A 44,396-nucleotide genomic window follows, 5' to 3' on the forward strand; every position below is an offset into this window, starting at 1 on the left:
AGATAATGAACGACATCGCATAGGCAATGACTAGACTAGAAACGACTGAGTAAACTGCCCACTTGGTTGAACCTGTTTCTGACTTAATTGTACCGATGGTAGCGAAGCAGGGAACATATAGAAGTACGAATACGAGCATTGAGTATGCCGCAACCGGTGTGAACATTTGACCAAATGCTGCAATCAAAGCTGTCTGACTTGATGTGTGGAAGAGTACCATCATACTTGAACTGATAACTTCCTTAGCCATAATACCTGTGAAGAGAGCACTGATAGCCTCCCAAGAAGTAATACCGATCGGAGCAAATACTGGTAACAAGACTTTGCCCAATAAAGCTGAAAAACTGTTGTCGATGTCAGTTACGAAACCAGCTGGTCCGAAGTTAGACATGAGCCAGATCAAGACTGTTCCGGCGAAGATGATTGTTCCAGCTTTTTTGACAAACCCTTTGCTCTTGTCCCAAGTTCCACGCCAGATGATATCTAGGCGAGGGATGTGATATTTTGGTAATTCAACGATGAAGACGGTGCTGTCCTTGACCTTGAAAATAACTTGGTAGAATTTGGCCATCAGTAATGCAATAGCGATACCTAAGAAATAGATCGATAGTACGATCAGCGCCTGATTCTTAGGGAAGAATGCGGCTACGAACAAACTATAAATCGGCAATCTGGCAGAACAACTCATGAATGGCGAAATCAATGTTGTGATCAAACGTTCCTTAGGTTGCTCAATCGTTCTAGCAGCCATGATTCCAGTGACGTTACAACCGAATCCAATGATCAGTGGGATGAAGGCTTTACCATTCAAACCGATCGTCTGCATGATCCGGTCAGTCACAAGTGCGGCCCTTGCCATGTAGCCAGAATCTTCAAGGATCGAGATACAGGCGAAGAGGGTGAAGATTTGTGGAATAAAAGTTAAGACACCCCCGACACCGGCGATTACACCATCTACGATCAACGAACGTAAGAATGGCATTGCACCGACACTGATCAAGAATTTGTCAGCGTATGTCGAAATCGGTCCGGAAAGTAGAGCATCGAGTTGATCTGAGATGGGTGTACCGATCCAATCGAATGATAGCTTGAACATAAACAAAAAGATTAGAATAAAAATCGGTAATCCTAGTAGTGGATGTGTGATGATCTTGTCGATCTTTGAAGTCATCTCAACATTTTTGGTTGATTTTAAGTTTTTGGTAGCAGCGGTTAAGGTCGTATCGATGAAGCTTAAGCGAGTATTGAATATTTTGTTTTCAAAGTTTTGTGCGTCGTAATAACCTTGTTGTTCTAACAGAGGTTTTAAATCATTTTTGACAGCATATTTACGAATGATTTTATTTTTGTTGATATATTGAATCGCTATCCATCGAGCAAAAGCTGGCTTCATATCATAATCAGAAACTAGTTTTTCACTTGCCTGGCGAATGGCTTGTTTAACCATGAAGGGATAATCTAATTCTAGAGCTGATCCATCCGGCAGTTCATCGGCGGGCATGTTGAGCAATTCATCGCGTAATTCCTTGACTCCGTCTTTGTTACGAGCATTAGTTGTCTCAATGTGACAACCTAAACGCTCAGACAAAGTATTGATATCATAATAAATACCAGAGCGCTTCAGGTCGTCGATCATGTTCAAGGCAATGACAGTTGGACGACCAAACTCGAGTAATTCGATCGACAACAATAAGTTTCGCTTGAGTTGACCGGCGTTAGTGACATTCAGAATAATATCAGCGTCATCAGTTAGTAGGTAATTGATAGCGACGGATTCATCTTTGGTTATCGGATTCAGTGAATAGATTCCCGGTAAGTCGGTAACGACTATTTCGGAATGCTTGATGTTACCCATCTTTTTTTCGACAGTAACACCAGTCCAGTTACCAACATAGGCGTACGTATCAGTGATTTGGTTGAAGATGGTGGTCTTCCCAGTGTTGGGATTACCCATCAAGGCGACTGTTGTCATTGTAATTGACCTCCACAGAGGAGTTTGAATACCTTGTAGCGGATGCCGATTTGTTGCTGTTCGATTTCAACGATCACTGGTCCGTGCATCGGAAAGAATCTCACGACTGACATTTGGCTGCCATCATGGATTCCCAATGAGTGGAGGCGTTGTGCAGTTTGACTATCTAGTTGCTCAATATTACATAAATCAAAACTCTTATTCATTACGTTGTCAGATATCAGTTGCATAAAATCGTCCTCCACAATATTCCAAAAGTAAATATTTTTTAATTTGTTAGATAGTGAAATAATGAACTATCATTTAGTTTCTATTATGCCACGATTTGAGTGGAATGTGTATGAGCAATTTACCTAATTTTATTTTGGAATATTTATGAGAGAATAATAGGTATAAACGAATAAATTACCGTATTTAGGTATTTTTTTGTGAAATCATAGATTTTTTTATATACAAAAGGAATATTAAAAAGGATAGTTTAAAAAATGGAAATTAATAATGAATTTTTAGAAGATTTTGAATTAGATGCAAATGATCATGGTGAACCACATTGGTTCATTGATCGACGAATTGCGGCTTTGAAACAATTAAGTGAACTGGACTTACCGGTGAGTCAGAATTTTACAAATGAAGATGAATTGATCAAATTGACTTCACCACGAAGGATTCGGTCCAAAAAAGATCTGCTGGATACATCATTGATTGCCAGAAGTACGATCAGTCAATTCGGACAAACGGTTATTAAGAATGATTTACCGGAAGAATTGGAATCACAGGGTGTAGTTTTGACGGACATATTAACAGCTCTGAGAGTTCATCCTCGTTTGATTCAAAAAAGTTTAATGGATAAAGTGATCTCTCCAGATGAGGATAAAATGACTGCCTTTCATCTGGCATGTCTGAACTCTGGTGTTTTTTTGTACATTCCTAAGGAGGTTAAACTGACAGAACCAATAAGAATTGATCTGATTCAAGACGATACTAAGAAGGGGAATTTGAATACACATGTACTAGTCGTCGCTGAAAATGACGCAGAAGTCACGATTGAACAGACCCTATCAAGTTTTGGAAATAATCATAATAATACTAATTTCTTTGTGGAAGTGCTATCTCGTTCTAATGCCAAGGTGAACTATTCTCTCAAGACTGAATCACATTCTGAGTTTGTTTATTTAAAAACAAGGGCATATTTGAGCCGTAATGCACAGGTTGATTGGAATATGGATTTGAACAATCATGGAAATACCTGGGCTGATTTCAGTAATAATCTATTCGGTGCCGATGCAAATGTGAATATGAATTGGAATACCGATAAGCCGGTCGATAAGATTACAGAGATCACGACTTCATTCAACAAGCATGGTAATAATTCATCCATTACTATGAACGGACAAAAATACTAGTATAATTATCCTTGTATTCAAATCTGATTTTTAAGAGGAGAAAAAATGATACTAGAACGTCAGAATATGCTCAATATCAACCAAATCGAGAGGGAATTAAGCCGTTATTCAGATGACGACGAGATTCACGATATTAGTAAGTTAGTAAGTTATTATCAACTTTGTCATTCAGCTGTGAGCGAGTTCGGGACTAAGTTGGAGAATCTGGATGCTGATTACCAAGTTCGCCATAATCACAATCCCATCCATCATATTGAAATACGAATGAAAGATGTCAGTAGTTTGATAGAAAAAATTGAACGTAAAAATTTGCCAGTTAAATTTGAGAGTATCAAAGATAGAATCTTTGATGTCGGTGGAATTCGTGTGATCACTAACTATATTGATGATATTTATACAGTTGAAGAGAATTTATTGGCACAGGATGATGTCGTGTTGTTAAAACGAAAAGATTATATTAAGAATCCTAAGGATAGTGGATACCGAAGTCTACACTTGGTAGCTTCAGTACCGGTTTTTCAATCTGATGGAGTCCAAGTTACACCGGTAGAGATTCAAATTCGCACTATCGGCATGGATATGTGGGCTAGTTTAGAGCACAAATTACGTTATAAGACTGAAGAGCCAGATGAGAAGGTTGCTCAGTATTCAGAGTCATTACAGGATTATGCTGATGAGATCAACAAGATCGAGAATAATATGCAAGAGATTTTTCACAATCTTTGAACTAAAAACTTGCGTTCAGTTCCCAACAGTCGGTATAGTTGATAAGTTGTAATTTATTATTTGATTGGAGATGAGATTGTGACCCAGTCACCTTACTGGAATCGCATCGCAGAAAAGGCTAAGAAGGAAGGCCGTCCTTTTTTCAGCTTGGCACCAATGGAAGCTGTCACAGGATCGGTTTTTCGTCGTGTAGTCATGAAAGCTGCCGCACCAGATGTTTTTTATACAGAATTTACTAATGCGTTAAGCATTACACATCCAAAAGCAAAAGAGGCCACAAAGGGCCGACTATATATTGACCCAGAAGAAGATCCGAAACCTATTGTTCAATTGTGGGGTAATAACGGTGATGACTTTGCGCGTGCCGCCAAAGAAGTTGAGAAGCAAGGGTACGAAGCAATTGATATCAATACGGGATGTCCAGATATTGCCGTGATCAAGAATCATAGTGGGAGTGATCTGATTCGCCACTTTGATCGCACAGAAGAAGTGATCGAAGGTGCCCGTCAATCGAACTTACCTGTAACAGTGAAGACGAGAATTGGTTACAGTGAAGTTGACGAGTACAAGACTTGGATTCCATTTTTGCTTGAGCAACAGGTGCCGGTCTTAACAGTTCATGTTCGTACCAAAGAAGAGATGAGCAATGTGCCAGCACATTATGAATTGATCGATGACATTGTTAAGATGCGTGATGAGATTGCTCCTGATACATTGTTGCAGATAAATGGTGACATTATGGATTATCAAGCAGGGATACAACTTTATCATGAACATCCAGGAATTGACGGTATCATGATCGGACGTGGAATATTTACCAATCCTTATGCCTTCGAACCAATTCCAAAAGAACATTCAACACATGAGTTACTTAACTTGCTCCGTTATCAGTTGGATCTGTATGATGAGTTTGTTGCCAAGGGAATTCCTGGCCACTTTGCTCCATTGCAGAGATTCTTCAAGATTTATGTGCGTGGGATGAAGGGCGCTTCTGCTGCCAGAAATGATTTGATGCAGACGAAGACGACCGATGATGCACGTGCTGTAATTGATCGAATTGATGTTAATAAATAAAAATATGGACAAAAACCGATTTTGGCTTTTGTCCATATTTTATTTTTTGTTTTAACAATATAAAAATCTATCAATCCAAAGATAACAGTGGTCAGTGTAGCGATTCCTACGCAATTTGTTATTCGATTATTAATAGAATCCATTTTAAAACTGTACCAAATAAAGGAACTTAAAAGTGTAATAAAAAATACTATTAAATAAATAGTTATTTTTTTCATACCACTAATATTCAGCTTCAGAAGTTTCAAAACTAGGGTCGGCGAATTGCTTATAAAAATCATAATCCTTTTTGATTAACATAATACGACGTTCTAACTCTTCAATTGCTTGATCTTGTTCTAGTGTTCTCATGTCGTCTCTTTGAGTTTGTTCTTCGTTCTCTAAAAGTGTTCTTTGAATGCTCAAGTCATTCAAGCAAATTTTAATCATTTTTTGAAAGTCTCCACGACTCATTTCGGTTTGTGCTTTCATTCTAAGTCCTCCGGATAGTTGATATTTTTTAAGTTTCCATCATAATCTTGCGCAACACAGTCAGCATCTGACAATAGCTACGCCAGCGATAATTATGACTCTTCATATGTTGCTTTAATAATTCCATATTAATCGTTAAGTGACAACAAGTGTAGTAGGGAAGACTCTTAATTTTGATATATCCGAGATTTTGACTCAAGAACTCAATTGCCCTTTGATCAATAATGTAATCTGTCGCTACGACGATCAAGTCAGCTTGCTTGGTTTGCACTGTATCAAAATATGACCATAGAGCCGACAATGGACCGCAGTCGATCATCGGTTTGACGTCCTGAATAACTTGAACTTTGGAATCGTTAAACAAATTGTCAATATTCGAATAATTGTTTTGGTTAGTTGAGACGTAACAATGGTCAACAAATGGCAAAGTTAAGTCAGCGGTGTATTTGACGTTAGGAATAAAAATATCATTGAAGTGGGCTAGGGCCTTGTCACTTTTAAAACGGGTTGATTTGCCACCGGCAAGAATTAAGCTGTCAGTCATTTTTAATATCTCTCAAAAAATTATTTATGAATGTCTTACGAGTATCTAAATTTTCAATATCAATGACATTGTCAGAACGGTTTCCCTGGATCGTTACAAAGTACTTAATATTAGTTACATCTGAGAAGGTTTTAGGCGACTCATCTGTTTTGAGTAATGCTATTTTAGGAAAGTCCAATTCCTTGATTCCTTCAATGATAATAAAATCAAATGAGCCAGTTTGTAGTTTTTGAATTTTGTCCAATTCAGTTGATGGTAAGTTACGTTGATAGTGAATTGTTTGTTCATCATTCAATAACAACACATCGTCAGAATATTGAAAAAATTTGCCAGTGTCATTAGTCGCAGGAATGTCGATCGGCAGGTGAGTATGTTTAACAACACTGATCTTATACTGAGAGCCTTCTCTCAAAAACTCTTGCAGCAAGGTCGTCTTGCCGCTTTTTTTGTGTCCGATTATTTGAAAGGTAATAGCCATGTGCGTAGTCTGCTGTCTTTTGAAGTGATCGACTTGCCACGAGGTATTTCGAACATGCAGGTTGCACGTTGCAAGTTGTTCAAGTTACCAGATGCGTCACCGCCAACACGTCCGATTTCGATATGATCACCAACAAATTTATATTGTCCACGTAAAATACGGTCGTACATATTAGTCTTGGTATATTCAGCGTTAAGAGTGCCGGTACATTCAATACAACGACTTGCTTGATGTTGCATCAGTCTCAAGGCATATTCGACATAGAGGTAGAATCCAGTGAAGCAGGCACCAGGATTACCTGATAGTCCGAAGAAGAGAGTTCCGTTATAGATGAAGGCAGTTGTAACACTACCGGGGCGCATTTCAAGCTTATTGAATAGTAGCTTTTCGGATGATTTGGCCAAGTCGGCAATGATATCGAAGTCTCCAACGGAAACACCACCGTCAGTGATGATAACGTCACACTTACCTAGGAGGTCATTTACAGCTGACTTCAAGGCAGCAGGGTCGTCTTTGATTTGCGTGTAGCTGATAACATCAGCACCATTTTCTTTACATAGATCACGTATCATTGGTCCGTTACTATTAAATATTTTGCCATTAACGATTTTTTCACCAGGATTCAAGAGTTCTGATCCAGTGGTGATAATTCCAATCGTTGGCTTCTTATAGACAGAGATTTCTTGAACATCGAAGGCACTCAGTAGACTGATACCACCGGGATTGATCTCAGTATCTTTGGCAAGTAACGTATCACCCTTTTTGAAGTAATCACCGATTTGAGTGATGTTATCCTTTTTCTGGATTTCAGTTATTTGAACGGTGTCCTTGTCGATCATACGAGTTGTTTCAAGCATGACCACGATGTCAGCTCCGTCAGGAACGTAGCCGCCAGTCATGATTCTGACTGCTTCACCGGATACAAGCGGACGGTCGAAGTCAGCACCGGCAGGAATGTCACCGACAACTTTTAGATCAGCTGGCAAGTTGGTCAAGTCAGATTGTAGCATCGCGAAGCCGTCATAGCCGGAACGTCTGAAGGTTGGGAAGTCATGTGGTGCAGTGACATCCTCCGCAATGATGCGATGGTTGGCAGCAGTTGCCGCAATTTTTTCAGTAGTAAGTTTGACACTGTCAATATTATCGACGATTATTTTGCGAGCTTCGTCAATACTAATGGCATTTCTATTATCAACTGGTTTATACATTATTTGGTTATCTCCTTAATTAAATGTTCTAGGTCGGGCAAGATGATTTGTTCCAAGGCAGTCTTGCAGGCATTAGTTGATCCAGGCAGTAAATAACAAATTTGGTCGCTGTCTGTTATGCCGGCTGCAGCTCCTGAAACGAGTGCCTTCAATCCAATATCATCGACGCTGATACGTCTGAAGTATTCTCCGAATCCTGGAATAACTTTGATAAATTTTGGTTCAAGAGTGTCGATCGTAACATCGCGTCGAGCAATGCCGGTACCGCCATTTACCAAAATCAATTTGCAGGAAGTAGTGAGTAGTTGGTTGTAGGCGTCTGTTATTTGTTGTGCATCGTCTTTGACGATGTATTTTTTGACAAAATTATTGCCAGCCTCTGTCATGGCTGTTTGGATGTATTGACCAGATTTGTCAGTTACTTCAGTTCTGGTATCGCTGACGGTAATAATTCCAAAATCAATCATTAATATCTCCTCCTCAACGTGCTGATTATTTAATCAGGCAGTTGTTCTTCTTATTAACTTTAATTTTTCTAAAATCAAATGTCCAATTGTCGATGACTAATAATTGTCCGGCAGTGTACTTATTGCTAGTTAAAAACTTCATAGCGAGGGATGCTTGTAAGCTACCTGTTAGTGCCACGATCATCGGGTTAGTACCGATATTAGCGCTCAACCCTAATTGGGCAACTTTGTCCTTAGGATACAGACATTCGAGGCAAGCTGATTCAGAATCAATGAACATGACCTGACCTTGATTAGCTGCACAAGTTCCAAAAATATGCTTGATGCCACGTTCTTGACAGTCCTGATTGATCTGATATTTAACGGGGAAGTTGTCAGTGCAGTCGATCACCAAATCATATTTGGTATCCAACAATTCAGCTGAATATTTCTGGCTAATAGTATTGATAACAACATTTTTGTTGGCAGCCTGCAAGTGATTCTTCATTGCGGTTAATTTTTCAACTCCAACATCAGCTTCAGTATAGAGATTTTGTCGATGCAGGTTGGTAAGTTCCACAACATCATAATCGACTAGAGTTATTTCACCAATTCCAGCTTTGACCAGTTCAGAGGAAACGAAGCTCCCAAGACCTCCGACACCGATCACCAAAACCTTTGATTGTTCAAGGTTATTTTGTCCGTCAATTCCGATTTGTTTGATTTTTAATTGTCTGTCATATCTGTTTGTCATTTTCTTCACCTCACATGCAAAAGGTTAGGGAAAATCCTAATCGAAGTCAATTAGGATAAGTGCTAGATTTGTTATAAGGAATATTAAAGTGAACTAGGTGGGAGTTGCATATGCTAAAATCTAGATTTTTTAAAAAAGTTGATAAGTTTAACGGTAATTTCACCCAACTAGAAGAACATTCTCGTCGTTGGGAGAAATTATATAAGGAACGTTGGGCACACGACAAGGTCGTTCGTACGACTCATGGTGTTAACTGTACGGGATCTTGTAGTTGGAACGTCTACGTTAAGCAAGGAGTAGTTACTTGGGAGCACCAGTCAACTGACTATCCTTCTTGCGGACCCAATATGCCTGAATATGAACCTCGTGGCTGTCCTCGTGGTGCCAGTTTCAGTTGGTACGAATACAGTCCGCTTCGTATTAAGTATCCATACATTCGTGAACGTCTCTGGAAGTTCTGGGAAGATGCTCGTAACAACTTCGATAATCCAATCGATGCTTGGGAGAGTATCGTTACTGATCCTGAGAAGACGAAGTCATACAAGTCAGTCCGTGGACATGGTGGTTTGATTCGTGTTAAGTGGGGCGATGCTACCGAGATGATCGCCGCAATGTTGATTTACACGATCAAAAAATACGGTCCCGATCGGATTGCTGGATTCTCTCCAATTCCAGCTATGTCAATGTTGAGTTACTCATCAGGTGCGAGATTTATTTCATTACTTGGTGGAGAAATGTTGAGCTTCTATGATTGGTACGCCGATCTACCACCAGCATCTCCACAAGTATGGGGTGAACAGACTGATGTGCCTGAATCAGCTGACTGGTACAACAGTCAATACTTGATCATGTGGGGTTCAAATGTTCCATTAACTAGAACACCAGATGCTCACTTCATGGTTGAAGCACGTTATAAAGGAACAAAAGTCGTTTCTGTCAGTCCAGATTATGCTGAAAATGTTAAGTTTGCTGATAACTGGTTAGCTCCACATCCAGGTTCAGATGCAGCTTTGGCACAAGGTATGACACACGTTATCTTGAATGAATTCTACAATAATAAACAAGTTCCTTACTTTACTGATTATGTTAAGAGATTCACTGATCTTCCATTCGTTATCATGCTTGATCAAAGTGAAACGAACAAGGAACACGTTGTCTCAGGTCGTTTCTTGAGAATCTCAGATATTAAAGATACCGACACACCAAACTCAGAATGGAAGCCAGTTCTTGTTGATGAACCAACTGACAACTTAGTTGTTCCAAATGGAACGATCGGTCAAAGATGGGAAAAGGGCAAGAAGTGGAATCTTGACCTCGATGGCATCAGCCTAAACTCTCATTCTTGGGTGAGGATGAACGTGTCGTTGATATGCCTAGCTTTGATGCACAAGGCAATGGTATTTTCCAACGGACACTTCCATGTCGTGAGATTACCCTAAAGGATGGCAGTAAGAAATTAATTACAACTGTCTTCGATCTCTTAATGGCACAATATGGTATCCGTCGTAAGAAGATGGATGAATTAGCTGCCAAAGGTTATGACGATGCTGATAGTTTATTCACACCAGCTTGGCAAGAAAAAGTTACTGGTGTTAAGCCAGAATTAGTCGTTCAAATCGCACAAGAATTCGCACAGAATGCGGCGGAAACACATGGTAAGTCAATGGTGATCATTGGTGCCGGTGTTAACCACTGGTTCAACTCAGATATGACCTATCGTGCTGTTATCAATATGTTGATGCTCACAGGTTGTATCGGTGTTCAAGGTGGTGGCTGGGCTCACTATGTTGGACAAGAAAAACTTCGTCCGGCAGAAGGTTGGGCTAACATTTCATTCGCTAATGACTGGCAACCAGGTGGTGCTCGTCAGCAACAAGGTACATCATTCTTCTACTTTGCTAGTGATCAATGGAAGTACGATGAGATCGATAATGAAGGTATGAAGTCACCAATTAAGACGATCAAGGATACATTCAAGCATCCTGCTGATTACCAACAAATGGCGATCAGATTAGGCTGGATGCCTTCGTATCCACAATTTGACCGTAGTAGTTTGGACTTCACCAAACAGTACGGAACAACTGATATCAAGGAAGTTTCAAAGAAAGTCGTTCAAGAGTTAAAAGACGGATCACTCCATTTTGCCGCTGAAGCTCCTGACAAAGAAATCAATGAACCAAAGGCCATGTTCATCTGGCGTTCAAACTTGTTTGCATCATCAGGTAAAGGTCAAGAATATTTCATGAAACACATTCTTGGAGCTGAGAATGGTTTGCTTGCTAAACAAAGTGAGAACTTCAAACCAAAGGATATGGAATGGGATGAAGAAAGTGTTACTGGTAAGTTGGATCTTGCCGTTGACTTCGACTTCAGAATGGTAACTACACCATTGTATTCAGATATTGTTCTTCCAGCCGCAACATGGTATGAGAAGGAAGACTTATCAAGTACTGATATGCATCCATTTATTCACCCATTCAATAAGGCCGTTGATCCACTTTGGGAATCACAAAGTGACTGGCAAGCCTTCAAGCATATCGCTAAAGAATTCCAAGGTATGGCTAAGAAGTACTTAGCTGAACCTCAATATGACTTGAAGACTCAACCACTTGGTCACGATTCAATGGGTGAGATCTCTCAACCATTAGGTAAGATCAAAGACTGGAAACGTGGCGAGATCGAACCGATCCCTGGTAAGACAATGCCAAGTCTTTCACTTGTCAAACGTGATTACACTACTATTTATGACAAGTATGTTGCTTTAGGACCAAACACTAGAAGCGGCAAAGTCGGTGCTAATGGTTATAGCTACAGTGTCGCTGATCAATATGACGAACTAAAAGATATTATTGGAACATATGACGATGGCCCTGATGAAGGATTACCTAAGTTGGATGAAGATAGAAATGTCGCTGAAGCAATCTTGCATCTATCAAGTGCTTCAAATGGTCATGTTGCCAAGAAGGCTTGGGAGAGTGCTGAAGAGATAACTGGTAAGAGTTTGGCAGATATCTCTGCTGGACAAACAGAGAAGGTCATGACCTTTGCCAAGATCACTGCTCAACCGAGTGAGTCGATTCCAACACCGATATTCTCAAGTGCTAAGCACAATGGTGACAGATATTCACCATTCTCAGTCAATATCGAACGTAATGTTCCATTCAGAACTTTGACTGGTAGACAACAATTCTACCTCGATCATGAGATTTTCCAAGAATACGGTGAAGAGTTAGCAACTTACAAGCCAACACTTCCACCACACGTCTTAGGACCTGCAGATACGAAAGTTGAACCAGCTGACAAAGAAGTAACACTTCGTTACTTGACACCGCATGGTAAGTGGAACATTCACACAACTTACCAAGATAACTTGTATATGCTGACATTATTCAGAGGTGGTCCAACTGTTTGGTTAAGCTTGGATGACGCCAAGAAGATCGATGTTAAGGATAATGATTGGGTCGAATTGTACAACAAGAATGGTGTTGTTACAGCCAGAGCTGTTGTCAGTCAACGTATGCCTGATGGAACGATGTACATGTATCATGCACAAGATATGGAAATTGAAGAGCCATTGTCAACGATCACCGGTAACCGTGGTGGTAGTCACAATGCTCCAACACAGATTCATGTCAAACCAACCCAAATGGTCGGAGGCTATGCTCAATTGAGTTATGGCTTCAACTATTACGGACCAATTGGTAACCAAAGAGACTTATACGTAAATGTTAGAAAACTAAAGGAGGTCAAGTGGAATGAAAGTTAAAGCACAAATTTCCATGGTACTGAACCTAGACAAATGTATTGGTTGTCATACTTGTTCAGTAACGTGTAAACAGACATGGACGAACCGCCCAGGTGCAGAGTATATGTGGTTTAACAACGTAGAAACTAGACCTGGTGTCGGATATCCTAAGAAGTGGGAAGATGAAAGTCACTATAAAGGTGGCTGGAAGTTGAACCGCAAGGGTAAATTGGAATTACGTGCCGGTAATAAGTTGAACAAAGTTGCGCTTGCTAAGATTTTTTACAATCCTGATATGCCTAACTTGGACGACTATTACGAACCATGGACGTATGATTACCAAACACTATTTGGTAAGGAAAGAAAGCATCAACCAGTTGCACGTGCTAAGTCACAGATCACTGGTGAATATATGAAGCTGAACAATGGTCCTAATTGGGATGATGATTTGGCAGGATCTGACCGAAGTTTTGGCGAAGATCCTAATATGCAAAGTATTGAATCAGATATCAAAGGTAACTTCGAGAAGACCTTTATGATGTACCTTCCTAGATTATGCGAACACTGTCTAAATGCTGCCTGTGTTGCATCATGTCCTAGTGGTGCGATGTACAAGCGTGATGAAGATGGTATCGTCTTGGTCGATCAAGAACGTTGTCGTGGTTGGAGATTCTGTATGACAGGATGTCCTTATAAGAAGGTCTACTTCAACTGGAAGACTAACAAAGCTGAAAAATGTACCTTCTGTTATCCAAGAATTGAAGAAGGACTACCAACTGTTTGTTCTGAAACATGTGTTGGCCGTATTCGTTACATCGGTGTTATCTTGTATGACGCTGATAGAGTTGCTGCTGCTTGTGAAGAACCAGATGACACTAAGCTATACGAGAGACAATTAGACTTGTTCCTAGATCCTAATGATCCAGAAGTAATTGCCCAAGCTCAAGCTGACGGCGTTGATATGGAAACAATCAGATGTGCCCAAAAGTCACCTATTTATAAGATGGCCGTTGAACAAAAGATTGCCTTCCCATTGCACCCAGAATATCGCACAATGCCAATGGTTTGGTACGTTCCTCCATTGTCACCAATTATGAATTATTTCGAAGGTAAGAACTCGATCAAATACCCAGAAATGATTTTCCCAGCAATCAACGAAATGCGTATCCCAGTTGAATATTTAGCAAATCTTCTAACAGGTGGTAACACTGAAGTTATCAAGAATGCTCTCTACAAACTTGCTATGATGAGATTGTACATGCGTGCTAGAACAAGTGGTAAGGACTTCGATCCTGAAAAACTTGATCGTGTCGGTTTGACTGAAAAATCCGCAACTTCACTATATCGTCTCTTAGCTATTGCTAAATACGATGATAGATTCGTTATTCCAAAGGCAAAGAAAGAAAAAGTTGAACATGTTGAAGACGAACAAGGTGGATTAGGTTACGAAGCATGTAACGGCTGTTCACTAGCTCCAGTTCATGGAAGTGTCTTGCGTAAGGCAAAGGCCGGCGAGTCTGGTAAAGATGCATACGCTGAAAGTTTCTATGGAGGAATTTGGCGTGATTAATATTGAGAAGCTGAATACTCTAAAACAAGGTTTTACTTTTCTTTCACGTTTGTTGGATTATCCAGAACAAGATGTTTTGGACGATGAGTTTTATGAGGATTTTAAGAAGAATTATAGTGAGACGCCTTCCAAGTCGGATATTGAAGATGTGATCAATGAGATGCATTCTTATTCATTGGAAGAATTAAGAACTCATTATGTTTCACTATTTGAGTTAAATAATCGTTATACTTTGTATATGACGTATTACAAGATGACTGATTCCCGTGAGCGGGGTCAGTTGTTGGCAAAATTAAAAATGTTGTATGAGATGTTTGGCGTACGTATCGATGGTTCAGAATTGTCAGATTACTTACCGTTGATGCTTGAATTCCTTGCTTACAGTGATTGGAAGGATGATAAGCGTCAACAGGATCTGCAGTTGATGTTCTCAGTTGTTGAAGATGGAACATATAGTTTACTGAAGAATGCCGAAGTTCAAGAAGATGATATGTATTTCAAACTTATCAGAATTGTTCGAGCTGAGTTTAAATCTTGCCTTGAACAAACTGAAAAAGAGGGGGAGATGCAGTAATGAAAGACGCACTGGATATATTCTTATGGGTTATTTTTCCTTACCTTGCTCTCGGTTCGTTCATTTTTGGAACAATCGGCAGATTCGCTATTTTTCACGCAGGAGTAACTGCGGAATCTAGTGAACTATTGGAAAAGAAACAACTGATGATTGGAAGTATCCTCTTCCACATTGGTATTATCATGGTTTTTGCGGGACATGTTGTCGGTATTCTGATTCCGAAGTCATTCACTGATTGGCTCGGTATCCCCAACGAGATGTACCACATTGGTGCTTTGGTAATGGGTGGTATTGCTGGATTCATGCATTAGCCGGAATGATGATTCTTTCTTATCGTCGTTTTACTAATAAGCGTGTCTTCAAAACAAGTTCTTTCAGTGACTTGATGGTCAATGTTTCATTCTTGATCATTATTGTCTTGGGATTGAGTGCTTCATTTATTGATGGAGCAATTCTCCATCCTGAATTCAACTATCGTTTGAACTTGTCAATTTGGGCCAGACAGATTTTTGTCTTCCATCCTGATTATCATTTGATGTTACAAGTACCAATTCTCTTTAAGATCCACGTTATCTGTGGATTCTTGATCTTTGCTTTCTTCCCATACACAAGATTAGTTCATGCCCTTACGTTACCTTGGCAATACATCTTTAGACGTCCCATCGTCTATCGTAAGAGACCAAGAGTATAGCAACATAGTAGGTGGTAATTATTATCAAGAAGCGACAAAACAAACTTGTGATGAGTATAGCTTTATTGACACTATTGGCTTTGATTATCGTGTCGATGATGATGGGACGGTATGACTTGTCACTTTCAGAAGTCTCAAAATATTTCATCGGACAAGCCAACAGTTCATCTAAATTGATTTTAGAACTTCGATTCATTCGAATTATAGCGGTTGTATTAGTTGGCGCAGGTCTATCAATGGCCGGCGCCACTTTTCAATCTGTCTTCAGTAATGGCTTGGCGTCACCAAACTTATTAGGTGTTTCCACCGGTTCAAGTGTTGGTGCTGCTATCGCCATCTTGAACGGTAAGTCGATTTATTGGATCGAAATAAGTGCTTTTATTACAGGTATACTGACAGTATTCTTGACCCTTTTGATCAACAAAATACTGCGCAGTAATTCAAATATAACGTTGATCTTATCCGGAATCATTATGTCAGGATTGATGCAGTCAGTACTGGGTTCAGTTAAGTATATTGCGGATCCAGAGAACCAATTGCAAAGTATCGTCTACTGGGAGCTAGGTAGCTTCATGAAAGTGGACTCGCAAGCTTTGATCTCAGTAGGTCCAATCTTAATTGTTGGAATAATTTTCTTATTGTTGACACGATGGCGTTTGAATACGTTATCATTAGATACGTATACAATAAAAACAATTGGAATTAATCCGACGTTAAATAGAAATTTAATGATTTTATTTGCCACATTATTGACAGCGGCTTCAGTTTGTCTGTGTGGTGTAGTCGGATGGATTGGGTTAGTTGTTCCGCACGTGAGCCGTTCGTTAGTTGGTGAAGACAATCGTTATGCCTTACCAATGACGGCTATCACGGGAGCAATCTTATTATTGATTGCGGACACATTAGCACGAAGTATTTCTGTGAATGATATTCCTTTGAGTATCATCACAGGCTTCATCGGCGTTCCAATTTTTATTGTGATTCTTATAAGGAGAAGAAATGTTGGAATCTAGAATTACGACTCAAAACTTGTCATTTGCATATAAAACTAAACAAATTATCAATAATGTTGATCTGAATGTTGCGGCTGGACAAGTCTTAGTGATTCTTGGTCCGAACGGTATCGGTAAGAGTACCTTGCTGAATTGCTTGAGCGGTGTCTTGAATAAGTATCAAGGTGATATTTTGGTTAACGATCAGTCGTTGAGACAGTTAACGATCAAGGACTTATCGCATCAAGTAGCTCTGGTCAGCCAAGGAGTTAATATCAAGTCGAGTCTGACGTTATTTGATTATTTACTCCTCGGACGAAGTTCATTTCATTCGATCTTTGATCAACCAGACGATCATGACAAGACAATCGTCAAACAGATCATTCAACAAATTGGCTTGGAAAATTATACTAATATCAGTTTGCAGAGTATGAGTGGTGGTCAGCGTCAGTTAGCGATCATTGGACGAGCGTTGGCTCAGGAGCCACAAATACTGATTATGGATGAACCGACTTCAGCACTAGATTATCGCAATCAGACGGTTGTCTTGAAGCTGATCAAGATGCTGTCAGATCAAGGTATCTCAATCGTTATGAGTACTCATGATCCCAATCAAGCACAGATGGTTGGTGATCAGGTAGGATTGTTGATCGATAATCAGACGTATAAACAGGGTCCGGTCAATGAAATATTAACGGACAAATATTTGTCGAAGCTATATGGCATACCGATTATTTCGACTTATAATGAATTAGTAGATAGAAAGATTTTTGGAATAGGGATGGATTAATTTATGAGAAAAAAGCGAAATATTGTTATCCTATTAATGGGATTACTAGTTTTCTTCGGTAGTAGTATCAGTGTGCAGGCGGCCTCAACGAGAACGATTTATGACAATACTGGCGCACCGGTCAAAGTTCCTAAGAAAATCAAACGTGTGGCAGATCTATGGCATGCTAACAATCCAATTTTTTTAATGTTAGGTGGAGAAGATAAACTAGTTGCGACGACTAAATTAACTCACGACAATGCTCTATTGACGCAACTGTATCCAGAAATCAAAAAGCAGGCAGTGCCATTCAATGGCGAGGACTTCCAGATGGAAGAATTGATCAAACAAAAACCTGATGTGGTTGTCAGTTCAGATGTATCACAGATCAGTGAACTCAAAAAAGCTAAGATTCCAGCTGTTAATTCAATGTTTCAAGATTACAAGGGCCTGAAGAAGACAGTTAATTTAACTGCTAAAATCGTTGGGACTAAGTCAGCCAAAACCAAAGCTAAAAAGTATAATGCAAAACTTGATTCAGATATTAAATCAGTCAAGAAACGAGTTTCAAAAGCTAAGTCAAAGCCAAGCGTCTTGCATATCGTTAATACGAGTGATTTGACCAAAGTTGATGGGCGCAAAACGATCGTTGACGAATGGCTCAAGATTGCTGGTGGTAAGAATGCCATCAAGACTGACGGTAATATGATTTCTGTTTCAGCTGAAGAGATCATCAAGGCTAATCCAGATATTATTATTATCGGTGGAACAACTGATAAGAAAGCTCTGAAGCTGCTCAAGAAGGACAGTCGCTACAAGTCACTCAAGGCGGTCAAAGATAAGAAGGTCTATGGTAATCCTACTGGGATCTTCATGCTGGATCGTTACAGTGCTGAGGAAGACTTACAGATTTGGTGGGCGGCCAAAAAGTTCCATCCAGAATTAATGAAAGATGTTAATTTGAATTCTAAGTTCAAGTCATTCTACAAGGAATTCTTTAATCATAAGTTCAGTAACAAAGAAATCAAACAGATTATCAATGGTGAGGTTATCAAGTGAAAATAGAAATTACACATGAACCCATCGATACGGAGGCATTGACCCAAAGTTTGATTCACAATGAATATGGTGGAGTTGATATATTTATCGGCAATATCCGCCAGTTCACTGATGATATTGAAACCGAGAAGATCGAGTACACCACGTACAAAAAAATGGCAGAAAAGGAAATGCACAAGCTCGCTGATGTTGTCCTTGCCAAAGGGATGGATGTTGTTATGGTCCACCGGGTCGGTGAATTACAATTAGGCGACATAGCAGTCTTTATCGGTGTTGCGGCACCACATCGGGCGGAAGCATTCGAGAATTGCCAATTTTTGATTGATGAGTTGAAGCATACTGTACCAATTTGGAAAAAAGAATATGATCGCGACAAAATTCGCTGGGGAGGTCTTGAGGATTGAAAGTAAAATTGTTTTCTATCTTAGCCGAAGAAATAGGTCCGACAACAGAGGTTGATCTGAAGTCAGAGTTTTATCCGTCAGACGTCAAGCAAGCTATTGAAGACGCCTATCCTAAGTACAAAGAAGTTTTGGATCAATCTTTAGTTGCTATCGACGAAGAGTACGCTGATGACAAGCAGTTCTCGCTCAATGATGTAGCGGAAATTGCAATCATCCCACCTGTTAGTGGCGGCTAAAATTTCGAGGGGGTTTTTTATTATGGAAAGTAAATCAAAATCAATAACTGCGTTGACCATGGGTACTTTATCCATGATGGTTTGTTTTATGGTTTGGTTGAGTTTGTCACCATTAGTTGGAGTTATTTTAACTCATGACGGAATCGTCTTAAGCGAGTTTCAACGTACATTCCTACTCGCAACACCAATTCTTTTGGGCTCGATCATGCGTGTACCTATGGGGATCCTGAGTGACAAATATGGTGGTAAAAGAATTTATATTATTTTAATGCTATTTTTGATCATTCCTGTTTTGATGATTCCTAGAGTTGGATCATTTGGCATGATGATGTTTGCGGCCTTACTCTTAGGTATGAGTGGTACATCATTTGCTATCGGTATTTCTTACGTTACAGGATTCTTCCCACCAGAGAAACAAGGCTTGGTCCTTGGTATTGCTGGTGTGGGTAATATTGGTACGGCCTTTTCATCATTCTTCTTCCCACGGATCGAGAAGTCGATGGGATTGAATAGTGTATTTTATCTATTAATTGTTTTATTGATCATCTTCGTAATCTTGATGATTTTCATTGCTCCAGAATCGAAAAAAAACGAGAACGCAAGTATGGGTAAGTCATTAGCTGTTGCTAAGGAAAAAGATACTTGGTATTTAGCTCTATTCTATTTCTTAACATTCGGTCTCTTTATGGCAATGACTAACTTACTTTCGACTTTTATGGTCAATCTGTTCAACAGTAATCTGGTTGATGCTGGATTGTGGGCAGCTATCTTCGCTGTACTGGGAACTTTGACACGTCCAGTCGGTGGTTACTTCTCAGATAAAATCAGACCAATGACACTTTTGAAGTATGATTTTATCGCAATTACAATTGTGGCAGTTATATTAGGGATTTTCCTACATACAAAAGGAATATTTTTAACTATCATGGTACTTATAGGTATTCTAGTCGGAATCGGTAATGGAATTATCTTTAAGATGGTCCCATTCGTCTCTGACAGTAATACCGGAGCCGTTACGGGCTTTGTTGGTGCCATGGGTGGACTCGGTGGATATTTCCCACCAATTATCTTAGGTGTTATCAAACAAGCTACTGGCGGTTACCAATTAGGAATATATTTGATTGCAGTATTTGCTATAATATGTTTAGTACTACTACAAAAAGTTTATATTTCCGGAAGTCACAAAATTGTTAAGTAATTGAATTGAGGTGCACCTATGAGTGAAGAAAAAGTAGAAACAAAGCAAGACAAGCAACGTGAAGCAATCATGGAAGCTCTGGAAGATGTTATTGATCCTGAACTAGGTATTGATATCGTTAATCTTGGATTGATCTATGGCATCGAGATCGAAGGTACTGCATGTACAGTTACAATGACATTGACAACAATGGGATGTCCATTGAGTGATATGATCTCAAATGATATTCATAATGCCGCTGAATCAGTTGATGGAATCGATACTTGTGATATCAATTTGGTTTGGTATCCAATCTGGGATATGAGTAAGATGAGTCGATTCGCACAGATTGCCTTGGGAATTAATGGTTAAATTTAGAGCGTGTTAAAGAATGGGAAACTTTGGGCATTACCTAGGATAACGAAGGTGACAACGCAGTTGTTGCATTTGTTATTCGTAGTAAGCACAGAAGTTTGTTCTTTAAAAGCGCGTTTCGAAAGCACATCAAATAAGCATTTGGAGAAATCCAAATGCTTTTTTTCGTGCAATTTGCTTATAAAACAATTAAACTATTATTAGAAATAATTTAATAATGGAGGATGATATTTTGACCAAAGCAACCGATTATTTGCAACAAGTTTATGAAGTGATTGAGCAACGAGATCCACACCAAACTGAGTTTTTGGAAGCAGTTCATGATTTTTTCCAAACGATGACACCGGTATTTGAAAAGCATCCAGAATACATTGAAGCTAATATTCTGGAACGTTTGACAGAACCTGAACGTGTTATTCAATTCCGTGTTCCTTGGTTAGATGATGCTGGTCATGCACGTGTTAACCGTGGATTCAGAGTTCAATTCAATTCGGCTATTGGACCTTACAAAGGTGGTTTGAGATTACATCCATCCGTTAATTTAAGTATTGTTAAGTTCTTAGGATTTGAACAGATTTTTAAGAATGCCTTAACTGACCTACCTATCGGTGGTGGTAAAGGTGGATCTGACTTTGACCCTAAGGGTAAGTCTGATAATGAGATCATGCGCTTTTGCCAGAGTTTTATGACTGAATTAAGCAAATACATCGGCTTAGACGTTGATGTCCCTGCAGGGGATATCGGAGTTGGTGGACGTGAGATTGGTTACTTATATGGCCAATACAAGCGTCTCCGCGGTGCTGACCGTGGTGTCTTGACTGGTAAAGGATTAGGTTATGGCGGATCACTTGCTAGAACTGAAGCCACTGGTTATGGCTTGGCTTATTACACCGATGAAATGCTCAAAGCCGCCAATGATAGTTTTGATGGCAAACGTGTTGCCATTTCTGGTGCTGGTAATGTGGCGATCTATGCTATCCAAAAGGTAACTGAATTAGGTGGTAAGGTGATTACTTGTTCTGATTCAAATGGTTATGTTGTTGACGAGAACGGGATCGACTTCGATACTGTTAAGCAGATCAAAGAAGTTGAACGTGGACGTATCAAAGAATATGCCGATCGAGTTGCAAGTGCAGAATATTACGAAGGTTCAGTTTGGGATGCAAAAGTTGCTTATGATATTGCTCTACCATGTGCAACTCAAAATGAAATCAATGGCGATCAAGCACAAACTATCATTAGTAATGGTGCAAAGATTGTCGCTGAAGGAGCAAATATGCCAAGTAGTCCAGAAGCAATTACTGCTTATCAAAAGGCTAAGTTGTTGTATGGGCCTGCCAAAGCTGCCAATGCTGGTGGTGTAGCTGTTTCTGCACTTGAGATGAGTCAGAATAGCATGCGTTTGAGCTGGTCATTTGAAGAAGTTGACGACCGCTTGAAACAAATCATGAAAGATATCTTTAACAATTCAGTTGCTGCGGCAGATGAATATGGTGTCAGCGGTGATTACTTGAGCGGTGCTAATATCGCTGGTTTCACCAAAGTTGCAGACGCAATGATGGCACAAGGTTTAGTCTAAAAAAGTTGAACTCGGCAAAATGTCGAGTTCTTATTTTTTTATGATTGGAAATGTTTTGTTATGATATTAATATAAAATTATTTTTGAGGGAGTAACTAATGTCAGATTTAAATAGTTTAGAAGATACATATACTCTTAGTAACGGTGTGGAGATTCCTATCGTTGGATTCGGTACATGGCAAACACCAGATGGTGAAGTTGCCAAGCAAAGTGTTAAGGCAGCCATTGATGCTGGATATCGTCATATCGATACTGCAGCTGCATATGGTAATGAAGATAGTGTCGGTGAAGGAATTAAGGCTTCAGGTATTAAACGTGATGACTTGTTTTTAACGACTAAGTTATGGAATGATGATCATGGCTATGATTCAACAATCAAGGCTATGGACCATTCATTAAAGGAATTGGACGTTGACTATGTTGACTTGTACTTGATCCACTGGCCAAATCCAGTTAAGTTCCGTGAGAACTGGCAAGAAGTTAACGCTGAAACATGGCATGCAATGGAAGACTTGCTCGAAAGTGGCAAGACACGTGCAATTGGTGTCTCAAACTTCCGTGGCGAACATTTGAATGAATTGATGCAAACAGCTAATGTTACACCAATGGTCAACCAAATCTTCCTTAACCCTAGTGATATGCAACAAGAGGTTGTTGATTACAATAATGAATACAACATCTTGAGTGAAGCATACAGCCCACTTGGTACAGGTAAGATCTTCCAAGTTCCAGAATTACAAGCAATGGCCAAACGTTACAACAAGTCAGTTGCTCAACTAGTATTACGCTGGTCATTACAACTAGGCTTCTTACCACTTCCTAAGTCAGTTCACGCTGATAGAATTAAGGAAAATGCTCAATTGTTTGATTTTGAAATTTCTCCAGAAGATATGAAGACAATTGATGGTTTACATGGTGTTGCTGGTTTGGCAACTGATCCAGATACAACTGATTTCTAACAAAAAATAAAGGCTGTCGAATTATTCGACAGCCTTTTTTGGTACATTGTTTTCTTTTTTTAATGTCGCATTACGGACCAGTTGATATAGTGTGGCCGCAATTGGAACACTTAGAAGCATGCCGATGATGCCAGCGACACCGCCACCAACTGTGATGGCCGCAAGAACTAAGATACCTGGCAAACCAATCGATCCACCAACTACACGGGGATAAATAAGGTTACTTTCTATTTGTTGCAAGACGATGATATAGACAACGAACAGTACGCCTTGAAGTGGGGATGTTACAGCAATCAATACGAAGCCAACGGCTCCACCAATCCATGCACCGATCATTGGGACTAGTGCGGTAATACCGACCAAAGCACCGACGGGTAGGGCGCTAGGAAATTTGAAGATCCACATACCTAATGCACATAGGGTACCTAGAATGATAGCTTCGATAGTTTGACCACTGATGAAGCTAGAGAAGGCATTATCTGTAACATGGATTACGTAACGAGTTTTAGCCATAACTTTGGCAGGAATGAAAGCATCCATTACACGATTCAAACGATTGGCAATTCGTTCTTTACCACTTACTAGGTAGATAGCAAATGTAAAGGCAAGAATGAAATTGAACAATCCTTTAGACAAGCTGCCAAAGATAGAGATCGACGATGAAAAGATTCCAGATAATCCAGTTGAGACGAATTTCATAAGTTTGGATTGAATTGATGTCCAATCTACTTTGGTCGTTTCAAGTTGTGATGCAATGGCACTAGCGTGATTGGAATCATTCAGCCACTTGTTGAAGTTGTCGGCGACACTTGGCACACTGGAGAAGAAACTACTGATTGCCGAGATGAATTGAGGCAAGACTAATCTTAGGACCCAGGCAATGACGGCGACAATAATGACAAGTGCCAGCAGTATCGCCGTGGGACGTCTTAGACCAATTGCCCATTTTTTCTTGGCCTTAGGCCAGAACCGGCGTTCCATCGCGCTGCTCAAAATATTGATACAGTATGCCAATGCTCCACCAATAATTAGTGGAAGTGAAACTGAATATAGCATTTTGAACAGGTTGACTATTTGTCCTGGGTACACGAGCAGAACTAGAAAAATTGCCACAAGGACACTGTAGCGAATAATTTCATTTTTGGTGAGTTTCATTTGTTGCCCCCTCAACTGTGATCTACATCAACAGATTAATAATTGTAATATTATTTTACCATTTACGAACTAGGACAACCATATGCACAAAAAAATACGACACCAAAAGGTATCGTATTTGAAGTATAAAATGTTCGATTAATCTTCATAGCCATTCATATGCTTGATCTTAAAGTTCCAGGCATCTTTGATAACAGTATGGACGTCATCGTATTGAGGCTTCCAGTTCAAGACTTCACGTGCTTTAGATGAGTCCGCAATCAGGGTACTTGGATCGCCAGGACGACGTGGTCCCATTTCAGCAGGAATTTCTTTACCGGTAACTTCACGTGCAGCTTCCAGGATTTCTTTGTTGGAGAATCCATTAGATGAACCTAAGTTGAAGATATTGCTGTCGTTACCGTCACGGAGGTATTCCATTGCTAGACGGTGAGCTTCGGCCAAGTCTTCCACGTGAACATAGTCACGGACATTGGTACCATCCTTGGTGTCATAATCGTCACCGAAGATAGTTAACTTGTCACGTTGACCAGCAGCTGTTTGTAGGACAACTGGGATCAAGTGGGTTTCTGGGTTGTGATCTTCACCGATGGTACCGTCTGACTTAGCACCAGCAACGTTGAAGTAGCGTAGCGCTACGAATTTGATACCATAAGCAACATCAGACCAGTGCATGATTTTTTCCATGGCTAGTTTGCTTTCGCCATATGGGTTAGTCGGAACAGTTGGGTCTGTTTCCTTAATAGGAATCTGCTTAGGTTCGCCATAAGTTGCGGCAGTTGATGAGAAGATGATGTGTTTAACATCGAAGTTATTCATGACTTCCAAGAGGGCAATCATGCCGTAAGTATTGTTGTCAAAATACTTAAGAGGATCTTTCATTGATTCAGGCACAACTGAGAAAGCTGCGAAGTGAATTACATCAGTGATATCTTCAGCTTGGAATAATTTGATCAAGAATTCTTTATCACGAACGTCACCTTGGTAGAACTTAGCCTTATCATTAACGGCTGCTCGATGGCCAGTTTCCAAATTGTCAGCTACGACAACGTCATAGCCCATGTTGCATAAATGATCTACGGTGTGTGAGCCAACATAGCCCGCACCACCTAATACAAGGATACTCATAAAATTACCTCCGATATTGAATTAAGTCTATTATAACGTATTATTGCAGTTTATAGCTCTTAGCTTAACTCCGGCTTAAAAATTTAACTTTTTTTGTGTTATGCTTTAATATATTAATATGAAAATAAAATTATCTGAACGGAATGAAGAGCCATGAAGAAATTTTTTACGATTTTAGGGACAGTCGTTCTTTTATTAGTCGCTTTAGCATTGATTTTTAATGAACCTATTAAGGAATATGCGGTCAGCCGTATATCTGATTATCATTTGAGTTCATTAACAGTGAATAAAGTCAAAAAGAACGAAAATAAAAAAGGCGAGTTTGACTTCAAGAAGGTCAAACCGCTAACGGCATCACAAGTAGCCAAAGCGTCTATGAACAATGATGCAGCGGTTATTGGTAAGATGGCCGTACCTTCAGTTAAGTTGTATCTTCCTATTGTAAAGGGATTGAGTGATAATTCTCTGTCGACTGGTGGTGGAACGATGAAGGAGCATGAGAAGATGGGGCAGAATAACTATGCGCTTGCTGGTCACTACATGACGGCTAAGGGGGCGTTGTTCTCTCCACTTGAGAATGCCCAAATCGGTGATCTTGCATATATTACTAATATGAAGCACGTTTATACTTACAAAGTATTCTACAAAAAAATAGTTCCGCCAACTGCAGTTTATTTGTTAGATGATGAAAAAGGTCAAAAACTTTTGACACTAATAACTTGTGCCGATGGTGGTACTAATAGATGGGCGATTCAAGCTTCACTCGTAAGTACTATGCCCGCAAATAAGTCAACACTCGCAGTATTCTCCAAATAGGCTTGGCAATGTCAAGCTTATTTTTTTGTCATAAACACTGTTATAATGATTTAGTTAGTAGGTGATGTAGTGGTATTAATCAATTGGGAAAAACGAAAGAATCCCACTAAAAAAGAAATTTCGGATTTTGCAAAAGAGAATAACGTCAGTGATGTTTTGGCTGAGTTTCTTATTTCTCGTGATTTAACGGAAAAGTCTGATATAGATGATTTTATTCACGCTGATGTGACGGAATTACAAGATCCGTTTGGGCTTCATGATATGGATAAGGCACTGGAAGTAATCGATGATGCCGTTGAGAATGGTAGTAAGATTGCCATTTACGGTGATTATGATGCTGATGGTGTAACTAGTACGTCGATCATGAAGTTGACACTGCAAAAGCTCGGTGTGAAGCCAATATTTTATATTCCTGACCGTTTCAAAGATGGATACGGTCCTAATTTGGATGTTTATAAATTTTTAGCTGAACAAAATATAGATTTATTAATAACAGTTGATAATGGTGTTAGTGGTAAAGATGAGATCAAGTATCTCAAAGATCAAGGTATCAAAGTTGTCGTTACTGATCACCATGATCTGCCTGATGAATTACCAGAAGCAGACGCTATCGTTCATCCGACTATTCCTGGTTCAGAGTATGTTTGTCCATACTTATCAGGTGCTGGTGTTGCTTTCAAGATTGCGGATGCATTGTTAGGCGATGATGCACTGGAATTGATCGATTTGGCTGCTATTGGGACGATTGCGGATTCTGTGCCATTGTTGGGCGAGAATCGTGTCATTGTAACCGAAGGACTGAAACGTATGGCTGACAATAAGCATGTCGGTCTGGGGGCTCTGATCAAGAAGTGTAAGTTGAAGATCAATCAGATGACTGAAGAGGACGTCGGTTTCAAGATTGCTCCAAGAATCAACGCCTTAGGCCGCTTGACGAATGCTTCTTCTGGCGTGGAATTGTTGACGACAGGGGATGAATCATTTGCCAAAGAAATCGTCGATGAAACAGAAGAAATCAATTCTAACGTCAAGAATTAGTTGCGACTGCCTTCAATGATTCAGAATCACAAATTGCAGAGCAAAAAGACGATGGCGTCTTGATCCTAAAGAGTGATAAGTGGCATCAAGGAATCTTGGGAATCGTTGCCAGTCGTGCAGTTGATCAGGAGAACAAGCCAGCTCTGGTTATGCAGTACGATGAAGAGTCACAATTGTACAAGGGTTCCGGTAGAAGCCTGAAGGCTTCAACTTATTTGAAGCACTGAATGCACACCATGATTTGTTCGCAAGTTTTGGTGGTCACGCACAGGCCTGTGGTTTTTCTATTACAAAGGAAGGTTTAGAAAAACTAACACCTCTCTTGTTGGAAGAACCAGCCAAGCAAAGCTTCAATCCTGAAGGATCAGTTACGAAGTACTTTGACTTGAACGTTGCTGTGAAAGATTTGAATTTTGATTTGATCAAGGAAATTAGTCGCTTGGCGCCATTTGGTATGGGGAATCCTAAGCCAGTTTTGAAGCTAAGCAATGTTTCTCTGTCACAAGTTAAGTCAATCGGTAAAGATGGTACTCACTTGAAGGCTAGTGTAACTGATGGACAACAACAAGTTGGTGCCATTGGATTCGGAATGTATCCTAAGGCTGAAGCAATGAACACTGATATCGTTGATGTCTACGGTGAACTAGGAATCAATGAATGGGCTGGCCGTAAGAACCTACAAATGATGCTTGATGACTTTGAGGTCTCTTCGGAAGGGTTGAAGATCAATCAATTACAAGATGTCTACTTTGACTATCGTAACAAGCAGATCTCCGGTGCTATCTTAGATAAGTTTGATGCAGTAGTCTTCTTCAACGAGACATACTATGAAGCCGCAAGTCGCTCGCACCCTAAAGTCAAACTAATCATGTATAATGAATCCTGTGATGGACAGAATATATTGATTTATGATCGGCCACATAACTTGGACTTGTTCAAAGAGTTCATCAAGAATAACAAGACTAAGCACGTGGCACTGTACTTCCATACCGACTTGACCAACCGATATTTAAAGCCTGATATGATTGCCATGAAGAGCTTCTTGAAGTATCTTTATACTCATCAAAATATCAAAGCTGACGGGATGGATCTGGTCGCAGAGTATCTTGGATACAAAAAAAATGATATAGATTTCTATTTAAAAGTGTTTTTTGAGCTGGATTTTGTTAAAATGGTAAATGGCTTTGTTGAAAAAGCTAATGCTTCACAACAACGCGAATTGATTGAATCTCCAACATATCTTAAGAGATTACAACGCAATGATGTTGAAAAAATATTAATTGAGTCTGACTTTGGTGATTTGTTATCGTGGATGAGTGATTACGATTGTCACTGTTAGATTGAATGGAGAAATTAAAAGATGGATATTGATTTTAAGAAATATGTTGCTAATGTTCCGGATTTTCCAGAACCAGGTGTACTATTTCGTGACATTTCACCATTAATGTTGGACGGCAAAGCATACGCTGCCGCAACAGATGAAATAGTTGAATATGCTAAGAGCCGTGGCGCAGAAATGATTGCCGGACCCGAAGCACGTGGATTTATCGTTGGATGTCCAGTTGCTTACAAACTGGGTGTCGGCTTTGCTCCAGCACGTAAAAAGGGTAAGTTGCCTCGTGCAACTGAATCGATTACTTATGATTTGGAATACGGACAAAGCTCATTGTATATGCAAAAGGATGCCGTTAAACCTGGACAAAAAGTTCTAGTTGTTGATGATTTGATGGCTACTGGTGGAACATTGGCCGCAACAATTGACCTCGTTGAAAAACTTGGTGGTATCGTTGTCGGAACTGCCTTCTTGATTGAGTTGAAAGATCTTCATGGTCGCGACAAAATAAAAGGCTACGATATGTTTACTTTGATGCAATATTAATAATATAATAGTAGAGGCGAATGCCTCTTATTATGGAGAGTTGGCAGAGTGGTAATGCACCGGACTCGAAATCCGGCGAACCGATTAATATCGGCGCGCAGGTTCAAATCCTGTACTCTCCTTTTTTAGAATAAAAGAGAACAGAAGTTCGTAAGATTGCTAATAGGAATGCTGATAAAAAGGCGTTCCTATTTTTTTATTTTCTTGAAAATTAAAGATAATGTAAATTTTCTTTGCGCAGAATTTTGCGCAGTGGAAGATTCATTGTCCCATTTTGCGCAGGAAAAAATCAGCAAAAAAGGTGTGCGCAAAATATTGCATTAATACTAATCATTATTATTAGTTTCTTCAATGCCGTTAAATAATTTTCTAAGATCACTACTTTGCTCAAGCGATGTTGAATCGAACATATGAGTGTAATATTTTAATGTGGTAGCAGTTGTTTTATGACCAACACGTCTTGATACATATTTAAGATTAAAGCCTTGATCAAGTAGATAGGATATGTGAGTATGTCTAATTCCATGGAAATTAATTATTTTGCTTGCACCAATTTCATTTAGCAATTTCTTTAATTGCTGATTGACTGATTGAGAAGTAGGAGTTTCTTTACGTCTGCTTCTAAAAACATAATTGTAAGGATCAGTGTAATTAATTCTATTAAAGTATTCTTTCTGATTATCTTTAAGCTTTTTTAGTACACTAATACAGTCACTACTAACATCAACATACCTAACACCAGCAGGTGTTTTAGTGGCCTTTTGATTACGGGTATCATTTTCGATGGCTTTATTGACACGAATTACTTTTTTATTAAAATTGATATCATTCCAAGTAAGCCCCGCGCATTCCTCGTATCTCATTCCTGTTTGTGTTACTAAATATACTTCAGCTGATGATATATCATTAATAGAAGTATGCATTTTAGCAACTTCAATCAGTTTTATGTAATCATCAGGTTCAAGAAATTTTTCATCGGGGCTTTTTGATTCCTTACCGGCAACAATGGTTGTATTTCTAGTGAAGTCTGTATAGATTAATTGCTCAGCTATTGCATCTTCACACATTGATCTAAAAAAACTGTTGTATTTGCTAACGGTTACTTTTGTGCGAGTTTTGCCAAACTCATTTAAAAAATGCTGATAGTCTGCTTTAGTAACATCAACCAGCCTCATGTTTGGAAAGTATTTTTTGATTACATCTATCGCAAAATAGTATCTATTAACCGTAGAATGTGATTTACCCTTAATGCGATATAATTCTACCCATTCTTTAAAGTAGTCAGAGAAGAGCATATCTTGCTTTGCTAAGTTAGCATGATTTGATTTTTGTAATTCAATTTTCCTAGCGGCTTCCTCACATTCTGTTTTCCTGACGAACCCGCCCTTTGTTTTATTTCTATATTTGCCAGTAGTAGGATCTTTATAGGAAACACGATATTCCCATTTTCCATTGCGTTTATGAATTGTTGCCATAATTACAATTTCCTTTCTTTCGTAAACTTATTTTATAAGATTTGTCTTGTTTTGAGTATTTTTTATAGTTCTATTGACGAATATGAAGAAAATGTCAATTTATGGGCACATATGTTCTTCTGACGTTAAAAATAAAAAGCCCATTAAGGCTTAATTTTTTAAACTTAGTATTTTATTTTTATCACTCCAGGGAATGATATCCAATCCTTTTGATAAAGCAATATTTTGAGCTTTATCTTTAATACCATGATCAACATCATTAAAGATAACTGAGTAATTGATTTTGCCATTTTCATAGTTAACATTGCTCTTGATATCTTCAAGCGTAACTATTTCAGTAGATATTCTTTGGAAATCGGCATTGTTAAGTATTTGAATAAGTTGTAAGGGATTACTTTTTGACTTTCCAAGCGCATAAGGAATTTTGTAAGAATTACCGCTTCCGCCGGTAACTGGATAATCAGGTAATCCCTTAAATTCATTGTCATCAAAATAATTCATAACATCTTCAAAGAAAAGATTTTTTACATTACTTTTTCTAGTCATTACTAAATCATCAATTCTTAGAATTGTTTGAATTAGCGATTGTTTCATAACGGGAAAATCTTCTTTTTTTCCATCTATCGCTAGTATTTTATTAGCCGTAAGGGAAATGCCAAAGGAATTAATTATACTTTCAATGATTCTTGATCTAACACCACTATTAATGTCAATACCTAAAAGTACTAAATCATTAATGGTAGTGCCATCATCAGATAATCTTATTTTATTTTTATTTAATGGAGAAACATAAATTGCTATTCGATCACCAATTATATTTGTAAAAGGAGTCATTATTTCATCGCCATCATCAAATGAAGTAACTGAATATTTTGTTTTCATCCACTTAAGGTAATCATCTATCCATTTGCTAGTTTCCATGATTAATTACTCCTTTCCATATCGTCAAATATATTATACAAAATCTGCGGTGATTTGAGCTTCAGTTAAGTCAACATTAATAAATTTTAAAAACAAAGTAAAGTCTTCAACCACGTTATTTAAATCGTTTAAACAATTTTTGAGTGGTTCAGGTAGCTGATCTTTGGTTAGAATGGTTTGATTAATTATAGAGTCACCGCCATTAAAAATATGTAGATGGGGTGTGGGAATATCATTGTGATCAGCCCCGATGACATCGAATCTCATCATTGGACCATGCGATTTTGAAATAAGTATCAATGTTAATTTATTTTTATTAATATGTCCTGTACGACAAACTATACTATCAAATTTCTCTTTTGAGGTAAACTTACCCTTCAATTTAAAATATTTTTGAAGACCTCTAGCAGGAACTGCAAGCAAGTTACTGTCAGAATCCTTATCAAGTTTCATTAACTGTGAATAATCAGTTGCTTCCATAGTTCCTCCAATTATTAATTAGTCATGCCACGGCATGGCTTTTTATATACCCGAAATTTGTTTCTTTTATTATTAAAAAAAAGCCGTTTCCGGCTAATTATTAATTTAAAAATTGTCCATAAAATCTCTGAATTCTTTATTCTTTTGTCTATTTGTTTTTTCAATAGTTATATTTTTAAGTCGTTTAATAAAATCTGACGGCAAATCACTACTTGAAATGAATTGATCAAACTGTTTTTTTGTAATATCAGTTGCTGTATTTGCTTTTTTCCAAACTTCTAATTGTGATATTAAATATATAGAATCATATTTATCTAATGTAATTACTAAAGCAGCCATTAATGCAAAAAGGTCATTAGAACAAAGCTGATTATTATAATATTCTTCATCAGAAAAAACGGAATTATTTGTAAATATTCGTAGAGTTCTCAATTCAAGAGACGTATTTGCATGAAAATGAATTAATCTATTACCATGAGCGAGATTATTTCTATAGTCATGGATTAAAGAAATAACATTTCTAGTAAACTTTATTAGAGTATTTTCGTATTTTTCGGATATTTGATTGAGTTCTTTGTCCGAATATTTATCAAGATCAAGAGAATCCATAAATTCATTAAAAATAAATTCATCAATATCACCGTAGTTATTTTTCCCAATAGGTAATAATTTTATCATTATATATTTTGTCATATTACGTGGAAATATTGAAAGAAGCATTCTTGTTTGACCAAAAGTAATATTTGAAAGCATAATCCAGGGAGGGACATCCCCATATTTTTCTTTATAATATTTGGTTGGATCATCATTACATTCGGAAATTTTTTTATTTAAAAATTTTGTTATTTTTATTGCCTTATTTTTATTTCTATAGGTCAAAGGATTTAAATATTCAGATGTTTTTACTCCACGTCTTTTTGCCATTATATAAGCCATTGATTCTTTTAGACGTTGTTCAAACTTTATTGCAAATTGAAATAGAATATTTCTTAAATCATCTTCAATACGGTGATAATAATAAAGGTCTGTAATATGTACGTTACTTCTATATACTTTTTTATCTGGTAAATAGAATTCTGATTTATATCTATTTATTAGATTGTAATAACCTACTGATTGTAATAATTCAATTGCAATTCTATTACTGTCAATAATTAGTCCTTTGTTTCTTAATTTATTTACCATGTATTGATAATCGTGAAATTGAACTTCTTTTTTTGACAACGAAAAACACCTCACAGTAATTACTTACCATGAGGTGTTTTAACGACCCGAATTTGTTTACAGGTATTTCAACTTATAAACTTAATGATAAAGTAATTTTATAATTTTGTCAATTTTTCTTTTAGATAAATTAATTTTAGTCATGCCACGGCATGGCTATTTATATACCCAAAATTTGTTTCTTTTATTATTAAAAAAAGCCGTTTCCGGCTAATTATTGATTTAAATTTAAAGTTATGTCGTAATCATGTTGAGCATTTTCATCTTCATAATTGTCTGTATCATATGATCCATCAAATTTTAGTCTCAAACTTTTAATGTCACTAACATTGTTTAACTTTTCGACAGGGGCCATGATGTCGCCTTCTTTGGTAACACCTTTAGCAATATCACCACCGAAGTTTTCTTTATAACCTTTAACGGTATTTAAAGCGGCATCTATTTGCTGACCATCACTTGTTATAACGATTCCTTGATCAGGATATGAAGTTATATCCCTATTAGCGGTTATGGCCATATGAATTATGATAAATCCTTGGGCTTTTGCCTTTGATGAATCATCATAAACAAATGGTTTCATCTTAAATACTTGTACCTTAGTAACTTTGATAGTTTCTGGCTGCCAAGAAGTATCAGTAAATGAAAGATTGTAATTCTTTTGATCGAGAACTGTTCTATCAGTGTAATCAATGTTTAAAACTTTATTATTACTCTTAGAAGATGATTTCTTGTTTCCCTTTTCAACTTCAGTAGTAGAGTGTCCAGAAGCTTTATTTGAACTGCTTTTGTCTGAGGAATCACTGTTTCCACCAAACATTCCGAAAATAACAACTACTAAAACAACAACAATTAGCCAAAACCACCAAATTTTATAAAAAGGTTTACCTTTATTCATGTTAGTTCACCGCCTTAGCGTTTTTTGCTGGGTGATGTAAGAAAATAAATACAGCACCGACAATCAATACAGCAATAGCAGGGAATGCCATTGCAGCAGATATTAGGAACAATGCATTACCAATAATCCCCAGAATGGTCCAACCATGGAAATACCCTTGTTTTTGCTTTGAATAAGGGCAATAAGATTTAAAATAATGCCAATAGCAGCCATAACGTAGAAAAATGTACCAGTACCGCTCGTCAAATTAGTACCGCCAAAAGCATCACTTGCAGCTGTACTAAAAATAACAGGCCATGAAACAGCAAATAAAACACAGTTAACAATATCTAGAATCCCAGTCCAGATATTTATTTTTAGATTTTTCATAATAAAAATTCCCCCTAAAATTCAGCTTTTAATGTCGTCAGTGTTTGGACAAAAATTAGTTTCCTAAAAATGGTAATCCGTAATTATATCTTAAGTCCTGATAAGTACTAGGTAAGTGATCATGTTCTTCGATAAATAAATTAGTTACCACGGCCATAGCAAATTCATCAGCACCATTCTCGGACTTATCCTTGAGTCTCACGTTAGAAGAGTAGTATGCAGTTAATCCATCTTGTTCAATCACATGACACAATTCATGTGCTAAGACGAAGTATCTTTGGTTACTATATCTAATTATATTGGACATCATAACTATTGGTGTATCGCCATAATAAAGCGTTTCAGCAAGTGGTTTATCTGCAACTTCCTTCCAATATATCTGAACGTTTAATTTATCAGCCCAGATAAACGGATCAAACGTACTGTATCGTTTACCGATGGCGAAGACTAATTTATTTAGTTCCTTTATTGCCGTCATCAGTATCGCTTCTTTCTTTCTTGCGTTGATCCCAGAATATCTGTGTTAAAGCAATTTTTAACTTGTCTCTTTGTTCATCAGTTAGTTCATCACCATCATAGAAGGCACCTACAAGGTTTTTATCCAAAAAGGATTTTAAATCAATGGTGTCTTTTTGTTTTGCCCATTGTGGTGTTTCATTCCTTCCATAGAGATAATCAAGTGTGACATCAAAATAATCGGCAATTCTTATTGTAGCAGCCTGATCTGGTTCACGTTTGCCTTGTTCCCATGAAGCGTATGTTGTAGGAGCTACTCCAAGAGCCTTGGCAATTTCTTTTTGTGTTCTATGTGTTTTACTTCTTAATTTTTTAAGCGTGTTAGAGAACATATGAATCACCTCGAGTAAAATATACTACACAATTTGTGTATTTATATTATAATACACAAAAAGAGTAGAAAACTATTTACAATACACATAATGAGTAGTATATTATAACCATAGCAACGCGATAAGCGTAAGAAAGGAGAAACAATGAAGCAAAGAAAATGGCTTAAAGAAATAAGAGAAACAAAAAATATGACTCAATCAAATTTTGCAGAACTTCTTAATGTTCCTGTAACAACATATGCTTCATGGGAACAAGGAGTACGAACGCCTAGTGTTGATAAGGCAAAAGAAGTTGCTGAAATTCTGAATATTAAGTGGACTATTTTTTTTGATCATCAGGTACTCGAAACGAGTAGTAAATAATATTTCGATTGCTATGGTATAAAAATTCTACACACTAATAGTACACAAACGCCGATTAACACATCCATGTCAAAACGGTAACTGAAGTTAACGAATAGTTATCAAGAGTAAGGAGGTGATAAGAATGAGCAATATAAACATCGTGCAAGAGGTTTTAAATATGCAAGATCGTCAAAATTTCAATGATACTGATTTGGCAGCAATAGCAGGAACGTCAAAAACAACTGTTGGTAAATGGTTTAAAGGAACTCCAATCAAAGATGAATATTTAGTTAATCTATCTAACGCCATTGATGATACTAGATTCTCATTAGCTGTTGATTGCTATTTATTTAATTTTCCAGCAATTCTGTTAAATATCGTAAATGAATATAACTCAGAAACATCATCACTATTAGTAGGAACACAAATTGAAGATTTAAACAGTGATACAGCAATTGAGAATGCACTTAAAGAAATTAGCAAGAGTAATCCTGATGAAAATATTATCAAATTTGGAATATTCAAAATGTTCAGAACGAGTTCAATTATGCGTGCTTGTGCAACAGCAATGTCACATAGGTACCACATATCACTTAAACAAGCTGCATTAGGTGAAAGAGGGTGAAATAAATGCAAGAACCAGAGACTTTGCCATTTGGTATTCCAGAGAAAGACGGATACGTACTGGCTTGGGTACGAAAAGATAAACTGAAGGATTTGATCAGCAAGCCTGCTGACGAGGGTATCGAATTGCTTCCTTGGGCATGTAAAATTGCTGGTTGTTCAGCCCCAACTTTAGTAAAGAAGCTAGACAGATACCGTGACGTCCTAGATATGGATAAGGGTGGGTGTGTTAGATATTCTACTGGTTCTGGTAGCCCTTGGAAATTTCAAGCACCCGAATTTAAAGAATTTGTTTTAACGCACAAAAGAGAGTTTATGAAATCGGAGGAAGTATAGATGCAAATAACAGCAGATTACATTGATTCAATGCTCGTTAAGGCTGAAAAAGTTGGTAATGATCAACGAAAATTAGAAGATATTTCTAGACAATTCGCTGAATTGGTCAGCCGAGGAACATTTAAAATGAGAAAGATTTATGAGGAACCACTTAGTGATGAGGTCCTTAGACCGCTAGGTGAAGCAAATCATGTAATTGTTAAAGTTCGAATGAATAAAGACGTATATAGAAATGTTCTTAGCTACGAGTACACATTTATTTATAAAGGGGATGAAAGTATTGAACGAGTTTGTTAAGCGCTTATTGAATAATCTATTTAGTAAAAATGACTTCAGCAACATTGGTACCTATACCCAATACACGCCTGAAGTCATAAAAAAAGACCTGCTATCCATCAAATAGCAGGTCGAGATATTTACAAAAAATTCTACTTAAATTATATCACGATTGGAGTTTTAAGAATGGGTGATTTTAATTATGATTCATGGCTTTCTGATGAAGACAGCATAAATGCTGACAAATCAAGATATGAACAAGAACAACAAGACGAACTAAATAAAGAAGATTTATCGGAGGAATACTAAAGATGACAAATGAAGTCAAAAAAAACGATGAAAAAATGGAAGTTACCTACAAAGTTAATGGCGAAAATATTCGATTAACTGGCAGTATGGTTCAAAATTTTCTAGCAAACGGAAATTCTAGAATCACTCAACAAGAAACAATGATGTTTTTAACCTTATGTAAATATCAAAAGTTAAATCCTTTTATTAAAGAAGCGTACATTATCAAGTTTGGTAATAGCCCAGCTCAAATTATCGTATCAAAAGAAGCATTTATGAAGCGTGCAGAGGCAAATCCAAATTTTGATGGGCTTAAGGCCGGCTGTATTGCTACGAATGTAGATAGCATTGATCCACGATACACAGAAGGTGCCTTTATTCTACCTGATGAAACTTTATTAGGTGGATGGGCAGAAATATACCGGAAGGATAGAAAGATTCCTACAAGAGTGGAAATATCACTAAGCGAGTTTCAAAAAATGAAAAACGGTCATCCATCATCAACATGGGCTTCAATGCCAGCAACAATGATCCGTAAAACAGCGATTGTTAATGCTTTGCGTGAGGCATTCCCTAATGACTTAGGAGCAATGCAAACCGAAGACGATAAAGAGGTAGAGGATGAAACACCTAAAAATGCAAGTCAAGCATCTCAAGGCAATATAACAAATATCAATGATTTGGCAAAGGCCAAAAAGGAACAAATTAAAGTAGCTAACGACCCTAAGGATGTCACCCCTAAAGCTGAAGATAAAAAGCCTGTTCAAAAGGTTCAAGTACGTAAGCCCGTTGATCTAAATCAACTAGATAAATTTGAAAAAGAACAAAAAGCGTTTTTGAAACAAGCTAAAGAAGGAGGAATTGATGACGATGCTGAAACAAATGGATCAGAGCCAGTTAAAGAAGACCCAAATCAAACAGAACTCTTTGACACAAAATAATTACTACGATTTATCTACTGATATTTCTTGGCAATCGCCAACTTTCTTCAAAAAGTTTTTAGCATGTGAAGCTGAAACTATCGCAGAACTTAACAAAGAATACAAGCCAGATTTTAAAGAAGCACTGTTAGTTGGAAATTATCTACATACTTATTTTGAAAGTCCAGAAGCACATTTGAAGTTTGTATTTGATAACAAGTGGGATATCTTTTCAAAAAAGAAAGCTACTAAGAAGGATGCTGCTGATGGTTTAGATAGAAATGGACAGGTTCTAAAGAACAGTATTACTGCGCCATTTGAACAAGCTGAGAGAATGATACAGGCTCTGGCAACTGATGAAGGTTTTATTGATAACTATCAAGGTGATAAAGAAGTTATCGTTACAGGTCAAATTGACGGTGTTAACTGGAAGGGCAAAGTTGATTGTTTAAATCTTGATAAAGGTTACTTCATTGATCTAAAAACTACTCAGCAACTTGATAAAAAATATTGGAATGTTGAGGAACATGGATGGGATTCATTTGTAGCTCATTGGAATTATCAACTTCAAATGTACGTCTATCAACAGCTAATACTTCAAACGTATGGAGTTTTATGTACACCATACATAATTGCCGTAACTAAAGAAAAGATTCCTGCCAAGGCTATTATTTCGATTCCAGAAGAAAGAATGCTGGAAGCTGAAGATCAGATTTATGAAATGCAGGACCATATTGAAGATGTTAAAGCCGGACGTGTTGAACCAACTAGATGTAGCAAATGTGATTATTGTAAGTCAACCGCAAAACTAGGAAAGATTGTCAGCATGGATGACTTAATAGACTAGGAGGTGACTTTATGAATTACCTAAAACAGTTACAGGCGTTTAGAGATTATCAAATGTTTGAAACCGAGTTATCCAGTGGACAAATTGCTTTATACTACGCACTTTTGCAGATAAACAATAAATGTTCATGGATAGAATGGTTTACTGCTGCTAATCAAACGCTTGAAACACTTTCGGGATTGAGCCGGTCAGGTATCAATAAGAACAGGAATGTTCTTAAACAACTTGGGCTAGTCGATTTTGAGAGTAATGGCAATCGCAAAGCCACGTCTTATAAGATATGTGTACTTTATAACGAAGATAGTACACATAACAGTGAACATAACAGTGAACATAGGAGTACACATAACAGTACACATAACAGTACACATAACAGTAGCACATTAATTAAACAAGACAGAAACATAAACAAAACTAATAAAGATAGTCACAACTCAAAACACGACAAGCGTGTTTATGAGGTTGATGACATTAATTTTAAACTAGCTCAATCGCTATTATCAAAGATTGAGGAACAAAACCCAGACCACAAGAAGCCTGATCTACAGAAATGGGCTAATGATATTCGATTAATGCACGAGCAGGATAATCGTTCGTACGACAAGATTCAAAAAATGATTGATTGGTCTCAAAACAATGACTTTTGGTCTAGCAATGTACTTTCTGCCACTAAATTGCGTAAACAGTATGACACGATGGCGGCACAAGCTAATAACGAGGTTAAAGGCAAAACTATAGGTTATCGCAAAAAGTCTGGACGTGTTGAGACGGCGACCGATTGGGACAAAGTTAAGGCCAAAAAAATGTCAAATAATTCAAATGAACTGCAAGAAAGACTAGCAAAAATACGAGGTAAACAAGATGCAACAAATTAACTCAAAAAACTTGTTATATAGGCGTTCACAGACACCTATTTCAGATGAAAAACAGACAGTTATAGACGAGATAGCTAAGGAGAGCGTGTACTTAGAACAAGCGATTGATAATTTAGAATATCAATTTGAACACATGGATAACCTTAGGAGAAAATATTCAAATATTTTTAACAATCCGTTTTTAATGGTTAAGTTAGAGGCTTCACTAATCAATGCTTACAGTCTAAGAAAATGCTACGATTCAGAACTTAGAAAGTTGGTGTCGAAACATGATTAATTTTGATTTAAGAGGTTTATTAATTCCCAGAAATTTAACTTTGAATGACTTGGCCGAAATGTCTGGAGTTAACTACTGGACTATATGTCATATGTCTCAGAGAACTTATAAATCAACCAAGATTTCGGATATTCAAAAAATATGTAAGGCATTAGATATATCTCCAAATGAATTATTTGGATATGAAAAGGTGTTAAATGGCTGATTTACATCTAACAATCAACGAGATACCAGTACCAGCCTCACGTCCAAGAGTGGCTAGATGGGGCACTTACATAGCAGAGCCATATAAGAGTTATAAAAAGTATATTGAAGCTCTATATGCAGAGAAATATCACAATGAGCAATTATTTGATCGTGGGATTCCATTAGTTGCACATATTCATTTTTACAGACCAATTCAAAAAGGATTGTCCAAAAAAGAACATGCAAGACGTGCAAATCATGAAGTTAAACCAGCAATTAAGCCTGACTTAGATAATTATGAGAAAGCTATATATGACGGCCTCAAGAAAGCTTGGTTTGATGACGGGCAAATAGTAAAGCATGAGACAGAAAAAGATTATGACGAGAATCCTAGAACGGAAATAGAAGTTAGGGAGTGGACAAAATGAATAAAAGCCAAAATGAAATTTTAAAGGCAGTTAGAAATTCTATTCAAAATAATAACGATATGGTATTGGCCATTAAGTATGTTCCGGATGGAAAAGATGAGACAGATTATCTGACTGATTACTCTTTTAGCGTGAAAAGCTTCAATTTTGATGGTAGTCAAAGTCAAGATGAAGAAAAGAGATATAATGCCAGTCTTGCCTCAATGATTGCCCTGGATACGGCTATGGATTTGTACGGTAAAGGTAAAGGTATTGATTTGAATCAAAGACAAATTGACAGATTAACCTTTGAAACTGAATTAAATCTAAATAAGATGGTCCATAATGTCACAGAATCAGGTGAACTTAAACATGAAGGCAATTGATTTGACTGGTAATAAGTTTGGACGATTAACAGTAATATATAAGACCGATAGAAAGAGAAGCGGAACTTTTGATGCTCGAAAAGAAGCTGAAAAAAATATTTCAAATAAATTCGTGGAGGATAAATAAATGGATAATTTAGTAATTATGAAAGATCAGCAAGCAGTAACTAGTAGTTTGCAAGTTGCAGAGACATTCAATAAGAATCATAGAGACATATTAAGAGCAATTGATGATTTAGAAAAAGATGTGCGCAATTTTGCGCAGATGTTTTCAATAACAGATTTGCCTGATACATACGGTAGAAAACGAAGAGCGTTTTACATGAATCGAGACGGTTTCACATTACTTGCAATGGGGTTCACAGGTAAGAAAGCATTGAAATTCAAAATGCAATATATCGAAGCCTTTAACAATATGGAAAATGAGTTGAAACAAGGATATTCCACCAAAAATGTTGGTGGCTATCAAGTACCTTCTAATTATCGTGGTGCATTGCTATTAGCAGCAGATCTACAAGAGCAAGTTGAAATTATGAAACCTAAGGCAATATTTGCGGATTCAGTATCAACTTCACATACAACTATTCTTATAGGAGACTTAGCAAAGATTCTAAAAGGCAATGGTATTAATATTGGCGCAAGAAGACTGTTCCAATGGATGAGAGATAATGGCTATTTAATCAAACGTAAGGGTGCAGACTACAATTCTCCTACTCAAAAATCAATGAATTTAGGATTGTTTCAAATTAAAGAATCCTCTCACGTTAACGGAGATGGAGTGACGGTTGTTACTAAGACGCCAAAAGTTACCGGTAAAGGTCAAAATTATTTTGTTAATAAATTCCTATCAGAAAGTGAAAGGATGGAAGCGTAAATGATAAATAGAGTAGTCCTAGTAGGACGATTAACACGTGATCCAGAATTGAGATACACACAGAATGGTGCAGCATTTGCCAGTTTTACAGTTGCTGTTAATAGATCGTTTACCAATGCTCAAGGTGAACGGGAAGCAGACTTTATCAATTGTGTGATTTGGCGTAAGGCAGCAGAGAACTTTTGTAAATCCACCCATAAAGGCTCACTTGTTGGAATTGACGGCCGTATTCAAACACGAAATTACGACAATCAGCAAGGACAAAGAGTCTATGTAACTGAAGTTGTTGTCGAAAACTTCTCATTACTTGAATCTCGTTCAGAATCTGAAAAGAGGAGTTCTGGCAATGGTTCAAATAATTCAGACTCAAATCAAGCACCTAATTATAATCAACAAAATCAATCAAATCAGACTTCATACGGAAACAATAATAGCCAAAGTAACAACAATAGTAATAACAACAATAATCAATCTAACAATTCAAACAATAATATGAGCAATCCGTTTGCTGACAATAGTAAACCAATCGACATATCAGATGACGATTTACCATTTTAATTAGGAGGTAAAAATATGGACGTAATTTCATTAGTTCAATCAATCGAAAACGATTATGGAATGGATTGCAAACTTTGGCCCGAAAATGATGCAAGATTGAAAAAAACGCGTGAGTGGTACATAAAACATTCTGATGAAATAAGGAGAAATATATCTTATATAGATATGCAAAAAATTCAAAAAGCGCTTGATGAACAAATACCAAAGAAAAAGATTTGCGAGATTTTTGGAATTAGTCGTGGAAAGCTAGCACACGATATTGAATTAGGAAAATTAAGTGATACGAAGTGGAGAACAGGTGGGGAGGTAGAATAATGAATTACGAAAAGGTCTATAAGTTATACATAAGGTCGGCATTTAGTGATGAATGCCACAACATTGTTCGAGCTATCATGTATATTCAAAAGCATTTTTATGCCATGCCAAAGGAGTTTAGAAATGCTGACAGAGAACTTAGCGATGAGACCAAGAACAAAATAATTCAATCAATTCTTTGGGAGGACGAGATTGCTAACAAATTTAAATTGTGCCGTGTATGAGATGCACTGCAATAAGTATTTGTCTATTGAAATTGCTGATGCTTTACACATTAGTGATGAGGACGTTGAGCTTATTGACAAGGCTAATCAAGAACACTTGGCAAAATTGGAAATGATCAGACTAGGGCGGTTAAGCCTTAGTGATTTTAATTAGAGGTTAAACATATGACAAATAAAGAGATTTATAAAGAAATGTTAATCAAAATATATGAAGATCAGCATCAATCAATGGAGAGCACAATCAATTATGTATTTACACATCACAATAAGCTACCCATGACATTTATTAACGCAAGAAGAGAGTTAACCGATTCTGATAAAAATGATGTGATAAGAGATATTTGTTATCCATTCTAAGAAGGTAGAGATATGATTCAAGATATTAACTTACAAGTTTATGAAATGCGTAAAAACGGCTACACATTCGCTGAAATAGCTGATGTATTAAACTATAGTGCTGAAGACATTAGAAACATCGATGATGTTAATCAAACTAGCTTAGATGTTCTTTCAGGCTTATATGATGGAACATTGACGTTTAACGATATTGATTAGGAGGATAAAATATGAGAATTTTAAAGGGTTGGACTAAAAAAGAACGTAAGGAACTAGAGAAAGCTAAAGACGGCGGTTTCTTTTCAGCTATGAGCCTAATTGATGATATTGTTGATGGTGGTTGCCATGCATTGTCTGGAAAATATTACAGTGAAGATACTAATGACAGCAATCAAATGGCTAAGGATATTGTAGATTTCTACTGTGATAGAGCTAAGTTTCCTGAACAAATGTACAAAGTCACATTGCCAGATGGTAGTTATTTAGTAAAAGACAAATTCGAGGACAATAGATGGATGTTCAAATATATCGATCAAGATGGCTACGATATTATGAATTCGACAGATTGTGAAGATACATTTACTGAACAAGAAATCAAAGATATTGACTCAAGATATATGGCTTTCGCTGTGCCAGTGGAGGAAAACTAATGATTAAAACATATACAACAACAGTAAAAGCAGAAGTGTTTGACGGTAGTAAAGAAATGGCGTCACGTTATCCAATTAGAGGTTTTGACATAGGCAAGCATGATGAACGTTGGGTACTGGATATGTCAATTAGAGGCCAAGAATTTCCATATCCATCACCTTTGTCAAAGGGACAATATATTGTTACTGCACAGACGGGTAAAGTAATAAATATGTGGCCAAATGATTTTTATGACCT

At 37.5% G+C, this 44,396-nt stretch carries 59 protein-coding genes, 1 tRNA gene and 2 pseudogenes (1 of these 62 cut by a window edge); 44 read left to right on the plus strand and 18 right to left on the minus strand.

Features of this window, described 5'->3' with window-relative positions; all coding sequences use genetic code 11:
* Positions 1 to 1,972, minus strand: partial view of a ferrous iron transport protein B gene (gene feoB, locus JCM14932_RS06065; RefSeq protein ID WP_025024104.1) — the 5' portion only. The gene continues 26 nt to the left of window position 1, outside the view; only the first 1,972 of its 1,998 coding nucleotides appear in the window; its start codon is at positions 1,970 to 1,972; its stop codon lies off the left edge, out of view.
* Entirely contained in the window at positions 1,969 to 2,202 is a 234-nt protein-coding gene (locus tag JCM14932_RS06070) for a FeoA family protein (RefSeq protein ID WP_235700532.1), read from the minus strand. Before JCM14932_RS06070 ends, feoB begins: the two co-directional genes overlap by 4 nt.
* 255 nt (positions 2,203 to 2,457) lie before the next feature.
* On the opposite strand from JCM14932_RS06070, the gene JCM14932_RS06075 reads away from it, so the two are divergent.
* The 3 genes from JCM14932_RS06075 (at position 2,458) to JCM14932_RS06085 (ending at position 5,175) form a co-directional block, all read left to right on the plus strand.
* Positions 2,458 to 3,375 carry a SufD family Fe-S cluster assembly protein gene (locus tag JCM14932_RS06075; RefSeq protein ID WP_025024106.1) on the plus strand — a complete coding sequence of 306 codons (918 nt, stop codon included), beginning with the start codon at positions 2,458 to 2,460 and terminating at the stop codon, positions 3,373 to 3,375.
* Between the two features lie 45 nt (positions 3,376 to 3,420).
* A complete protein-coding gene (locus tag JCM14932_RS06080; RefSeq protein WP_025024107.1) occupies positions 3,421 to 4,101 on the plus strand; it encodes a GTP pyrophosphokinase in 681 nt (226 codons plus the stop codon).
* Positions 4,102 to 4,179: 78 nt separating this feature from the next.
* Entirely contained in the window at positions 4,180 to 5,175 is a 996-nt protein-coding gene (locus JCM14932_RS06085; RefSeq protein WP_025024108.1) for a tRNA dihydrouridine synthase, read from the plus strand.
* A 222-nt stretch (positions 5,176 to 5,397) separates the two neighbouring features.
* Here the strand turns inward: JCM14932_RS06085 and JCM14932_RS06090 are convergent, their stop codons facing one another.
* From JCM14932_RS06090 to JCM14932_RS06115, 6 genes are read right to left on the minus strand one after another with little or no spacing between them, the layout of a single operon-like run.
* Positions 5,398 to 5,646 (minus strand): hypothetical protein, encoded by a 249-nt coding sequence (locus JCM14932_RS06090; protein ID WP_025024109.1) that lies wholly within the window; start codon positions 5,644 to 5,646, stop codon positions 5,398 to 5,400.
* 28 nt (positions 5,647 to 5,674) lie between these two features.
* Positions 5,675 to 6,190: a molybdenum cofactor guanylyltransferase gene (gene mobA, locus JCM14932_RS15895; protein WP_025024110.1), complete on the minus strand. Its 516-nt coding sequence runs from the start codon at positions 6,188 to 6,190 to the stop codon at positions 5,675 to 5,677.
* Positions 6,183 to 6,668: a molybdopterin-guanine dinucleotide biosynthesis protein B gene (locus JCM14932_RS06100; RefSeq protein ID WP_025024111.1), complete on the minus strand. Its 486-nt coding sequence runs from the start codon at positions 6,666 to 6,668 to the stop codon at positions 6,183 to 6,185. The genes mobA and JCM14932_RS06100 overlap by 8 nt, the downstream gene beginning before the upstream one ends.
* The gene (locus JCM14932_RS06105; protein ID WP_025024112.1) at positions 6,647 to 7,876 is read right to left on the minus strand and encodes a molybdopterin molybdotransferase MoeA; all 1,230 of its coding nucleotides are present in this window, start codon (positions 7,874 to 7,876) and stop codon (positions 6,647 to 6,649) included. Before JCM14932_RS06105 ends, JCM14932_RS06100 begins: the two co-directional genes overlap by 22 nt.
* Entirely contained in the window at positions 7,876 to 8,343 is a 468-nt protein-coding gene (locus tag JCM14932_RS06110) for a MogA/MoaB family molybdenum cofactor biosynthesis protein (protein WP_025024113.1), read from the minus strand. Before JCM14932_RS06110 ends, JCM14932_RS06105 begins: the two co-directional genes overlap by 1 nt.
* Positions 8,344 to 8,368: 25 nt before the next feature.
* Positions 8,369 to 9,076, minus strand: coding sequence for a HesA/MoeB/ThiF family protein (locus JCM14932_RS06115; RefSeq protein ID WP_025024114.1), 708 nt, complete (start codon positions 9,074 to 9,076; stop codon positions 8,369 to 8,371).
* Positions 9,077 to 9,186: 110 nt separating this feature from the next.
* Between JCM14932_RS06115 and JCM14932_RS14700 the strand changes: the two are divergent.
* The 13 genes and pseudogenes from JCM14932_RS14700 (at position 9,187) to JCM14932_RS06180 (ending at position 23,206) form a co-directional block, all read left to right on the plus strand.
* Positions 9,187 to 12,842, plus strand: a pseudogene (locus tag JCM14932_RS14700) (nitrate reductase subunit alpha).
* Complete coding sequence (gene narH / locus JCM14932_RS06125) at positions 12,832 to 14,391, plus strand: nitrate reductase subunit beta (protein WP_025024115.1); 1,560 nt, start codon at positions 12,832 to 12,834, stop codon at positions 14,389 to 14,391. Before JCM14932_RS14700 ends, narH begins: the two are co-directional and overlap by 11 nt.
* Complete coding sequence (gene narJ, locus JCM14932_RS06130) at positions 14,384 to 14,965, plus strand: nitrate reductase molybdenum cofactor assembly chaperone (protein ID WP_025024116.1); 582 nt, start codon at positions 14,384 to 14,386, stop codon at positions 14,963 to 14,965. The genes narH and narJ overlap by 8 nt, the downstream gene beginning before the upstream one ends.
* Positions 14,965 to 15,656: pseudogene (gene narI / locus JCM14932_RS14705) on the plus strand (respiratory nitrate reductase subunit gamma). The gene narJ and the pseudogene narI overlap by 1 nt, the downstream one beginning before the upstream one ends.
* A 65-nt stretch (positions 15,657 to 15,721) precedes the next feature.
* On the plus strand, positions 15,722 to 16,669 hold the full coding sequence (locus tag JCM14932_RS06140) for a FecCD family ABC transporter permease (RefSeq protein WP_235700535.1): 948 nt from the start codon (positions 15,722 to 15,724) through the stop codon (positions 16,667 to 16,669).
* Positions 16,656 to 17,438, plus strand: coding sequence for an ABC transporter ATP-binding protein (locus JCM14932_RS06145; RefSeq protein WP_025024118.1), 783 nt, complete (start codon positions 16,656 to 16,658; stop codon positions 17,436 to 17,438). The genes JCM14932_RS06140 and JCM14932_RS06145 overlap by 14 nt, the downstream gene beginning before the upstream one ends.
* Positions 17,439 to 17,441: 3 nt before the next feature.
* Positions 17,442 to 18,476, plus strand: a complete 1,035-nt coding sequence (locus JCM14932_RS06150; RefSeq protein WP_025024119.1) for an ABC transporter substrate-binding protein — start codon at positions 17,442 to 17,444, stop codon at positions 18,474 to 18,476.
* Positions 18,473 to 18,880: a molybdenum cofactor biosynthesis protein MoaE gene (locus tag JCM14932_RS06155; protein WP_034542707.1), complete on the plus strand. Its 408-nt coding sequence runs from the start codon at positions 18,473 to 18,475 to the stop codon at positions 18,878 to 18,880. Before JCM14932_RS06150 ends, JCM14932_RS06155 begins: the two co-directional genes overlap by 4 nt.
* Entirely contained in the window at positions 18,877 to 19,116 is a 240-nt protein-coding gene (locus tag JCM14932_RS06160) for a MoaD/ThiS family protein (RefSeq protein WP_025024121.1), read from the plus strand. The genes JCM14932_RS06155 and JCM14932_RS06160 overlap by 4 nt, the downstream gene beginning before the upstream one ends.
* Before the next feature lie 22 nt (positions 19,117 to 19,138).
* Complete coding sequence (locus JCM14932_RS06165; RefSeq protein ID WP_025024122.1) at positions 19,139 to 20,314, plus strand: nitrate/nitrite transporter; 1,176 nt, start codon at positions 19,139 to 19,141, stop codon at positions 20,312 to 20,314.
* Between the two features lie 18 nt (positions 20,315 to 20,332).
* On the plus strand, positions 20,333 to 20,665 hold the full coding sequence (locus JCM14932_RS06170) for a metal-sulfur cluster assembly factor (RefSeq protein ID WP_025024123.1): 333 nt from the start codon (positions 20,333 to 20,335) through the stop codon (positions 20,663 to 20,665).
* A gap of 220 nt (positions 20,666 to 20,885) precedes the next feature.
* Positions 20,886 to 22,247, plus strand: a complete 1,362-nt coding sequence (gdhA, locus tag JCM14932_RS06175; protein WP_174520314.1) for an NADP-specific glutamate dehydrogenase — start codon at positions 20,886 to 20,888, stop codon at positions 22,245 to 22,247.
* A 98-nt stretch (positions 22,248 to 22,345) separates the two neighbouring features.
* A complete protein-coding gene (locus JCM14932_RS06180) occupies positions 22,346 to 23,206 on the plus strand; it encodes an aldo/keto reductase (RefSeq protein ID WP_025024125.1) in 861 nt (286 codons plus the stop codon).
* A 21-nt stretch (positions 23,207 to 23,227) separates the two neighbouring features.
* On the opposite strand, the gene JCM14932_RS06185 is transcribed toward JCM14932_RS06180, so the two are convergent.
* Together JCM14932_RS06185 and galE are read right to left on the minus strand one after the other, a co-directional pair.
* A complete protein-coding gene (locus JCM14932_RS06185) occupies positions 23,228 to 24,361 on the minus strand; it encodes an AI-2E family transporter (RefSeq protein WP_025024126.1) in 1,134 nt (377 codons plus the stop codon).
* A gap of 138 nt (positions 24,362 to 24,499) precedes the next feature.
* Positions 24,500 to 25,489 (minus strand): UDP-glucose 4-epimerase GalE, encoded by a 990-nt coding sequence (galE, locus tag JCM14932_RS06190; protein WP_025024127.1) that lies wholly within the window; start codon positions 25,487 to 25,489, stop codon positions 24,500 to 24,502.
* A gap of 153 nt (positions 25,490 to 25,642) precedes the next feature.
* Between galE and JCM14932_RS06195 the strand changes: the two genes are divergently transcribed.
* The 6 genes from JCM14932_RS06195 (at position 25,643) to JCM14932_RS06210 (ending at position 29,344) form a co-directional block, all read left to right on the plus strand.
* Positions 25,643 to 26,305: a class A sortase gene (locus JCM14932_RS06195; RefSeq protein WP_025024128.1), complete on the plus strand. Its 663-nt coding sequence runs from the start codon at positions 25,643 to 25,645 to the stop codon at positions 26,303 to 26,305.
* A gap of 69 nt (positions 26,306 to 26,374) precedes the next feature.
* A complete protein-coding gene (locus JCM14932_RS17020) occupies positions 26,375 to 27,343 on the plus strand; it encodes a single-stranded-DNA-specific exonuclease RecJ (RefSeq protein WP_235700536.1) in 969 nt (322 codons plus the stop codon).
* 59 nt (positions 27,344 to 27,402) lie between these two features.
* On the plus strand, positions 27,403 to 27,570 hold the full coding sequence (locus JCM14932_RS17025) for a single-stranded-DNA-specific exonuclease RecJ (protein WP_235700537.1): 168 nt from the start codon (positions 27,403 to 27,405) through the stop codon (positions 27,568 to 27,570).
* A 14-nt stretch (positions 27,571 to 27,584) separates the two neighbouring features.
* The gene (locus tag JCM14932_RS17030; RefSeq protein WP_235700538.1) at positions 27,585 to 28,682 is read left to right on the plus strand and encodes a single-stranded-DNA-specific exonuclease C-terminal domain-containing protein; all 1,098 of its coding nucleotides are present in this window, start codon (positions 27,585 to 27,587) and stop codon (positions 28,680 to 28,682) included.
* 21 nt (positions 28,683 to 28,703) lie between these two features.
* A complete protein-coding gene (locus tag JCM14932_RS06205; protein ID WP_025024129.1) occupies positions 28,704 to 29,222 on the plus strand; it encodes an adenine phosphoribosyltransferase in 519 nt (172 codons plus the stop codon).
* Between the two features lie 34 nt (positions 29,223 to 29,256).
* Positions 29,257 to 29,344, plus strand: a tRNA-Ser gene (locus JCM14932_RS06210).
* A gap of 204 nt (positions 29,345 to 29,548) precedes the next feature.
* On the opposite strand, the gene JCM14932_RS06215 is transcribed toward JCM14932_RS06210, so the two are convergent.
* From JCM14932_RS06215 to JCM14932_RS14720, 8 genes are all read right to left on the minus strand, one after another.
* Complete coding sequence (locus JCM14932_RS06215) at positions 29,549 to 30,697, minus strand: site-specific integrase (protein WP_025024130.1); 1,149 nt, start codon at positions 30,695 to 30,697, stop codon at positions 29,549 to 29,551.
* 150 nt (positions 30,698 to 30,847) lie between these two features.
* Entirely contained in the window at positions 30,848 to 31,618 is a 771-nt protein-coding gene (locus JCM14932_RS06220; RefSeq protein WP_025024131.1) for a DUF1828 domain-containing protein, read from the minus strand.
* Between the two features lie 33 nt (positions 31,619 to 31,651).
* Positions 31,652 to 32,098, minus strand: a complete 447-nt coding sequence (locus JCM14932_RS06225; RefSeq protein ID WP_025024132.1) for a DUF6978 family protein — start codon at positions 32,096 to 32,098, stop codon at positions 31,652 to 31,654.
* Between the two features lie 105 nt (positions 32,099 to 32,203).
* Complete coding sequence (locus tag JCM14932_RS06230; protein ID WP_025024133.1) at positions 32,204 to 33,322, minus strand: Abi family protein; 1,119 nt, start codon at positions 33,320 to 33,322, stop codon at positions 32,204 to 32,206.
* A gap of 214 nt (positions 33,323 to 33,536) precedes the next feature.
* Positions 33,537 to 34,217, minus strand: a complete 681-nt coding sequence (locus JCM14932_RS06235; protein ID WP_025024134.1) for a hypothetical protein — start codon at positions 34,215 to 34,217, stop codon at positions 33,537 to 33,539.
* A 102-nt stretch (positions 34,218 to 34,319) separates the two neighbouring features.
* Positions 34,320 to 34,586, minus strand: coding sequence for a transporter (locus JCM14932_RS14715; protein ID WP_369342747.1), 267 nt, complete (start codon positions 34,584 to 34,586; stop codon positions 34,320 to 34,322).
* A 55-nt stretch (positions 34,587 to 34,641) separates the two neighbouring features.
* Positions 34,642 to 35,064, minus strand: coding sequence for a M78 family metallopeptidase domain-containing protein (locus JCM14932_RS06245; RefSeq protein WP_025024135.1), 423 nt, complete (start codon positions 35,062 to 35,064; stop codon positions 34,642 to 34,644).
* A complete protein-coding gene (locus JCM14932_RS14720; protein ID WP_034542711.1) occupies positions 35,039 to 35,434 on the minus strand; it encodes a helix-turn-helix transcriptional regulator in 396 nt (131 codons plus the stop codon). Before JCM14932_RS14720 ends, JCM14932_RS06245 begins: the two co-directional genes overlap by 26 nt.
* 144 nt (positions 35,435 to 35,578) lie before the next feature.
* On the opposite strand from JCM14932_RS14720, the gene JCM14932_RS06255 reads away from it, so the two are divergent.
* The 22 genes from JCM14932_RS06255 to JCM14932_RS06360 form a co-directional block, all read left to right on the plus strand.
* The gene (locus JCM14932_RS06255) at positions 35,579 to 35,797 is read left to right on the plus strand and encodes a helix-turn-helix transcriptional regulator (protein ID WP_025024136.1); all 219 of its coding nucleotides are present in this window, start codon (positions 35,579 to 35,581) and stop codon (positions 35,795 to 35,797) included.
* Between the two features lie 124 nt (positions 35,798 to 35,921).
* Positions 35,922 to 36,404, plus strand: coding sequence for a hypothetical protein (locus tag JCM14932_RS06260; protein WP_025024137.1), 483 nt, complete (start codon positions 35,922 to 35,924; stop codon positions 36,402 to 36,404).
* A gap of 5 nt (positions 36,405 to 36,409) precedes the next feature.
* A complete protein-coding gene (locus tag JCM14932_RS06265; RefSeq protein WP_025024138.1) occupies positions 36,410 to 36,739 on the plus strand; it encodes a DUF771 domain-containing protein in 330 nt (109 codons plus the stop codon).
* Positions 36,740 to 37,036, plus strand: coding sequence for a hypothetical protein (locus JCM14932_RS06270; RefSeq protein ID WP_025024139.1), 297 nt, complete (start codon positions 36,740 to 36,742; stop codon positions 37,034 to 37,036). It abuts the gene before it with no gap.
* 165 nt (positions 37,037 to 37,201) lie between these two features.
* Positions 37,202 to 37,324: a hypothetical protein gene (locus tag JCM14932_RS17415; protein WP_268870363.1), complete on the plus strand. Its 123-nt coding sequence runs from the start codon at positions 37,202 to 37,204 to the stop codon at positions 37,322 to 37,324.
* Positions 37,325 to 37,326: 2 nt separating this feature from the next.
* On the plus strand, positions 37,327 to 38,244 hold the full coding sequence (bet, locus tag JCM14932_RS14725; protein WP_025024140.1) for a phage recombination protein Bet: 918 nt from the start codon (positions 37,327 to 37,329) through the stop codon (positions 38,242 to 38,244).
* Positions 38,174 to 39,070: a PD-(D/E)XK nuclease-like domain-containing protein gene (locus JCM14932_RS06285; RefSeq protein ID WP_025024141.1), complete on the plus strand. Its 897-nt coding sequence runs from the start codon at positions 38,174 to 38,176 to the stop codon at positions 39,068 to 39,070. The genes bet and JCM14932_RS06285 overlap by 71 nt, the downstream gene beginning before the upstream one ends.
* 11 nt (positions 39,071 to 39,081) lie before the next feature.
* The gene (locus JCM14932_RS16760; protein WP_025024142.1) at positions 39,082 to 39,945 is read left to right on the plus strand and encodes a phage replication protein O; all 864 of its coding nucleotides are present in this window, start codon (positions 39,082 to 39,084) and stop codon (positions 39,943 to 39,945) included.
* Positions 39,932 to 40,222 (plus strand): hypothetical protein, encoded by a 291-nt coding sequence (locus JCM14932_RS06295; protein ID WP_025024143.1) that lies wholly within the window; start codon positions 39,932 to 39,934, stop codon positions 40,220 to 40,222. The genes JCM14932_RS16760 and JCM14932_RS06295 overlap by 14 nt, the downstream gene beginning before the upstream one ends.
* Complete coding sequence (locus JCM14932_RS17620; protein WP_025024144.1) at positions 40,215 to 40,427, plus strand: helix-turn-helix domain-containing protein; 213 nt, start codon at positions 40,215 to 40,217, stop codon at positions 40,425 to 40,427. Before JCM14932_RS06295 ends, JCM14932_RS17620 begins: the two co-directional genes overlap by 8 nt.
* On the plus strand, positions 40,420 to 40,836 hold the full coding sequence (locus tag JCM14932_RS06305) for a RusA family crossover junction endodeoxyribonuclease (protein WP_025024145.1): 417 nt from the start codon (positions 40,420 to 40,422) through the stop codon (positions 40,834 to 40,836). The genes JCM14932_RS17620 and JCM14932_RS06305 overlap by 8 nt, the downstream gene beginning before the upstream one ends.
* Positions 40,833 to 41,201 carry a hypothetical protein gene (locus JCM14932_RS06310; RefSeq protein WP_025024146.1) on the plus strand — a complete coding sequence of 123 codons (369 nt, stop codon included), beginning with the start codon at positions 40,833 to 40,835 and terminating at the stop codon, positions 41,199 to 41,201. The genes JCM14932_RS06305 and JCM14932_RS06310 overlap by 4 nt, the downstream gene beginning before the upstream one ends.
* Positions 41,188 to 41,328 (plus strand): hypothetical protein, encoded by a 141-nt coding sequence (locus tag JCM14932_RS16490; protein WP_155832082.1) that lies wholly within the window; start codon positions 41,188 to 41,190, stop codon positions 41,326 to 41,328. Before JCM14932_RS06310 ends, JCM14932_RS16490 begins: the two co-directional genes overlap by 14 nt.
* Entirely contained in the window at positions 41,329 to 42,075 is a 747-nt protein-coding gene (locus JCM14932_RS06320; protein ID WP_025024147.1) for a phage antirepressor KilAC domain-containing protein, read from the plus strand. It begins immediately after the preceding gene.
* Entirely contained in the window at positions 42,076 to 42,633 is a 558-nt protein-coding gene (ssb, locus tag JCM14932_RS06325) for a single-stranded DNA-binding protein (RefSeq protein ID WP_025024148.1), read from the plus strand. It abuts the gene before it with no gap.
* A gap of 15 nt (positions 42,634 to 42,648) precedes the next feature.
* The gene (locus JCM14932_RS06330; RefSeq protein WP_025024149.1) at positions 42,649 to 42,948 is read left to right on the plus strand and encodes a hypothetical protein; all 300 of its coding nucleotides are present in this window, start codon (positions 42,649 to 42,651) and stop codon (positions 42,946 to 42,948) included.
* Complete coding sequence (locus tag JCM14932_RS06335; RefSeq protein WP_025024150.1) at positions 42,948 to 43,172, plus strand: hypothetical protein; 225 nt, start codon at positions 42,948 to 42,950, stop codon at positions 43,170 to 43,172. Before JCM14932_RS06330 ends, JCM14932_RS06335 begins: the two co-directional genes overlap by 1 nt.
* Complete coding sequence (locus tag JCM14932_RS16495) at positions 43,141 to 43,326, plus strand: hypothetical protein (RefSeq protein WP_155832083.1); 186 nt, start codon at positions 43,141 to 43,143, stop codon at positions 43,324 to 43,326. The genes JCM14932_RS06335 and JCM14932_RS16495 overlap by 32 nt, the downstream gene beginning before the upstream one ends.
* An 11-nt stretch (positions 43,327 to 43,337) precedes the next feature.
* Complete coding sequence (locus JCM14932_RS06345; RefSeq protein WP_025024151.1) at positions 43,338 to 43,529, plus strand: hypothetical protein; 192 nt, start codon at positions 43,338 to 43,340, stop codon at positions 43,527 to 43,529.
* A gap of 12 nt (positions 43,530 to 43,541) precedes the next feature.
* Positions 43,542 to 43,727 carry a hypothetical protein gene (locus JCM14932_RS06350; RefSeq protein ID WP_025024152.1) on the plus strand — a complete coding sequence of 62 codons (186 nt, stop codon included), beginning with the start codon at positions 43,542 to 43,544 and terminating at the stop codon, positions 43,725 to 43,727.
* Positions 43,728 to 43,738: 11 nt separating this feature from the next.
* Positions 43,739 to 44,158 carry a DUF1642 domain-containing protein gene (locus JCM14932_RS06355; protein ID WP_025024153.1) on the plus strand — a complete coding sequence of 140 codons (420 nt, stop codon included), beginning with the start codon at positions 43,739 to 43,741 and terminating at the stop codon, positions 44,156 to 44,158.
* Positions 44,158 to 44,396: hypothetical protein (locus tag JCM14932_RS06360; protein ID WP_025024154.1), on the plus strand; the 239-nt coding region annotated here is incomplete at its 3' end. The genes JCM14932_RS06355 and JCM14932_RS06360, both read left to right, overlap by 1 nt.

The sequence above is a fragment of the Companilactobacillus nodensis DSM 19682 = JCM 14932 = NBRC 107160 genome, from assembly GCF_000615905.1.
In the GTDB taxonomy this organism is placed as follows: Bacteria; Bacillota; Bacilli; order Lactobacillales; family Lactobacillaceae; genus Companilactobacillus; species Companilactobacillus nodensis.

What these genes read in the sequence shown, in the direction of transcription:
- JCM14932_RS06170 (WP_025024123.1), top strand. Translation starts at nt 20,333, where the DNA reads ATGAGTGAAGAAAAAGTAGAAACAAAGCAAGACAAGCAACGTGAAGCA.
- ssb (WP_025024148.1), top strand. Translation starts at nt 42,076, where the DNA reads ATGATAAATAGAGTAGTCCTAGTAGGACGATTAACACGTGATCCAGAA.
- JCM14932_RS06145 (WP_025024118.1), top strand. Translation starts at nt 16,656, where the DNA reads ATGTTGGAATCTAGAATTACGACTCAAAACTTGTCATTTGCATATAAA.
- JCM14932_RS06115 (WP_025024114.1), bottom strand. Translation starts at nt 9,076, where the DNA reads ATGACAAACAGATATGACAGACAATTAAAAATCAAACAAATCGGAATT.
- JCM14932_RS16490 (WP_155832082.1), top strand. Translation starts at nt 41,188, where the DNA reads ATGAAGGCAATTGATTTGACTGGTAATAAGTTTGGACGATTAACAGTA.
- JCM14932_RS06260 (WP_025024137.1), top strand. Translation starts at nt 35,922, where the DNA reads ATGAGCAATATAAACATCGTGCAAGAGGTTTTAAATATGCAAGATCGT.
- bet (WP_025024140.1), top strand. Translation starts at nt 37,327, where the DNA reads ATGACAAATGAAGTCAAAAAAAACGATGAAAAAATGGAAGTTACCTAC.
- JCM14932_RS14715 (WP_369342747.1), bottom strand. Translation starts at nt 34,586, where the DNA reads ATGAAAAATCTAAAAATAAATATCTGGACTGGGATTCTAGATATTGTT.
- JCM14932_RS06105 (WP_025024112.1), bottom strand. Translation starts at nt 7,876, where the DNA reads ATGTATAAACCAGTTGATAATAGAAATGCCATTAGTATTGACGAAGCT.
- JCM14932_RS06255 (WP_025024136.1), top strand. Translation starts at nt 35,579, where the DNA reads ATGAAGCAAAGAAAATGGCTTAAAGAAATAAGAGAAACAAAAAATATG.
- JCM14932_RS06235 (WP_025024134.1), bottom strand. Translation starts at nt 34,217, where the DNA reads ATGAATAAAGGTAAACCTTTTTATAAAATTTGGTGGTTTTGGCTAATT.
- JCM14932_RS06245 (WP_025024135.1), bottom strand. Translation starts at nt 35,064, where the DNA reads ATGACGGCAATAAAGGAACTAAATAAATTAGTCTTCGCCATCGGTAAA.
- JCM14932_RS06320 (WP_025024147.1), top strand. Translation starts at nt 41,329, where the DNA reads ATGGATAATTTAGTAATTATGAAAGATCAGCAAGCAGTAACTAGTAGT.
- JCM14932_RS06335 (WP_025024150.1), top strand. Translation starts at nt 42,948, where the DNA reads ATGAATTACGAAAAGGTCTATAAGTTATACATAAGGTCGGCATTTAGT.
- JCM14932_RS06100 (WP_025024111.1), bottom strand. Translation starts at nt 6,668, where the DNA reads ATGGCTATTACCTTTCAAATAATCGGACACAAAAAAAGCGGCAAGACG.
- JCM14932_RS06185 (WP_025024126.1), bottom strand. Translation starts at nt 24,361, where the DNA reads ATGAAACTCACCAAAAATGAAATTATTCGCTACAGTGTCCTTGTGGCA.
- JCM14932_RS06080 (WP_025024107.1), top strand. Translation starts at nt 3,421, where the DNA reads ATGATACTAGAACGTCAGAATATGCTCAATATCAACCAAATCGAGAGG.
- JCM14932_RS06345 (WP_025024151.1), top strand. Translation starts at nt 43,338, where the DNA reads ATGACAAATAAAGAGATTTATAAAGAAATGTTAATCAAAATATATGAA.
- JCM14932_RS06070 (WP_235700532.1), bottom strand. Translation starts at nt 2,202, where the DNA reads ATGCAACTGATATCTGACAACGTAATGAATAAGAGTTTTGATTTATGT.
- JCM14932_RS06075 (WP_025024106.1), top strand. Translation starts at nt 2,458, where the DNA reads ATGGAAATTAATAATGAATTTTTAGAAGATTTTGAATTAGATGCAAAT.
- JCM14932_RS06090 (WP_025024109.1), bottom strand. Translation starts at nt 5,646, where the DNA reads ATGAAAGCACAAACCGAAATGAGTCGTGGAGACTTTCAAAAAATGATT.
- JCM14932_RS06180 (WP_025024125.1), top strand. Translation starts at nt 22,346, where the DNA reads ATGTCAGATTTAAATAGTTTAGAAGATACATATACTCTTAGTAACGGT.
- JCM14932_RS06215 (WP_025024130.1), bottom strand. Translation starts at nt 30,697, where the DNA reads ATGGCAACAATTCATAAACGCAATGGAAAATGGGAATATCGTGTTTCC.
- JCM14932_RS17415 (WP_268870363.1), top strand. Translation starts at nt 37,202, where the DNA reads ATGGGTGATTTTAATTATGATTCATGGCTTTCTGATGAAGACAGCATA.
- JCM14932_RS06265 (WP_025024138.1), top strand. Translation starts at nt 36,410, where the DNA reads ATGCAAGAACCAGAGACTTTGCCATTTGGTATTCCAGAGAAAGACGGA.
- JCM14932_RS06110 (WP_025024113.1), bottom strand. Translation starts at nt 8,343, where the DNA reads ATGATTGATTTTGGAATTATTACCGTCAGCGATACCAGAACTGAAGTA.
- JCM14932_RS06205 (WP_025024129.1), top strand. Translation starts at nt 28,704, where the DNA reads ATGGATATTGATTTTAAGAAATATGTTGCTAATGTTCCGGATTTTCCA.
- JCM14932_RS06295 (WP_025024143.1), top strand. Translation starts at nt 39,932, where the DNA reads ATGCAACAAATTAACTCAAAAAACTTGTTATATAGGCGTTCACAGACA.
- JCM14932_RS06150 (WP_025024119.1), top strand. Translation starts at nt 17,442, where the DNA reads ATGAGAAAAAAGCGAAATATTGTTATCCTATTAATGGGATTACTAGTT.
- narH (WP_025024115.1), top strand. Translation starts at nt 12,832, where the DNA reads ATGAAAGTTAAAGCACAAATTTCCATGGTACTGAACCTAGACAAATGT.
- gdhA (WP_174520314.1), top strand. Translation starts at nt 20,886, where the DNA reads ATGGAGGATGATATTTTGACCAAAGCAACCGATTATTTGCAACAAGTT.
- JCM14932_RS06270 (WP_025024139.1), top strand. Translation starts at nt 36,740, where the DNA reads ATGCAAATAACAGCAGATTACATTGATTCAATGCTCGTTAAGGCTGAA.
- JCM14932_RS06330 (WP_025024149.1), top strand. Translation starts at nt 42,649, where the DNA reads ATGGACGTAATTTCATTAGTTCAATCAATCGAAAACGATTATGGAATG.
- JCM14932_RS14720 (WP_034542711.1), bottom strand. Translation starts at nt 35,434, where the DNA reads ATGTTCTCTAACACGCTTAAAAAATTAAGAAGTAAAACACATAGAACA.
- JCM14932_RS06220 (WP_025024131.1), bottom strand. Translation starts at nt 31,618, where the DNA reads ATGGAAACTAGCAAATGGATAGATGATTACCTTAAGTGGATGAAAACA.
- JCM14932_RS06195 (WP_025024128.1), top strand. Translation starts at nt 25,643, where the DNA reads ATGAAGAAATTTTTTACGATTTTAGGGACAGTCGTTCTTTTATTAGTC.
- JCM14932_RS17620 (WP_025024144.1), top strand. Translation starts at nt 40,215, where the DNA reads ATGATTAATTTTGATTTAAGAGGTTTATTAATTCCCAGAAATTTAACT.
- JCM14932_RS06350 (WP_025024152.1), top strand. Translation starts at nt 43,542, where the DNA reads ATGATTCAAGATATTAACTTACAAGTTTATGAAATGCGTAAAAACGGC.
- JCM14932_RS06355 (WP_025024153.1), top strand. Translation starts at nt 43,739, where the DNA reads ATGAGAATTTTAAAGGGTTGGACTAAAAAAGAACGTAAGGAACTAGAG.
- JCM14932_RS06285 (WP_025024141.1), top strand. Translation starts at nt 38,174, where the DNA reads ATGCTGAAACAAATGGATCAGAGCCAGTTAAAGAAGACCCAAATCAAA.
- JCM14932_RS06225 (WP_025024132.1), bottom strand. Translation starts at nt 32,098, where the DNA reads ATGGAAGCAACTGATTATTCACAGTTAATGAAACTTGATAAGGATTCT.
- JCM14932_RS06165 (WP_025024122.1), top strand. Translation starts at nt 19,139, where the DNA reads ATGGAAAGTAAATCAAAATCAATAACTGCGTTGACCATGGGTACTTTA.
- mobA (WP_025024110.1), bottom strand. Translation starts at nt 6,190, where the DNA reads ATGACTGACAGCTTAATTCTTGCCGGTGGCAAATCAACCCGTTTTAAA.
- JCM14932_RS06305 (WP_025024145.1), top strand. Translation starts at nt 40,420, where the DNA reads ATGGCTGATTTACATCTAACAATCAACGAGATACCAGTACCAGCCTCA.
- galE (WP_025024127.1), bottom strand. Translation starts at nt 25,489, where the DNA reads ATGAGTATCCTTGTATTAGGTGGTGCGGGCTATGTTGGCTCACACACC.
- JCM14932_RS16760 (WP_025024142.1), top strand. Translation starts at nt 39,082, where the DNA reads ATGAATTACCTAAAACAGTTACAGGCGTTTAGAGATTATCAAATGTTT.
- JCM14932_RS06310 (WP_025024146.1), top strand. Translation starts at nt 40,833, where the DNA reads ATGAATAAAAGCCAAAATGAAATTTTAAAGGCAGTTAGAAATTCTATT.